The sequence below is a fragment of the Oceanospirillum beijerinckii DSM 7166 genome (assembly GCF_000422425.1).
Classification (GTDB): domain Bacteria; phylum Pseudomonadota; class Gammaproteobacteria; order Pseudomonadales; family Halomonadaceae; genus Oceanospirillum; species Oceanospirillum beijerinckii.
On the sequence record NZ_AULT01000054.1, the window covers coordinates 1 to 40,431 of the forward strand.

Annotated in this window: 35 protein-coding genes; 19 read left to right on the top strand and 16 right to left on the bottom strand. The window is 49.1% G+C overall.

The genetic code is table 11. The features are described from left to right. The 3 genes from H579_RS0115675 to H579_RS0115685 form a co-directional block, all read left to right on the top strand. On the top strand, nt 1–295 hold a 295-nt coding region (locus tag H579_RS0115675; protein WP_028301483.1), incomplete at its 5' end, for a transposase. 286 nt (nt 296–581) lie between these two features. Beyond that, on the top strand, nt 582–1,262 hold the full coding sequence (locus tag H579_RS25905; RefSeq protein ID WP_084624169.1) for a peptidylprolyl isomerase: 681 nt from the start codon (nt 582–584) through the stop codon (nt 1,260–1,262). A gap of 41 nt (nt 1,263–1,303) precedes the next feature. Continuing rightward, entirely contained in the window at nt 1,304–1,744 is a 441-nt protein-coding gene (locus tag H579_RS0115685; RefSeq protein ID WP_028301484.1) for a YtoQ family protein, read from the top strand. Nucleotides 1,745–1,811: 67 nt separating this feature from the next. Here H579_RS0115685 and H579_RS0115690 read toward each other — a convergent pair whose 3' ends face one another. Further along, entirely contained in the window at nt 1,812–2,054 is a 243-nt protein-coding gene (locus H579_RS0115690) for a hypothetical protein (protein ID WP_028301485.1), read from the bottom strand. Between the two features lie 151 nt (nt 2,055–2,205). Then, nucleotides 2,206–4,053 (bottom strand): ABC transporter ATP-binding protein, encoded by a 1,848-nt coding sequence (locus H579_RS0115695; RefSeq protein WP_028301486.1) that lies wholly within the window; start codon nt 4,051–4,053, stop codon nt 2,206–2,208. Nucleotides 4,054–4,435: 382 nt separating this feature from the next. Here H579_RS0115695 and H579_RS0115700 point away from each other — a divergent pair, with 382 nt between their 5' ends. Then, nucleotides 4,436–5,107 carry a 7-cyano-7-deazaguanine/7-aminomethyl-7-deazaguanine transporter gene (locus H579_RS0115700; RefSeq protein ID WP_028301487.1) on the top strand — a complete coding sequence of 224 codons (672 nt, stop codon included), beginning with the start codon at nt 4,436–4,438 and terminating at the stop codon, nt 5,105–5,107. Between the two features lie 248 nt (nt 5,108–5,355). Continuing rightward, nucleotides 5,356–6,492, top strand: coding sequence for a tetratricopeptide repeat protein (locus H579_RS0115705; RefSeq protein WP_028301488.1), 1,137 nt, complete (start codon nt 5,356–5,358; stop codon nt 6,490–6,492). A gap of 215 nt (nt 6,493–6,707) precedes the next feature. On the opposite strand, the gene H579_RS0115710 is transcribed toward H579_RS0115705, so the two are convergent. Continuing rightward, nucleotides 6,708–7,457 carry a glutathione S-transferase family protein gene (locus tag H579_RS0115710; RefSeq protein WP_084624170.1) on the bottom strand — a complete coding sequence of 250 codons (750 nt, stop codon included), beginning with the start codon at nt 7,455–7,457 and terminating at the stop codon, nt 6,708–6,710. A 156-nt stretch (nt 7,458–7,613) separates the two neighbouring features. Here H579_RS0115710 and H579_RS28675 point away from each other — a divergent pair, with 156 nt between their 5' ends. Continuing rightward, a complete protein-coding gene (locus H579_RS28675) occupies nt 7,614–7,901 on the top strand; it encodes a LysR substrate-binding domain-containing protein (protein WP_281167058.1) in 288 nt (95 codons plus the stop codon). 202 nt (nt 7,902–8,103) lie between these two features. Further along, on the top strand, nt 8,104–9,474 hold the full coding sequence (locus tag H579_RS27965; protein WP_028301490.1) for a formylglycine-generating enzyme family protein: 1,371 nt from the start codon (nt 8,104–8,106) through the stop codon (nt 9,472–9,474). Nucleotides 9,475–9,579: 105 nt separating this feature from the next. Here H579_RS27965 and H579_RS0115720 read toward each other — a convergent pair whose 3' ends face one another. After that, complete coding sequence (locus H579_RS0115720; protein ID WP_028301491.1) at nt 9,580–10,602, bottom strand: AraC family transcriptional regulator; 1,023 nt, start codon at nt 10,600–10,602, stop codon at nt 9,580–9,582. 264 nt (nt 10,603–10,866) lie between these two features. On the opposite strand from H579_RS0115720, the gene H579_RS0115725 reads away from it, so the two are divergent. Next, a complete protein-coding gene (locus H579_RS0115725; protein ID WP_028301492.1) occupies nt 10,867–12,054 on the top strand; it encodes an acetyl-CoA C-acyltransferase in 1,188 nt (395 codons plus the stop codon). A gap of 112 nt (nt 12,055–12,166) precedes the next feature. Here the strand turns inward: H579_RS0115725 and H579_RS0115730 are convergent, their stop codons facing one another. The 12 genes from H579_RS0115730 to H579_RS0115785 form a co-directional block, all read right to left on the bottom strand. Further along, nucleotides 12,167–13,996 (bottom strand): V-type ATP synthase subunit A, encoded by a 1,830-nt coding sequence (locus H579_RS0115730; RefSeq protein WP_028301493.1) that lies wholly within the window; start codon nt 13,994–13,996, stop codon nt 12,167–12,169. Beyond that, complete coding sequence (locus H579_RS0115735) at nt 13,996–14,691, bottom strand: hypothetical protein (RefSeq protein ID WP_028301494.1); 696 nt, start codon at nt 14,689–14,691, stop codon at nt 13,996–13,998. Before H579_RS0115735 ends, H579_RS0115730 begins: the two co-directional genes overlap by 1 nt. After that, nucleotides 14,691–15,374, bottom strand: coding sequence for an ATPase (locus H579_RS0115740; protein ID WP_028301495.1), 684 nt, complete (start codon nt 15,372–15,374; stop codon nt 14,691–14,693). The genes H579_RS0115735 and H579_RS0115740 overlap by 1 nt, the downstream gene beginning before the upstream one ends. 9 nt (nt 15,375–15,383) lie before the next feature. After that, nucleotides 15,384–15,830 (bottom strand): ATP synthase subunit C, encoded by a 447-nt coding sequence (locus H579_RS0115745; RefSeq protein WP_028301496.1) that lies wholly within the window; start codon nt 15,828–15,830, stop codon nt 15,384–15,386. Beyond that, nucleotides 15,818–17,599, bottom strand: coding sequence for a V-type ATP synthase subunit I (locus tag H579_RS0115750; RefSeq protein WP_028301497.1), 1,782 nt, complete (start codon nt 17,597–17,599; stop codon nt 15,818–15,820). Before H579_RS0115750 ends, H579_RS0115745 begins: the two co-directional genes overlap by 13 nt. Then, nucleotides 17,596–18,201 carry a V-type ATP synthase subunit D gene (locus H579_RS0115755; RefSeq protein WP_028301498.1) on the bottom strand — a complete coding sequence of 202 codons (606 nt, stop codon included), beginning with the start codon at nt 18,199–18,201 and terminating at the stop codon, nt 17,596–17,598. Before H579_RS0115755 ends, H579_RS0115750 begins: the two co-directional genes overlap by 4 nt. Before the next feature lie 13 nt (nt 18,202–18,214). Then, entirely contained in the window at nt 18,215–19,594 is a 1,380-nt protein-coding gene (locus tag H579_RS0115760) for a V-type ATP synthase subunit B (RefSeq protein WP_028301499.1), read from the bottom strand. A 281-nt stretch (nt 19,595–19,875) separates the two neighbouring features. After that, a complete protein-coding gene (locus H579_RS0115765) occupies nt 19,876–21,831 on the bottom strand; it encodes a methyl-accepting chemotaxis protein (RefSeq protein WP_169449718.1) in 1,956 nt (651 codons plus the stop codon). Nucleotides 21,832–22,213: 382 nt separating this feature from the next. Next, nucleotides 22,214–23,086 carry a class I SAM-dependent methyltransferase gene (locus H579_RS25915; RefSeq protein WP_051227688.1) on the bottom strand — a complete coding sequence of 291 codons (873 nt, stop codon included), beginning with the start codon at nt 23,084–23,086 and terminating at the stop codon, nt 22,214–22,216. A 150-nt stretch (nt 23,087–23,236) separates the two neighbouring features. Continuing rightward, nucleotides 23,237–24,916, bottom strand: coding sequence for an AMP-binding protein (locus tag H579_RS0115775; RefSeq protein ID WP_028301501.1), 1,680 nt, complete (start codon nt 24,914–24,916; stop codon nt 23,237–23,239). Between the two features lie 208 nt (nt 24,917–25,124). Then, a complete protein-coding gene (locus H579_RS0115780; RefSeq protein ID WP_028301502.1) occupies nt 25,125–25,532 on the bottom strand; it encodes a MerR family transcriptional regulator in 408 nt (135 codons plus the stop codon). A gap of 278 nt (nt 25,533–25,810) precedes the next feature. Next, nucleotides 25,811–26,692 carry an AraC family transcriptional regulator gene (locus H579_RS0115785; RefSeq protein WP_028301503.1) on the bottom strand — a complete coding sequence of 294 codons (882 nt, stop codon included), beginning with the start codon at nt 26,690–26,692 and terminating at the stop codon, nt 25,811–25,813. Between the two features lie 275 nt (nt 26,693–26,967). Between H579_RS0115785 and H579_RS0115790 the strand changes: the two genes are divergently transcribed. The 11 genes from H579_RS0115790 to H579_RS0115840 all read left to right on the top strand — a co-directional run. Then, on the top strand, nt 26,968–28,461 hold the full coding sequence (locus H579_RS0115790) for a CoA-acylating methylmalonate-semialdehyde dehydrogenase (RefSeq protein ID WP_028301504.1): 1,494 nt from the start codon (nt 26,968–26,970) through the stop codon (nt 28,459–28,461). A 386-nt stretch (nt 28,462–28,847) separates the two neighbouring features. Beyond that, on the top strand, nt 28,848–30,014 hold the full coding sequence (locus H579_RS0115795) for an acyl-CoA dehydrogenase family protein (RefSeq protein ID WP_028301505.1): 1,167 nt from the start codon (nt 28,848–28,850) through the stop codon (nt 30,012–30,014). Beyond that, entirely contained in the window at nt 30,011–30,823 is an 813-nt protein-coding gene (locus H579_RS0115800; RefSeq protein WP_051227689.1) for an enoyl-CoA hydratase, read from the top strand. Before H579_RS0115795 ends, H579_RS0115800 begins: the two co-directional genes overlap by 4 nt. Beyond that, on the top strand, nt 30,823–31,935 hold the full coding sequence (locus tag H579_RS0115805) for an enoyl-CoA hydratase/isomerase family protein (RefSeq protein ID WP_036566403.1): 1,113 nt from the start codon (nt 30,823–30,825) through the stop codon (nt 31,933–31,935). The genes H579_RS0115800 and H579_RS0115805 overlap by 1 nt, the downstream gene beginning before the upstream one ends. 113 nt (nt 31,936–32,048) lie before the next feature. Next, nucleotides 32,049–32,984, top strand: coding sequence for a 3-hydroxyisobutyrate dehydrogenase (gene mmsB / locus H579_RS0115810; protein ID WP_281167059.1), 936 nt, complete (start codon nt 32,049–32,051; stop codon nt 32,982–32,984). A 267-nt stretch (nt 32,985–33,251) separates the two neighbouring features. After that, nucleotides 33,252–35,150: a propionyl-CoA synthetase gene (locus H579_RS0115815; RefSeq protein ID WP_028301509.1), complete on the top strand. Its 1,899-nt coding sequence runs from the start codon at nt 33,252–33,254 to the stop codon at nt 35,148–35,150. Nucleotides 35,151–35,694: 544 nt separating this feature from the next. Next, the gene (locus tag H579_RS0115820; RefSeq protein WP_028301510.1) at nt 35,695–36,462 is read left to right on the top strand and encodes an ABC transporter ATP-binding protein; all 768 of its coding nucleotides are present in this window, start codon (nt 35,695–35,697) and stop codon (nt 36,460–36,462) included. Next, nucleotides 36,459–37,205: an ABC transporter ATP-binding protein gene (locus tag H579_RS0115825; protein ID WP_102049364.1), complete on the top strand. Its 747-nt coding sequence runs from the start codon at nt 36,459–36,461 to the stop codon at nt 37,203–37,205. The genes H579_RS0115820 and H579_RS0115825 overlap by 4 nt, the downstream gene beginning before the upstream one ends. A 177-nt stretch (nt 37,206–37,382) precedes the next feature. After that, entirely contained in the window at nt 37,383–38,603 is a 1,221-nt protein-coding gene (locus H579_RS0115830; protein ID WP_028301512.1) for an ABC transporter substrate-binding protein, read from the top strand. Nucleotides 38,604–38,932: 329 nt separating this feature from the next. Further along, nucleotides 38,933–39,820, top strand: a complete 888-nt coding sequence (locus H579_RS0115835) for a branched-chain amino acid ABC transporter permease (protein ID WP_028301513.1) — start codon at nt 38,933–38,935, stop codon at nt 39,818–39,820. A 60-nt stretch (nt 39,821–39,880) separates the two neighbouring features. Then, nucleotides 39,881–40,431, top strand: a 551-nt coding sequence (locus tag H579_RS0115840; protein WP_211224732.1) for a branched-chain amino acid ABC transporter permease, incomplete at its 3' end; no start/stop codon positions are given.

Sequence of the window (40,431 nt, forward strand, 5' to 3'; positions counted from 1 at the left end):
ACATACAGGCGCATCACTTTACAAAGCATTCAAACCCGAAGTGGCAAGGGCTTTGTTGGATAAACTGGAGTTTGTTTATACACCAAAGCATGGTAGCTGGCTGAATATGGCAGAGTGTGAGTTCAGTGTATTAGCACGGCAATGTCTGGACAGACGATTGCCAGATATTGAAACAGTCGAGCGTGAGGTAAGTAGCTGGGTTGAAGAGAGAAACCGGGGAAAACAAAGAGTGGACTGGCGTTTTACAACGGAAGATGCCCGAATTAAGTTAAAACGCCTTTATCCTAATTTATAAGACTGATGGACTACTAGTATGCTGTTAGCCCTTTCCCACGGTATGCAATACGGTTTATTGACCCCAATACCCATTATCTAGTGCAATCGAGTATTCTATCGGCCTTCATGCCGTTATCGCATTTATCTGTTTTATGCTCTATGGGATGATAGGCCACAAATTGGTCGCACTTTTTTCCAAGGCCAAAATAAGACAACGCATCAACCAATTGATTGGTGGCGGCTTTATCAGTGCCGGTATCGGGCTAGCCAGCAGCAATCGATAATCTCTGTTTTAAGGAAGCATCATGAATCAAGGTGTTAAGTGGTTGGCCTGCCTCGGCTTAGCCACCGGATTAAGCGGTACAACTTTTGCTCAGAATCTGCCACAAAGTAACCCTCAAACAAAACCAGTTGTATCTGCCGTTAATCAACCCGAAACCTGTGTCAAACTCAGCACGACTAAGGGTGATATCCTACTGGTACTGGACCGCCACGCAGCCCCTCAGACCAGTGAAAACTTTCTGGGTTACGTTAACGATAAGTTTTACGACGGTACTATTTTTCACCGTGTGATTGACGGTTTTATGGTTCAGGGCGGCGGTTTTGATCGCTCTTTCGACGAAAAAGAGACCGAGAAACCGATCAGCAATGAATCCAACAACGGCATGAAGAACCTGCGCGGCACCATCGCAATGGCACGTACCTCAGCGCCTCATACCGCGACATCTCAGTTCTTTATCAATACCGTCGATAACCCAGGCTTGGACTTTGGTGCCCGTGGCGCCAACAGTTGGGGCTATGCGGTGTTTGGCAAAGTCGTACAGGGTATGGAAGTGGTTGATGCCATGAGCAAAGTACAGACCGGCATGTACCGTCGCCACAGAGATGTACCTGCAGAGCTGCTACTGATTAACTCAGCCACCTCTTTTGGCTGTGTAAAGCAACCCGTAATGCAGCCACAACAACAGAAACCACAAGCTCAATAAACCGATTTGATTTTAGCTAAATACAACAATGAGGAGATAGCATGATCTGGACCGTTTACCTTTCCGGCGAGATTCACACCGATTGGCGCGAGCAGATTGAACAAGGTGCGAAAGCACTGGATCTGCCTGTAACCTTTACCTCTGCAGTAACGGATCATGATGCCAGCGATGCCGCAGGTGATGTCTTAGGTACTCAGGAAGATAACTTCTGGCGTGATCATCAGTCTGCCAAAGTGAATGCGATCCGCACTAAAAACCAGATCGAAAAATGTGATATCGCCGTCGTGCGCTTTGGCAACAAATACAAACAATGGAACGCGGCGTTTGATGCCGGTTACCTGGCTGCGCTGGGTAAACCCTACATCACCCTGCACGATGAAGAGATTGTTCACCCACTGAAAGAAGTGGATGCTGCTGCCATGGCCTGGGCTAAAACCCCAGAGCAAGTGGTTGAAGTACTGAAGTATGTTACCACTCGCTAAGTATTGATCCAGTAGGAGGGCTTGGGCTTGACTGGCATTAACCCTTGTTATTCAAGCTTCTGCCCTCTTAGCGCTTAAACCGTGTCCTGATTTGCTCCCATGTCAAAAGAATCAATAAAGCAAATGAGATGTAGTACACACCGTGCACAAGCCTTACAACAAAGACATACACCTCTTTTGAGGGAAAACTAAAGCCTAACGTATTACGGGCACCCTCCACCAGATAGCTGGGACTCACCGCATTAGCAAACAGCAAAATCAGCACCCATAAAACAATCAGAACCGGCAGCCCTAAATGGGGAAATCTCATATCGATATCTCTAAATAACCAATCAAAATAGAGCAACAGCAGTATAGCAGCATCCTCTCATCGAACAGAAAAACAAAAAGCTGCCTGCAAGAGACTGGCTTATCGCCAGTCCAGAAGACAGCTTCAGGCTATCATCAAGGCAGGATTATAATTACTCCTCGCCCAGGAAACCGCCGGTTTGATGGTCCCAGAGTTGTGAGTAGATTCCTCCCTGCTGGATCAGCTCACTGTGTTTACCCTGTTCGGAGATTTCACCCTTATCCAGCACCACTAAACGATCCAGTGCGGCAATGGTGGATAAACGGTGGGCGATAGCAATCACCGTTTTGCCTTCCATCAGCTTGTATAAACTGGCCTGAATCGCCGCTTCTACCTCTGAATCCAATGCGGAGGTCGCTTCGTCCAGAATCAGAATGGGGGCATCTTTTAGCAGGACGCGGGCAATAGCGATACGCTGGCGCTGACCGCCGGACAGCTTAACGCCCCGTTCACCCACATGAGCATCATAACCACTACGACCCTGAAGATCGGTCAGGCCAAGAATAAAGTCATGGGCTTCCGCTTGCTTTGCGGCTTCTATCATCTCTTCTTCGGTCGCATCCGGGCGACCATAAAGAATATTGTCCCGTACCGAGCGGTGAAGCAGGGAGGTATCCTGAGTCACCATACCGATCTGGGCACGCAGAGAATCCTGTTGAACCTGTTGGATATTCTGACCATCGACCTTAATGGCACCGGTCTCGACATCAAAGAAACGCATCAGTAGATTCACTACTGTGGATTTACCCGCACCTGAACGCCCCACCAAGCCGACCTTTTCGCCGGGTTTGATTTTCAGATCCAGGCAATCGATGATTTTTTTATTTTCACCGTGCTTTTCATTCTCACTATAATGGAAACCTACCTTATCAAAGTGAATTTCGCCGTGATCCACCCGAATCGGTTTGGCATTGCTCTGATCCTGAATCTGTAGGGGCTCAGACAGGGTGTTCATACCGTCTGCTACGGTGCCAATATTTTCAAACAGGGCGCTGACCTCCCACATAATCCAGTGAGCCATACCGTTCAAACGCAGAGCCAGTGAAACCGCAATAGCGATAGAGCCCACAGATACTGCGTCCTCGGTCCATAACCAGATCGACAGCGCTGCGACACTAAAGGAAAGTAGGTGATTAATGCTCTGTACGCTTAGGTTTAACTGGGTCACCAAGCGCATCTGCTTATGTACTGTATCCATAAAAGCATCCATACCTTCTTTGGCGTACTCCGCTTCACGATCGGCATGAGAGAACAACTTTACGGTGACGATATTGGAATAAGAGTCGACAATACGGCCGCTCATAATGGAGCGGGCATCGGCTTGTTTTGACGAAATATCCTTCAGCTTAGGTACAAAGTAATACTGAATGCCTACATAACAGATCAGCCAGATTACCATCGGCATCACTAGCAGATAATCTGCCTGAGCTACCAGCACCAGCATAGAAATAAAGTAGACAGAAATAAATACCAGCACATCCAACAGCTTCATCACGGTTTCACGCACCGACAATGCGGTCTGCATCACCTTGGTAGAGATACGCCCGGCAAAATCGTTGGCATAAAAAGATACGCTCTGCTTAAGCAGATAGCGGTGTGCCAACCAGCGAATGGACATGGGGTAGTTGCCTAACAGCGTCTGGTGTGTCAGCAAAGAATGCAGAAAACCTGCTGCCGGTAACGCGACTAAAGGAACCATAGCCATCCAAAACAGCGTGCTGGATTCTTCTGCCAGGAAGGTCGCTGGGTCTTTACTGGACAGCCAATCCACCAGTTGCCCCATAAAACTGAATAGTGTCACTTCTAAAACAGCGACGATAGCCGTCAATAACGACATCAAAAGCAGTGGTTTTTCCATGCCCTTGGAGTAGTGACGACAGAACTGATAAATCCCTTTAGGTGGCTGAGTCGGTTCAGCCGGAGGAAAGGCAGGAATTAACCTTTCAAAAAAAGCAAACATGAGGCGGTCCTATTGGATCTGACATCATTGGAAATGTGCAGCAGCAGAGTGGTTAAAACACAACTTTCCCTACAGCGCTATTGGCATTATGGAAAATATTGTGCAGAACCTCTGTGTCAGTGGAAAGGCGTTATAATAGTGGAAAAGTTAACCCGATAGCAGGCCTTTCAGGGTAAATTACTATCAACTTTTAGGAATAAGCAATTAAACCAGTGCGATGAAATAATTCATTCCGATGTTTGCTCATGCCTTTAAGCCACCACTTTTGTCTAGGCATATCCGAAGCTTTCTGTATAATCTGCCGCCGGTTATGTCGATGTATAGCGTCGACAGATAAATTTTAACTTGGGTTCCCTCACCCCAATATACAAAAAGGTGCAATATGACTGCGTTTTCTTCTGTGCAACAGCGCAAGGCTTTGTCTTTTCTGGTTCTTTTTCACCTGTTGGTGATTAGCTCAAGCAACTATCTGGTACAGCTACCGTTTACCCTGTTTGGTTTTCATACGACTTGGGGTGCGTTTACCTTTCCTTTTATTTTTTTGGCCACAGACCTGACGGTACGGATTTATGGTGCGGAACTGGCCCGTAAGATTATCTTCCGTGTGATGCTGCCGGCGCTACTGGTCTCTTATGGCCTATCGGTACTCTTCTTTGAAGGTCAGTTCCAGGGTTTGGGTCAGCTAAGCGAGTTTAATCTGTTTGTCGCCCGTATCGCCATTGCCAGCTTTATGGCTTACCTGTTGGGGCAGATTTTGGATGTGCATGTGTTTAACAAGCTACGTCAGACTAAACAATGGTGGGTGGCTCCAAGCTTGTCGACGTTGTTAGGTAATGCACTGGATACCTTGGCATTTTTTGCGATTGCCTTTTATCAAAGTTCAGACCCGTTTATGGCGGAGCACTGGACTGAAATTGCTCTGGTGGATTACGGCTTCAAACTCCTGATCAGCCTGGGGCTGTTTGTGCCTATGTATGGCGTGCTACTCAATACACTGGCAAGCCGTATTACTCAAGTTAATAATAACGTTGAGACACAACAGGCAAGCGTTTAAGGTTCTCTGTCATCAGTAGCCCCCAGCAAAAAGCCGGAATATTCTACTCAGCTTATGAGTGTCTTATTTCTGTCCAAACATAGTATGACTCCTAAACTAAGGTAATGATCGACTTTATCTCTGACGTAGCATTCTGATGTTTTCTATATACTTGTTACCAGGCGGCACGACTTATGCTTGTATGTATAGAAACACTATGCACACGGCAGAATGTACCCTATTAAGGTGTCGCTTAAGGATTTGAATTTATGACTGAATCAACCCGGGATCATAATGTTACAGCCCTTTATACAGAAGATCAGGCTCAGGTATTACAGGAACTGTCTGAGCAGTTGGGTGAGAGCGGTTCTGCAGTCTTGTATCTTGCTGCACAGATGGCAGCAGCTCCATTGCAGGAACAGTTAGTCAGCTGGGTTTTTGAACAGAGTGGGCAAGATATTGCCGCTGAGGAAGGGTTCGCTGTTTGTGCAAAGCTACATCTTGCTGAAGAGATAGAGCCAGGCATCTGGTCTATCGATTGTGAGGTGGCTTCACATCTGACTTCAAGCCTTACGGAAACCGCGCAAGAAAAAGCCTTGAAGCTTAGACAGATAGCAGTGCAGTTTTTTAACCTGTCAGTTGACGGGCATATTCAAGCCCCTCTTATTGCCTCTGATCTGGAACATATACGCTTTTTAACTTCACAAGTGACTAGCGAGGTGGAATGTGATCTTTTGATCTGGCTGGCGGATTTTGCCTATAAAAACAATGATACTGCGACTTCTGCGCAAAGCTGGCAAACTATCTATCAGTACCTGAGTGAAACATTTGGTGAAGAGCATGAAAATACTCTTATTGCCATGAATAACCTGGCCGAAAACTTGCGCGCGTTAGGACATTATGATGAGGCATTGGCACTTTATAAGGATCAGTTAGATATTTGTAACCGAGTATTTGGTGAAGATAATGTATCCACGTTGACCTCTGTGCAGAATTTAGCCTCTGTGCTGCGCGAATCCGGAGACCTTTTAGCAGCCCGGGATTTTGAACTCAGGGTTCTTGAGCAACGCAAGGTGAGTTTAGGTGAGGATCACCCTGATACTTTAGTATCGATGAATAACTATGCTTCAACGCTAAAAGGCTTAGGTGATCTGGATCAAGCGAGGGCAATACAACAGAAGGTTTTGATTAAGCAGAAAGCTTATCACCGTATTGAAGATCCTGAAGTTACAGAAGCGGCATGGAACTTGATACAGACATTCCTACTGCAAGATGATTATGATGCAACACAAGATGTCTTGTTCGATGATTTATTTTGGTTGATGGATGATAACGCTGTTCTTCAAAGCCATAGCCAAGCAAAAATTAAAGACATGTTGATGGAACTATTGAACCAGAAAGCCTAACTTTTAGTACCCGAGAGATTCAATAGATATGATCATTTCTGTTGTATGGCATAAAGAAAGGTTGTCAGCGTATCCTGCAAGCACACGGCTTTATGGCAATAAACAGGATGATGGCGGTAGAGCCGTAACGGCTCATCGTCAATGCGGACTAGCTGGTAAAGTTCGGAAAATAACAACCTCGCAGAAGATAAATAGTATGAATATTCTGTGTTTTCTTACAGTAATTGCAGTTCATTAGGCACTTTTTTACTTAACTCAGACTGCCTTTTCAGCACAAATTCAGCCAGCATTTGAGTATAGTTTTCTGCCACGGCCTGCTGGACAGATTCACAACGGCTCAGATGATTCCGCCATTGCTTAACTTTAGGCACTGAGGCAAAGAAATCTATTCCGCTGATTTGATCAAACAGATCAAAGTAGCGGAATACCGGTGCAAACACCGCATCGACCATACTGAAGTGCTGCCCACTAAAAAAGGGACCATCACTGACTTCCGTTTCCAGTAGTTCAAACTTTTGCTGAATCAGTTCGGCCTGTAGGTTTAGCTGACGGGAATCTTTCGCATTATAGTAACTGCCAATCGCATTCAGAGTGGCACTACCAAATTCCAGCCAACCCCGATGACGGGCACGGGCAATGGGGTCTTCCGGGTGCAGCCCTGGCTTAAACACATCATCCAGATATTCACAGATTGCGGATGATTCAAATATCGCCTGCTGGCCAATAAGCAGTACCGGCGTTTTCCCTAACGGAGAGATATTTAGAAACCAGTCCGGTTTATTTGCCAGATCAATATACTCCCTTTCAAATTCAATGCCCTTTTCCGCCAGCACAATAGCAGCACGCTGCACATACGGGCATAACGTATGTGAGATTAACGTAATGGTTTCTTGAATGGGCTGAGACTGAATCGCCGTTTCAGGCTGAGCGCCCGGTTGTAACTGATTGATAGATTGAATGCCCATATCCTGCTCCTTTTGACTGGAATGATTGATAGCGCCAGTCTAGTATTGCAATACCGCATTTAAAATAAGCAAAATTACAATCCATGAGTGCAAAAATGCAATACAAGCTAACGGCTTCGGACTTGGAAATCTTGCTGGATTGCACCGGACGAAGCCCTGCCTGATCACCCATCAGTCTCCTGGCGTAAGCGCTACTACCCTAAGGCCAATGTAGCCTATCGGGTTGATAGCATTCTGACCGTAGCAGAGTTTATTCGACTGGGATTAGGTGTCGGGATTATTCCGCTGTTTCTGGCACAAAACTACCCGGATCTGGTGCAACTCACCGATGTACTGGACGAATGCCAAACGGAACTCTGGCTGTTAGCCCACCAGGAATCACGACATTTACGCCGGGTTTCTGCTGTTTACGGACATCTGTCTCAAACCATTGTGCTGGAATAAAGAAGTAATGGTCGATAGGCCTGAAACTCTGTAACTGAAAGTAGTGTGGATATCCAGGAAATAACCTTATAAATCAATGAGTAAAAATTGGATGTCCCGTATTTTTCTATTCAACAGACCCCATTCAGGTGCTGTTGTTTACTTCGGTCGTTTTTATTTTATTGCTTAGTTTTGTTCTGAAACTGGCAGTGAGGAAATCTTAATGATTACAAAACGCTTAGCAAAACTTTTTCCCCTTACCCTGTTGGCGATCAGCTCTGTATCAACTCTGGTGGTTGCATCAGACGATACCTTTATGGTTCAGCGTGGCATTGTTGGATTAGGTGAAGGTAATGATGTTTATGTTATTTCTGCCAACTTAATTGATCAAAATGCTCAGATAACGATTTCGGATACAGAGGGCAGCGATAGCTTACAGCTGATCAGTGGCCTTGCGATTACCAGTTCAATTGTTGCAGAGAATACTGCACAGCTGACACTGAGTAATGGTGCGGTAATCACAATCTTAGATGCCAGCTCAATGAGTTATATTCTAGGTGGGGATCCACTCAGTGGTGTGGCTGGTGTAAGTAAGGATTATCAGAGTTTTGTGACGGATGCTTTGGGAGTATCTGTGCCCGTATCCGGTACGGTCAGTGGCAGTGCTTCTTCGGTCAATGCCGATGGTTCTGTTGATATCTCCGCAGAACGTAGCTTGCCTGATGGGATTTTATTAAAAGATATTCCGGCAGGCAGTTTTACCATGGGAAGCACGGTAGAAAATGATGCGCCGGAAACCAGCGTCACGTTATCCGCCTTTCAAATATCAGACAAAGAAATCACAAATCAACAGTATGTAACTTTTCTGAACGCGGCTTATCAGGAAGGTTGGTTAACCGTGTCTCCTCAGCAAACAACAGATCCTTGTGGCACATATACCGAGCAGATGATAATCGGTGTAGGTAGTGCACCTAATAGTGGTGAGATCTTCTTACAACTGGGTGAAACCGGAGGTTGTACCAGTAATGGGGAAGAAGAACATATCGATAATAAAAGCTGGATCAGTTTTAACAGTAGTAGTAACCAGTTTGAACTATTGGATCAGACTAAAGCTAATTGGCCCGTTAACTGGGTGAAATGGTATGGTGCTCACGCCTTTGCTCAATTCTACTCTGTGGATCTACCCAGTGAGGCCCAGTGGGAATATGCTGCCCGCGGAGGTCAGCAGCTAGAGTATCCAACGGCTGATGGCAATATCAGCTTGGAGCAGGCGAACTATAATGGTGATTTGCCCAATGTGCATAGTGAAACAGGACATGCGGTAGAGGTTGGTAGTTATGCTCCCAACCCCTATGGTTTGTATGATATGGGCGGCAATGTTTGGGAGTGGTGCAGTGACTATTATTCCGCGACGTTTTACGGCCAAAGCAGTGTAGAAGACCCAGTGAATGAAGTAGCCGGTAGTGAGAGGCTGCGTGTACGTCGAGGTGGATCCTGGAACTATCATGCGGCGACTTTGTTGACTTATGCTCGTGCATCTGATCATGCAGATCATGGTAATAATCACTTTGGCTTTAGAGTTGTAAAAAACTAACGCTGTAAGGGGTTGTGATTGCAAGGATATTTGGCCGGTAGATGTTACTTGAACCCAGGCGTTCCTATACAGGATCGAGCAAATAATAAGAGATGAGCCTTAAGCTTATCTCACAGGGCTCTTTTGGGCTTTCTGACGGATATAGTCAGAAGGCGTCAGCCCCGTCCACCCCTTAAATGCCCGTGACAATGAGCGGGGTTCGGTATAGCCCAACGAAAAAGCCACTTCCGATATACTGCGCCTTTGGGAGATCAGCTTCTCAATGGCCAGGTCTTTACGAATCTCATCCTTAATCACAGGATACGAGGTATTTTCCCGTTTTAATCGCCGTCTCAGGGTTTGAGCGCTCATGTTAAAAGATTCCGCTAGTTGCTCGAATGAGGGACATTGCAGTACTTCGCTATCCTGATTCAGTAGTAGTAAGCGGATGCGCCCCCGGTAACTCTGTTCTTCACCGGGAATAGTGATCAGGTCCGCAGGGGAGTGGCGCAGGAACTGAGAGAGATCCCTCTGTGTGCGTGCCGGTGGCAGGGCGAGAAACTCACTGCTGAAACTAAACTTCATCACTGGCCGGTTGAAATAGTGCTGGCAGTGGAACAGGCGCTTTAACGGATGATGATGTTCCGGCTTGGCGTAGGGAAAGTAAACCTGAGTCAGGGTGATCTTTTTGTTGATAATCCAGCTGGCAAAACGGTGCCAGATCACCATCCAGAACTCCTGATAGAAGTGGTCAGGATCCAGCTCCGGGCGTGTAAATTCGATCTCTATACTGACAATCTTTTGCTGGCGCACCAGTTTCATCTGAATATCAGAGGTAAACAGGTTGTAAAACAAAATGCCCTGCTCCAGTACCGCTTCCAGGGATTTGTAATGCATCACATGACGGGCCATAAAAGCAAATGCCCCCTGTTTGCATGGGGTTTCGGTGCAGCCCATAAACTCATCTTCCAGCTTGGCCCACACTAACTGAATCAGGCGGGTGTATTGATCGCCCTGAATCTGGCCTTCGGATTGCTTTAGTTGTGCCTGATTGATGCCTATCTCCTGCAGCAAACCCTGTGTGGAAATGCCTTTCCTTTGGGCGCAATTAAGCGCGGCTTTCAGGTAGTGGATATCAACGGTTGCCATAGGGTTTCTATACTTTTGTGAGTGGTGCTTATAAGTGGCACTGGTGGGCGAGCCGCTGCCAGCGCAGAGACATGACACCTGCTATTATCCACTAAGTGCTAACAGAGGTGTAATATTTTGTGCCTTAGATGGTCACTTAATGACATTTTATGATACGGCGTGTTCAGACATAGTAGGGAAATAACCATTTATTTCAGTGCATGCCGTCCTCAGGTTAACGCGTTTTCTTTTTTCTTATTCAGCAGGCATGCCAGGAGAAGATTGATGTCCAATACACAAGATCCAGTAGTTATTGTTTCCGCAACCCGTACCCCTATGGGCGGCATGTTAGGTTCTCTGAGCGATGTACGCTCCCCTGATCTGGGTGCAACAGCGATTAAAGCGGCTGTTGAGCGCGCGGGTATTCAGGCTGAAGATGTTGATCAGGTGATCATGGGTTGTGTACTGCCTGGTGCTTTGGGTCAGGCTCCGGCCCGTCAGGCATCTCTGGCGGCAGGTCTGCCTCTGAGTGCCGGCTGTCTCACCATCAATAAGATGTGTGGTTCCGGTATGAAAGCGGTAATGGACGCTCACGACCAGATTCTGGCTGGTAGCAGCAACGTTATGGTTGCCGGTGGTATGGAGAATATGAGTCAGGCACCTTACATGCTGCCTAAGGCGCGTAGCGGTATGCGTCTGGGTCACGGTGAAGTACTGGATTCCATGTTCTTCGACGGTCTGGAAGATGCGTACGAAGGTGGCCTGATGGGTACTTTTGCTCAGGCATCTGCAGATGAGTACAGTGTAACCCGTGAAGCGATGGATGATTTCGCCATTGAGTCTCTGAGCCGTGCTAACCGTGCGATTGCTGAAGGTTGGTTTGAAGCTGAGATCGCCCCTGTCACCATCAAGTCCCGCAAAGGTGAAGTTCAGGTTGCCATTGATGAACAGCCTGGCAATGCTAAGCCAGAGAAGATTCCTACACTGCGCCCTGCGTTCAAAAAAGACGGTACAGTGACCGCAGCTAACTCCAGCTCGATTTCTGACGGTGGTGCGGCGTTGGTATTGATGCGTGAAAGCGAAGCGAAAGCCCGTGGCCTACAGCCTCTGGCCCGTATCGCGGGTCATACGACTCACGCACAAAAGCCTGCTGAGTTTACTATTGCACCAATCGGTTCTATGCAAAAACTGCTGGATAAAGTGGGCTGGAGCACAGAAGACGTTGATCTGTTTGAGATTAACGAAGCGTTTGCGGTTGTGACTATGCTGGCGACTCAGGAATTAGGCCTGGACCCGGCTAAAGTGAATGTGAACGGTGGTGCTTGTGCTCTGGGTCACCCAATTGGTGCGTCCGGTGCGCGTATCATGGTTACTCTGATCCATGCGCTGAAGCGTCTGGGTAAACAGCGTGGTATTGCTTCTCTGTGTATCGGTGGCGGTGAAGCGACTGCGGTAGCGATTGAGATGATCTAAACAGACCTCAACTCGTGTCTTGCAAGATAAGGCAAGCCCAAACGGGCTTGCCTTGTTTTTTCCTGCGTAAAATCATGAGTTGGAAGTTGATCCTGTTCAGTGAAGAGGAAATCTAAATCTCCTCATTCACCGGGAAGTGATTCAGCTTATGAATCTCACGCCAGTAACGTTTAAAGTCCGGGCCATCTTCGTGACTGTAATTCAGGTTGCGGAAGAACCCAGCCAGTTTGGTAAAGTGCTCGCGGATACTGTCTTTATCACTCATTTCAGGGTGTTCAAACAGGCAACGTTTTAGCAGGCGGAAAACCCGCATCTGACGCTTCATGGGTGTGGAGGCATCCACGTCATCAAATGCATCCTGTTGCAGATACACCTGGTCCAGACACTGAGCACGGTTAAAGGTGAGGAAGTCCTGGAGGGTAACGCCCTCTTCACCGGTTACCTGCATCATCTGCTGAATATCTTCACCTTGAGTGAGCAGTTTCTGCATCTGCCGGACGTCATCCACCCATTCGCTGTCCAGATTGTTACCATACCAAGCGCTCAACTGCTCCAGATAACGGGACCAGGAGATCAAAGGATCAACTGCCGGGTAGGCCCGTTTATAGGCACGATCTGCACTTAAACCCAGGAAGGTTTTAACGGTACGCAGGGTTGACTGGGTTACCGGCTCTTCAAAGTTACCCCCGGCTGGAGATACCGTACCGATTAGCGTCAGACTGCCTTGCTCACCCTCGTTGTTGCGAATCAGTCCCGCGCGCTCATAAAGACTTTTCACAGAGGAATCCAGATAAGCCGGGAAGGCTTCTTCACCCGGAATCTCTTCCAGGCGACCGGAGGTTTCCCGCATCGCCTGAGCCCAACGCGAAGTAGAGTCTGCGATCAAGAGAGTGTTGTAACCCATCTGTCGGTAGTACTCACTCAGAGTAATACCTGTGTAGATGGACGCCTCTCGTGCCGCAACAGGCATGGAGGAAGTGTTACAGATAATGATGGTGCGGTCCATCAGGGTGCCGCCCTTAGGGTCGGGCAAAGCCGGGAATTCGGTAATGGTTTCCACCACCTCACCGGCCCGTTCGCCACAGGCGACAATAATCACGATGTCCACATCGGAGAAACGGGAGATCAGACCCTGCAATACGGTTTTACCCGCACCAAACGGTCCTGGAATACAGGCCGTACCGCCTTTGGCAATCGGGAAAAAGGTATCGATCAGGCGGATTGAGGTCAGCAGAGGCTGTTCTGGGTATTCTCGCTCACTGTAACGCTGAGCCAGCAACGGCTGGCAAACCGGAATACGCACGGGCCATTTCTGCTGCATAGTCAGTTCATGCTCGTGGCCACTGTGATCTTTAATACGTGCGATGGGCGTTGTTGTGGTAAAGGTGCCCTCCTGAATCCAGGTCACCTCCACCTCTCCAACCTGATTAAAGGGCACCATGATTTTGTGCTTGAAGCGGCCTTCCTGCACATGGCCGATAGGGTCACCGGCTTTCACCCGCGAGCCGACTTTGACGGAGGGTTGGAAGGCCCACTGTTTCTGGCTATCAATGCCCTCAACCTGTAAGCCCCGGGGCAGGAAGAAACCATGCTGACCAGCAATAATCTCCAGGGGGTTCTGCAGGCCATCATAGACCTGACCCAACAGGCCCGGACCCAGAGTGACCGAAAGCATTTGTCCGGTTTGACGCACCGGGTCACCCACGGCGACGCCGCGGGTATTTTCAAACACCTGCACGTCAGCCTCACCATGCCGGACGCGCAACACTTCGGCCTGAAGGTATTCCTGACGATTATCTGACGGTACACGGGATGGACAGATGTACACCACCTCGTTTTTAATCAGAGGGTAAAAATCACCCTGTTCATCCTTTTCCTGACGCAGAGTTACGATATCATCGCGTACACCGATAACCCGGGCAGTAATTTTTACATCCTTCATTAGGAAAGTTCCTCAAAGGCTGATGCTATATGTTCTCTGATGGTAGGCGTGGCAATCAATCCCTTGGCCATAGTATCAAAGGCTTCAAGGGCCAGGTCTGCATCGTTACGGATCTGCTTCTCCGCCAGCCCCCAGCGCAATACAAAACAGATCACGGTTTCCAGAGCAAAGTGATGGCTGCGTTCAACACGCAGCAGCTGCTGCCACAAGGTTTGATTAATCTGGTGCTCCACCTCTCCGGCAGCCCCTTTTTGCATCAAGGGTTGTAACTCCGCCAGCAGAGGCAGCGCCGTTTCCAGACCGAAGGTCGGTTCTTGCCAATGTTGGCGGATACGGGTCGTCCAGCGACCAAAGCCGTAAAACTGCTCGGGTCCTTTGTCTCCCTGTTGCCTCTGGCGCATGGCGGCTAACAGGCTTTGCCACTCCAGGCGTTCCTGAATGCACTGTCGTATCTGTTCTGATTCAATCTCATTGAGTTGATACTGCCACTGGTAGACCCGCCTTTGATCCGACAGGCCTTCCAGCTGTTGGGCATCGAAATAGTAAAGACTTTCGGCCCGTTTCAGCTGTTGCAGATCTTCTTCGCTGAGCATGGTCAGGCGACGATCCAGAGCAATGCGTGAGATTGGCATCTGTCTGCACTTGGCCAAAGCCGGTAAATCCGGCAGGGCGGTTACCAGGGTGTAATAACTCACTATCGAATCACTCCTTCGAGCAGGGCACGAAAGCGGGGTTGCAGATGGCGTAGCAGCAGCTGGGAAACCGCGCTGTCGCTGAGATCCACTTCCACATCTTTATCCACCAGACGCACGCGAATACCTGAGCCTCCGTGGCTGTTAAAGCTGATGCCTTCCCGCAGTAGCTCAACCGAGATCGATTGTACAAACTGACTGAGACGGCCTGTTTTATACTCATCAGCATTACGGCGTAGCTCATCGAGTCCAATGGCGCTTTCCGGCAGCAGTACTTCAACCTGACGGGTTTCATCCAGCTGGGCGGAGCGACGGGTTCGACCAACCAGCTCCAGAATCATACGCTGGACAAATTCCGGGTTATTCATCTGCTGCTCAATCAGGCGTTCAACCTGATCGGTAAAGCTGCGCGCCAGGTTTTCTTTCACGTCCAGCAACAGATCACGGGCCGCCATTTTTAAGGCATCTTCACCCGCTTGCTGCTTTTGAGCCACTTCACGGTTTGCCTTTTTAATCATGGCATCCGCTTCTTCGCGGGCTTGCTTTAGCAGCAGGTCCGCTTCTTTTTCCGCGTCCAGCAGGATCTGCTCCGCTTCAGAGCGGCCCTTATCCACGCCTTCCTGACGCAGTTTGTCTATCAGCGCTTCAATACCGGAGGATGCGTGGTTCTTCTCTATATCGGTCATGGTGTGCTCCTAAGCCGGTAAACCGGCACTGATCACCAGAGCGAAGATAAAAGCAAATACCGCAAAACCTTCTACGATAGCCGCCGGGGCCAGCGACATACCAAAGATCTCAGGGCGGATTTTGGAGACATTGATCGCAGAAGCACAGCTACGCCCCTGATAGATGGCACTGAACATCAGGGCCAGACCACACAGCAGACCGATAGCCGCAAGACCCGGGGCATTACCCAGCGTCAGTTCACGGTTCAGGGCAAACATCACCACGATGCCGTAAATCGACTGAGAGGAGGGCATGGCGGATATACCGATATAACGGCCATGGCCTGTTTCTGTTTCCAAGAGCGCGCCTGCAGCGGCTTGTCCTGCGAGAGAACATCCGATCATACTGCCAATTGCGCCCAGTGCCATCGGTCCGTATAAACCGGCCCATCCCAGGGCTAAGATCAGGTTGTCCAAGGTGTTACCTCCTGTTTTGCAAAAGGCTGGAAGGGGTAGCCTTCATCAGCCAAACTCCAGTTATAAAACTCGATCAGATTAAGACGTAAGCCGTGAATAACACCACTGACTACCGTCAAGACAAAATTCAGCAGGTGGCCTGTCAGCAGAATCAGAAGATGCAATAATAGCCCGATACCGGGCAGCGCATTGCCCACATCGGCGGCCAACTGATTAAAGGTGATCGCCAGAGAAGCACTGGCAAGGCCGAGAGCAAACAGGCGCAGATAGCTGAGTACATCGCCAAAAATTTTAGTCACGTTGGTGAGTGCCAGCAGGCCAGACAGTATCCGGCTGACACTGAACTCGTTGGCCGGTGTGGAAAACAGCAGCACCATCAGCAGGCCCACTGTAAATATAAACCAGTGCAGCAGGTTAAAGCCCATAAGCCAGCCCATCAGCGCGGAGAAAACCGCAATAGCCCAGCCGACAGAGGAGAGACTTTGATGGTTACCCCGCCTGACCCAGGCCATCAATAGATTGGCCAGTACCAGGTGTAAGGCTCCTATGGTGATAGAGAGCGCCATCATGGTGTCAAAATCGTTCAAGTCGAGCAGCTTCATATTCCCGAGCAGTGATACAGGGGCTGATGCACCGAAGTAGCTGCCCACCAGTATGCCCCAGAACACACCGGCTCCGGTCAGGGCTGCGCCCATAAGACGCAGGCGTCGGCCTGTTTCACTGCTGCCCATCGCCTGCCATTTCCAGGCGATGACCGCCCCAAACAGCAGGGAGTAGCCCGCATCCGACATGATGATGGCGAAGAAACTGACAAAAGAGAAAAACACCACACGGGAGGGGTCCCAGCTGCGATAGTTGGGTGTTTGGAAAAAGCTCACCACTTCCTGACCACCACCGTATACTTCCGGGTTATCGAGTAAAGTTGGTGGGTTCTCATCATCCCGTGGGGCTTCTTCCAGCAATACCAGTCCTTGCTCAGTGGCAAAGGCTTCCAGTTGTGGCAGATCCCGTTCAGCAATCCAGCCCTGTAAGGCAAACACCTCACCATAATCACGGGTTTTGGTCGAGATCTCATCCAGCAAGGCCTGGTCTTCTGTTCTGGCAACACTGTGCTGAAGCAGATAGATCCAACGGGTCAAGGCTTCCCGTTCACCGTCGGCAGCCTCTAACTGAATTTCAGTCTCTTCCAGCTGCTCTTTCAGTTGGCTAAGAGGAACGTAGCCGGTATGAGTGCGTGGCACCGGCATAACAGTGCTATCGGGTTCCTCAGACGCAATGACAACGATATAGGTGTGACGGTTATCCCGGTGTACCTGCATCCAGGGAAGATGTGAGTGCTCAACATCCTGCATCTTGTAATTGGGCACCAGATAGAACCAGAGTTTATGATGGTTCAGATCAGATAGTTCAGGTAGGGTAAATTCACCCCAGGGTTCGAGATCCTTAATACGTTTATCAAGAAAATCCCGTTTTTCACTCAACCGGATACGATGCTGACGGTTATGATCCACCTGCTTCAGCACAGTATCCAGGTTTAGCTGATCCGCCCGGGTCACCTGACGCCTTTTCTGTGGACTGCTGAGCAGGTACTGAAGAGAGCGTTTCAGCAGCTCAGGATTGGTTTCTTCCACATCCGCACTGGGTTTGGTGACCGCATCCGCTAACGGGATAACATGCAGCAGTCCCAGGGATTGCAGGGCATCCAGGATTGAGGTTTTATCATGACTCAGCCCCACGATAGAGGCTTTTTTAAGCTGGAGGATACTCATGCAATACCTGCCTTCAGCCGTTTGTTCTTGGCAATTTTGGAGGTGACTACCCCGGCCCGCTCAGAGTCGGACAGAGCAATACGGATTTTACGGATGTTTTTCTCTGCCTGAGGAATCAGTACTTTATCAAACAGATTCAGGCGTTGGGTTGTTTTGCGCAGGCCGACATCCAGCAGCTCTAGCCGCTTATTCAGAATCTGTTGAGTCAGTTGCAGTTCAACACTCTCTTTCAGCAGGTCGACCATAGGATCAAGCCAGTGTTCGGTCGCTAATGTTGAGTAGGGCTGCACTTTAAGGGAGACACTTTCCAGCTCTGGTAAGCGAATACCCACAAGGTTGATCTGGCGTAGGGAGAAATGCTCGATTGTCACCAGCTGGTCTACATTGCCCTGATAGTTGGACAACATCGGTAGTTGCTCCCTGACCCGCTGGCGGATCGTTTCCAGCGAGTGCTCCAGTTCGGTCAGTGTCCTGCGTGATTGTGCCCGTTCGGCCAACAATTGTTTCCGCTTCAGATCAAGGGCAGGAACAAACTTCCGGTATGCCTTGACCTTGCGGCCCTCCTTGTTAAGGGTGCTTTTATTTAGTGCCAGCTTACCCACGCGTTAACTCCTGTCAGACGTTTTCCGGAGAGTGGTCAGTTACGCTTGCTTTGGGAAAGTATTTATCGATCAAGTGCTGCTTCATCAGCAACTCTTCTTCCTTAAAGCATTGAGCCAAAATAGACCAGCCGGTATCCAGTGCCTCTTCCAGAGGCATGCTGACCTCAATATCCATAAAGGTTTGCTGGAACAGGTGACCAAACTTTAATACCCGCTCATCAAACTCGCTGAGTTCAAAGGACATCGCCTGCTTCTGTTCCGCATCCTGTGAGGCTGCATAAAAACGGATCAGGGTGTTCATAATCTGGCTGTGATCTTCACGGGTTACTTTACCAATCACGTGCTGTTTCAGGCGGGATAGAGAACCAAACGGGTCGATAACGCCATTGTGCAGATAGAACTGCCCTTCGGTGATATAGCCGGTATTATCCGGTACCGGGTGAGTGACATCATCACCCGGCATGGTCGTTACCGACAAAATCGTTACCGAACCTGCGCCCTTGTAATCACAGGCCTTTTCATAACGACGGGCCAGCTGGGAGTAGAGATCACCAATATAACCCCTGTTAGAGGGTACGTGCTCCATGGAGATGCCGACCTCTTTTAACGCATCGGCATAAGCGGTCATATCGGTCAGCAATACCAATACCCGTTTGCCTTCATTTACTGCATAGCGCTCTGCCACAGCCAGCGCCATATCCGGTACCAGCAGCGCCTCAACCGTAGGGTCAGAACCCTGATGCACAAACATTACGGTACGGGCTGAAGCTCCGGCTTCCTCAAAGGTACGCTTAAAGAAATGGTAGTCATCAAAAATCAGACCGATACCACCAAACACCACAATATCCGCATCGGCCTGGGCACCAATTCGAGCTAATAGCTGGTTATAGGGCTCTCCGGCAACCGAGAAAATAGGGATCTTCTGGCTTTCAACCAGACAGTTGAAAACATCAATCATAGGTACATCGGTGCGAATCATATGAGATGCGAGAATACGTCGTGCGGGGTTAACCGTTGGACCATCAATCTCAATACGGGGTTCATCAGTCAGGGCCGGGCCACCATCAATAGGTTGACCTGTGCCAGAAAAGGTACGACCCAAAATATTCGGTGAGAAAGTCACCTCCATAGGGCGCCCCAGAAATCGTACGACTGAATGGGTTGATAAGCCTTTTGTGCCGGAAAAAACCTGCAGCGAGATCTCTTCGCCATCCAGCAGGATGACCTGAGCGGAGCGGGGGAGAATAGCCTGGTCTTCATCCCGGCTTTCGATTAGCGCAAGATCACCAAAGCTGATTTGAGATGAGCCGGTGTCAGAGGTAGGAACATGAACTTTGACGATATCGCCAACAATTTCAAGAATTCGGGAATAACGAATCAAAAGCTGGGACACGACTACCTCCTGGTACTGTCATCCGTTTAAAAGTCTGCTTAAGCCATTCACCATAGCACAGCTTAAAAAAGTAACCCTTATCAGGAATACCTTAAAATATTTATGCTTATCATGCCTCTGTCGGGAAATAGTGTAAACAATGAAATAGTAATATTATGTTGCAGATGCGAAGATTGATGATTGGGGGGATTCAGGCAATCTGTATTGGTGCCAAGCTTGATCTAGAACAATGACCTTTATCAGACCAAGCTTGGCTTGTTACAACTCAGGCGTATTCGATCTTAAATCGAGTTCGCTACCTGTTTCATCTGTTCGCCTGCATAGGCAATCTGCTGGCTCTGTTCACGGATATCATCGGTTTCACCCTTTAGAATACCCACGGCATGAGCCAGTTGACTCATGTTTTTATTGACCTCATCCATGGTCGCCTGTTGCTCTTCGGTTGCGCTGGCGATCTGTAGGTTTTTCTGTTCCAGCTGAGTTACCGCTTGTTGGATATCGCCCAGAGCACGCTCCGCTTCCTGTGAACGGGTGACGGTCTGCTGAGCCTCAATAGCGCCTTTGTCCATAGTCGCCACGGCACTATTGATCAGCTGTTGTAGGCCTTCAATCACACTTTGAGTTTTCTCAGTGGACTGACGGGTTTGCTCGGATAGGGTACGAACTTCATCGGCTACTACGGCAAAGCCTCTGCCATGCTCACCAGCGCGGGCGGCTTCAATGGCAGCGTTCAGTGCCAGCAGGTTGGTCTGTTCGGCGATACTGGTGATGCTGGATAGTACTTCTCCGATTTGTTCGCTGGATTGATGCAGTTGTTTCAGTTCATCAGCAGCCTCGCCAATATGAGTGGACAGAGCGCTGACTTGTTTCTGGTTATCAATGATGGCCTGATAACCCAGTTTTGCCTGCTCTTTCACTTTTACGCTTTCATCGGATGCCATTTGAGCGCTACGGGCAACTTCATCAAAGGTAGCCGTCAGCTGATCAGCGGCTACAGCAACCTGATCCATCTCTCTGGATTGGCTATCGATCTGTCGTACAAGTGTGCTACCGGTACTTTCCAGGCGGGAGGCTTGACTATTAAGGCTATCTGCCACGGACTTCATGGTGTGAACTGAGTTGCTGAGCTTCTCCATAAAGGCGTTAAAGTTCCGGGTGACAGCCTGTATTTCCAGCGGGCCTTCAGCTGTCAGGCGGGCTTCAACGCCGTTATCATTCTGAGCTACCTGCGCCATGGCCCGTGCAAGTGCACGAATGGGTTTAGCCAGATGCAGGCTGGAAGCAATAACCAGAATAATAACCATGACCAGAGTTGTCAGCATGGCGATGATCAACAGGCGGGACAGATTGTTAGCCGAGGCGTACAGATCAGCAGAGGGAACTGATATACCAAAGGTCCAGCCTGGCGTGCTGGGGATTTGAGAGTAAATCATGGTGACCGGTTCTTTCTGAATATTCAGAATTTCACCCACGCCGGATTCTCCTGATACCATTTTTCTACCGTAAGCATCCAGACCCGTAAAGCCATGTTTATCTGCATCGGTGACATTGACGCTCATCCTGGCTTTGGCCGAGGGGTGAGCAATGATCAGGCCCGTGCCATCAATAATCCAGCCGTAGCTGCTATCGGTCAGGCTGGAAGCTGCCGCAATCTCGCTTAATACATCCAGAGTGATGGTAATTGCCAGAATTCCTGAGATCTGGCCTTGCTGATCTTTGACAATATGAGCTATCACCGAAATAGGTAATTGAGTCGCTTTGGAGATAACAGGGTTGGTCATCAGTTGCTGCTGTTTACCTGCCAGTAATGTTTGTACATAACCCCTTTGGCTTAGGTTTGCCTGTCCAGTTTTTCCACCTGCGCTGATGTAGGTGGCGTTACCATCCAGACCAACAAAAAACATCATTTCGGCGCTGGGTAAGGCTGTCAGGTTGTCCCGCATCCAGGGGATCAGTTGACCCTGGCGTTTAGGGCTGGCAAGCATGTCATTGGTCGCTAAAATAGCGACATCTTCCTGCAGGCCATGCAAAATAGCACCAATTTCAGCACTCTTGGCACTATTCAGCTTCTGTCCGGAAGTGAGAATCTGCTGCGAAGTATCCTGTTTGATCTCCTGATAAAGCCAGACGGTCAGTGCTGTCATAATAATCAGGATGGGTAGTAGCACAGTGAGCATCATGCGGGTAACCAGCGAGGTGCCCTGTGCTGAGGAAAGCGCATTTCCATTTGGGCTCATATATTTCATCTCCGTGATATTGGCCGGGTGGCCAAGAACTCCTGCGACTCAGCTCTGGTCATTATAATTATTGTTTGACCATTGTTGCGTGTCTGTTGGCGTTTCTATCAATCCGATAATTGCGGTGCCAACTATCCTGATACAGTGGGTTCTCGACGAACACCGGAGTAGGCATGCAGTGCCTGTCTAAGTTGATTTTTAATTACCTAAATCATAATAAAATAATGTTTTACATAGTAAATTCTCTTTTAGTGTTAATCCCTTAATCTTTCATGGGGTTGTCATAATCAGCGCCAATGTTTTAGCTGCTGAACGATAGAATGGTTAACAATAGGCTGTTTAACGAGTAAGCCGTTAAACAGCAGTCCGTCAACGGGCGGCCTTATCGCTTAATCAGCACTGCCTGCACGATAGATATTTTGCTATCGGCCAGATTCTGTTGAATATTTTTTCCCATAGCCAGGAATTGTTCGCCAAATACCAGTAGCGGGCTCAGTGGTGAGCGCTTTTGGGTATCGCCTTGTTGGCTTTTACCGGCTTCCCGTTGGGTATGTTTATTGCGCCATTGCAGTGCGGAGTCGGTAATATCGTCCCACATCACAACATCAAATCCTGCTTGAGCCAGCTGGTGTTGGAAGCTTTCACCGTCGGGTAAGTGGCTTAGGGAGTCGCTGCTGGCCCAAGGCACGGGCAGCTGCAGTGGCTCTGGATTGCTACCGGCAATCACTTCATGCAGCAGCAGCTTACCACCCGGTTTTAGTACGCGATTAAGAGTCTCTAGCAGGCGATCTTTATCCGGAATATTCATTATGGTGTGCTGACTCCAGATTGCGTCCTGGCTGTTATCTGGCAGTTGATCCAGCTCACAGGCGTCGGCACAAATAGAGTGGATGCAACTGTAGCCCAGAATGTGGTTAATCTGCTGACAGGCAAAGGTAAAGCTGGGCGTGATATCCACGGCGGTGATATGGGCATCCAGGGTATCGGCCAGTAAACGTGAGGCTCCGCCCAGACCTGAACCTATTTCCAGAATATGGCTTTCCGGTGTTAATGCGGCTTTTTCCAGTAAGCGCGTTGTTGCCTGGCGACCACCGATATGTAGCTGGTCAACCGGGGCCAGTAAAGCGCTATTAAGCTCACCGGATTGCATGCCTGCATTTTCCAGCGCGTCACTGATCCGTTGCCAGAGCTGGGTTTCGTCGCTGCCATTTTGATAATGGGCGGTGAGGGACGCTTGGCTGGTATTAGAAGTCATAATCGCGGCCTCTTTGTGATTGCTGATTATAAATAGATGTAGGGCATAAAAAAGCGGCAATGGGTTGGCATTGCCGCTTTGATCTCTTCAGACACTTCATCGGTGTTTGATACAGAAAAGAACGTATCAGGTAAAGGTAAGGCGATATCCTTACAGACCCAGCTCTTCTGTACTGATTTCACGCATCTTGAACTTCTGGATCTTACCGGTCACTGTCATTGGGAAATCACGGGTGATCTTGAAGTAGCGTGGAATCTTGAAGTGAGCGATCTTACCCTTACAAAATTCACGCAGTGCTTCTTCGCTCAGGTCTTTGCCTTCATGCAGAGAAACCCAGGCCATCACCTCTTCACCGTATTTCTGATCCGGTACACCGATCACCTGAACATCACTCACGTCTGGGTGGGTATACAGGAACTCTTCGATTTCACGTGGGTAGATGTTCTCACCGCCACGGATGATCATATCTTTGATACGGCCCGTGATCGCAACGTAACCTTCTTCATCCATCTCGGCCATATCACCGGTGTGCATCCAGCCGTTGTCGATAGATTTAGTGGTCGCTTCTTCGTTATTCCAGTAGCCCAGCATCACGCTGTAACCACGGGTACACAGTTCACCTTTCTCGCCACGCTCAACCACGCGACCGGTTTCAGGATCAACCAGCTTTACTTCCAGATGTGGGTGAATAGTACCTACGGTAGAAACACGTTTCTCGATCGGGGCGTCCATCTTGGTCTGGAAGCTAACCGGGCTGGTTTCTGTCATGCCGTAGCAGATGGTCACATCTTTCATGTTCATCTTGGCGATAACATTCTTCATCACTTCGATTGGGCAGATGGAACCGGCCATAATACCGGTGCGCAGGGTGCTCAGGTCATAATCATTAAAGGTTGGGTGCTCCAGCTCGGCGATAAACATGGTAGGTACGCCGTACAGTGCCGTGGCTTTTTCTTCTGCGACAGCTTGCAGGGTAGTGACCGGATCAAAGCCATCAGCCGGATAGATCATGGTTGCACCGTGAGTGACACAACCCAGGTTGCCCATTACCATGCCGAAGCAGTGGTACAGTGGTACAGGAATCACCAGGCGATCCTGATCGGTAAAGTCCATACCGCGAGCAACAAAGTAGCCGTTGTTCAGGATATTGTGGTGACTCAGAGTTGCACCTTTAGGGGCACCAGTCGTACCTGAGGTGTACTGAATATTGATCGGATCATCAAACTGCAGAGTTGCTTGCTGATCGCGCAGCTCGGCATCGGTCGTCTGATCATGCATCGACATCAGATCAGACCAGGTCCACATACCTTCGGTGGCCAGATCTTCATCCAGACAGATCACACGCTTCAGCTCGGGCAGGCGCTCAGAGGTGAACTTAGCCGGAATCTGGCTGCGCAGTTCAGGGGCCAGTTCACAGATGATGTTGACGTAGTGAGAGGCTTTAAACTCACCTTGTAGGATCAGCGTGCTGGTGCCAGATTGTTTCAAGGCGTATTCCAGCTCATGGGTACGGTAGCTCGGGTTTACGTTTACCAGAACTGCACCAATTTTTGCTGTCGCAAACTGAGTGATGCACCACTCTGCGTTGTTAGGCGACCACATACCTACGCGATCACCTTTTTTAACGCCCATGTGCATTAAGGCTTTTGCACATTTGTCGACCTCTGCCTGCAGCTCTTTATAGGTGTAGCGCAGATTTTGGTGACGGGAGATCAATGCATCATTATCAGGATATTTGGCTACAGTTTCATCAAACATGTCACCAATGGTCATTCCGATAAGAGGCGTTTCGCTGATACCGCTTACATAGCTCAATGCTTTTGTAGTCATAACCCACCTTCTAGGTTGAACTTTTTTTGTTGTTTTCTCTGAAGCAATCCTGCTTCGTGATTTTGGGATTGTTTTTATTCTTGACTCGTTGGAGCGTAATTCGGTGTATTCAGGCAGACAAGGTTCTTTTATCAAGAGCGGATTGATTAAGAACCCAATGATTTAAAAGCTATACAGTTAACATGATCCTATTAAATAGCAGCAAGGCTTAAGCAGATTTCTGTTTTTTACTCAGCACGTCGTCCAAAGCACGTTCGCAGCGCTCAGTGTAGTTTTCCAGCTCCTGTTTAACCTTGATGATATCGTTTAACTGCTGTTCCAGGCTTTCGTGCTTTTCACGCAAAATACCCAGAATCAGATTGAGCTGCTTTTCATCACCTTCCAAAGTGGAATCGTACAGATCAAACAGCTCTTTGGTTTCCGCCAGGCTAAAGCCCAGGCGTTTACCGCGTAGGGTCAGCATTAGACGAACCCGGTCCTTTTCACTGTAGATGCGGGTCTGGCCATTACGGCTAGGGTTAATCAGACCTTGCTGTTCATAAAAGCGAATGGTTCGGGTCGTAACGGCGAACTCTTTTGAAAGCTCGCTAATACTGTAGGTTCTTTTTGTAATCATTTTGTCTACCTGTCTGAATACAGACAACTCTATCCAAAGTTTACGTTTACGTAAAGGTGAAAATATACGAGATAACTTTTTGACTCTCCCTGCCGGGTTTGGTTTATCTCGTGGTATATTACTAACTTTTTGAAAAGGCGGGATTTTAGCAAACGTGAAATGGGAACACACCCGTCGTATGTGGCGCTGCGGTATTAATACGTCGGGTAGTAGGGAATTGCTGATATTTGGGTTGAGAGATATCAGGAGGTTAAGTGTTGCAGCCCAGAGAAAAGGATTTACCGCAACTGATTACGCCGATATTGCGTTGGTGCAATCCCCATCACCTTTTTAAATAACCGGGAGAAGTAATAGCTGTCCTCATAACCCAGGCTATAGCTGATCTCGCTGACACTCTGCTGGGTGATGTCTAGCAGATAGCAGGCGCGTTCGATTTTCATATGCAGGAAATGCTGAATCGGAGTGAGGCCCGTCATCTCTTTGTACTTATTTACAAAGTGAAATTTGGACAGGTTGACCTTGCTGGCCAGGGTTTCCAGATCCAGCCGGGCATGCAGATTTTCCTGCATTAACGCATGCACGGTATCCAGGTTTAACTGGGAGCTGCGGTTGCTGTGGCTGACCGGTTTTAACAGGGCGATAAAAGAGAGTATCTGACGCAATAAACTGGCGGCATAAACGGAGGTATTGAGGTTATAACCGTTGGATCGGCAGTCGATCAGGCTATCAAAATCCTGAATCATTTTAGGGTGGCTGCCATAATGTCTGAGCACAATATCTTCCGAAAATCCAGCATGCTCTACCGCAAGTGCACAATCCTCTCCAGACATATGCAACCAGTAAATAGTCCAGGGATCATCGTCATGAGTTTTATAATGGTGTTTCACTCCTGGTGGCAACATCAACATATCGCCCCCTTGTATCAGATGGTACTGATCTTTTAACCACAGGTCAGCTTTGCCGTGAATGCAGTAAATGATTAAGTAATCATCATGGTTCTGGCGTTTCATCTCATGACCCTTGGCCTGTTTGTAGTTGCCAAATGAGACTGGGTAGAGACCGCAGGTCAAGGGGTGTTGACGCAGATTGTCACACAGAAATTGAGGCACCAGATAACGGATACTGCCAGAGGGGAGGGGCCAATCTGAGGTTTGCGACATTAGTCTATGCTCTTAGCTGTTGACCACAATATAGTCCATCAAGTGGGCAATTTAGTCAATCCTTGCCCCTGTTCGGCTGTGCTAATTTTACTGTCATCCAAGCAAACGCTAGGTTTTTTGTAACAAGGCATAGCGTTCAAGTGAATTTAAACAGCGCCTTCTAGTCGTTAGACTGAAGCTAACTGGAACTAAAAGACGCTGGAAAAGAGCTTGCTAAACACTAACAGCTACAACAATAAGAAGCCGGTCTACCGGAAAGTCGAAAGGTGAATATTATGACAAAACGCGTACCTCTCTTTATTGACGGTGAATTTGTTCAGAGTAAGTCTGAGCAGTTTATCCCTGTGACTAACCCTGCGACGCAGGAAGTACTGTGTGAAGTACCTTTCGCGACTCAAAGCGAAATGGAAGCCGCTTACGAAAGCGCTAAAGCTGCTTTCGAAACATGGAAAGAAACTCCGGTTTCTGAGCGTGCCCGTGTAATGATGCGCTACCAGGCGCTGCTGAAAGAGCACCATGATGAAATTGCCGAGATTCTGAGCTCAGAAACGGGTAAGACTTTCGAAGACGCTAAAGGCGATCTGTGGCGCGGTATCGAAGTAGTTGAACACGCTGCTAACATCCCAAGCCTGATGATGGGTGAGACGGTAGAAAACGTAGCACGTGAGATCGACACCTATAGCTATATTCAGCCTTTGGGTGTATGTGCAGGTATTACGCCGTTCAACTTCCCTGCGATGATCCCGCTGTGGATGTACCCAATGGCGATCGCGTCCGGTAACACCTTTATTCTGAAGCCTTCCGAGCAAGATCCGCTGACGCCAATGCGTCTTGCTGAGCTGTTTGTAGAAGCAGGCGCACCAAAAGGGGTACTGCAGATTCTGCACGGTGGTAAAGAGCAGGTAGACTTCCTGCTGCACCATGAAGATATCCGTGCGATCTCCTTCGTAGGTTCTGTGCCAGTAGGTCAGTACATCTACAAGACCGGCACCGACAACATGAAGCGTGTACAGAGCTTCGCTGGCGCTAAGAACCACATGGTTGTAATGCCAGATGCGGCTAAACAGCGTGTCATCAACAACATCGCGGGTGCTTCTGTTGGTGCTGCGGGTCAGCGTTGTATGGCGATCTCTGTAACGGTTCTGGTGGGTGAAGCCCGCGAATGGAAACATGAGATTAAAGAGGCTCTGATGCAGGCGCGTCCAGGTGCGTGGAACGACCCGGGTGCCAGCTATGGTCCTGTTATCAGCCCGCAAGCGAAAGAGCGTATCTGTGGTCTGATCCAGAAGGGTGTAGACGAAGGTGCTGAGCTGCTGTTGGATGGTCGTGACTGTGTTGTAGAAGGTTATCCTGATGGTAACTGGGTTGGTCCAACCCTGTTCGCAGGTGTTAAGCCTGAAATGACCATCTACCAAGAAGAGATCTTCGGCCCTGTGCTGTGCCTGGTAGAGGTTGATACCCTGGATGAGGCGATTGAGCTGATCAATAACTCACCATACGGTAACGGTACGTCCATGTTCACTGCTTCCGGTGCGGCTGCGCGTAAGTTCCAGCACGAAATCGAAGTAGGTCAGGTGGGTATCAATGTACCAATTCCTGTGCCACTGCCATTCTTCTCTTTCACTGGGTGGAAAGGTTCTTTCTACGGTGATCAGCACGCTTATGGTAAGCAAGCGGTTCGTTTCTACACTGAGACCAAGACGATTACAGCCCGTTGGTTTAATGAAGATATTGAATCCGGTCCAAACTTCTCTATCAACCTGAAATAAGGTTGTCGGAAGGCTCGTATAGAGCGAAAAGAACAGAAGAGGCTGCCCCCTCTTCTGTTCCCTGCTTCAGGTTTCACATCTTCCCCCCTACCAAGAGGTTAATTTTTTAATTTAAACGACTTGTTTCAGTTGACGTAAACGTCAGCTATTTTTAAAGTTTAGGTATCAAGCCTCTGATGCGTGAGTTTTAAAAAGCGTTGGCCTAACTCTCTGGATTTTATTTAGTTTTTAAACATTAGAAATATTAGAGAGTGACAAAAGGTTGGTTAGAGGGTTATCCAAATTAACAGGTTTTTCAGCACCGATCTAAAGCCATAAGCGCTTTGTAGCCGGTGTTGAACAGAAAGATCTGAATTAGAAGAACAATACAGCAGGCGGTACTGACTATGGATTTCAATCTTAGTGAAGACCAGATCGCATTTCGTGATGCGGCACGGGCCTTTGCACAAAACGAAATGGCACCTCACGCAGCTCAATGGGATGCTGAGCATATTTTCCCCGTTGATGTGATCAAAAAAGCCGGTGAAATGGGCTTTTGCGGTATCTACGTACCGGAAGAAGCGGGTGGCATGGGCCTGAGTCGTCTGGATGCCAGCGTGATTATTGAAGAGCTGGCCATGGGTTGTACCTCTACAACGGCCTATATCACCATTCACAATATGGCTACCTGGATGATCGCCTCTTTTGCCGATGAAGCGCTGCGTGATGAGTTTGCACCGGCGATGGCGATGGGTGAAAAACTGGGCTCCTACTGTCTGACTGAGCCGGGTGCCGGTTCCGATGCCGGTTCTCTGCGTACTTCTGCCCGTCGTGATGGCGATGACTTTGTCCTGAACGGCAGCAAGATGTTTATCTCCGGTGCCGGTAGTACCGATGTGCTGGTGGTTATGGCTCGTACCGGTACTCAGGAAGACGGTCCTAAAGGTATTTCTGCCTTTGTTGTCCCTGCGGATGCGGAAGGCATTCACTATGGTAAAGCAGAAGAGAAAATGGGCTGGAACAGCCAGCCGACCCGTCTGATCACTTTCGAAGATGTACGTATTCCTGCCCGTTATATAATAGGTAACGAGGGGGATGGCTTTAAGATCGCGATGAAAGGTCTGGACGGTGGTCGTATTAATATCGCCACCTGTTCACTGGGTGCGGCTCAAGCGGCGATTAATGATACCCAGCGTTATATGCAGGAGCGCGAGCAGTTCGGCAAACCGCTGGCAAGTTTCCAGGCGCTGCAGTTCAAACTGGCCGATATGGTGACTAATCTGGTGGCATCCCGTCAGATGGTGCGTTTGGCGGCAACCAAGTTGGATGAGAAAGACACCGAAGCAACCCTTTACTGCGCCATGGCAAAACGTTTTGCTACGGACGCCTGTTTTGACGTGACCAGCGATGCGATTCAGCTGCACGGTGGTTACGGTTATATCAAAGAGTACCCGCTTGAGCGTTATATGCGGGATGCCCGTGTGCACCAGATTCTGGAAGGCACCAACGAAATTATGCGTTTAATTGTATCTCGCCGTGTCATGATGGACGGCGTGCTGGAGGTCATTCGATGAGCGGTTCTAATCAATCAAGTGTGAAGTCTACAACTGAAAAACTACTGCTGGAAGTTCAGGGCAATACAGCGATCCTGACCATCAACAATCCTCCGGCAAATACCTGGGATGATGAAAGTCTGCCAGCTCTGAAAAAGCTGATAGAAGACCTGAATGCGGATCTGGATATCTATGCACTGGTTGTGACTGGCCAGGGCGAGAAGTTCTTCTCTGCGGGTGCCGACCTGAACAAGTTTGCCGATGGTGATAAAGCCGTTGCCCGTCATATGGCGCGTATCTTCGGTGAAGCGTTTGAAACTCTGTCAGAGTTCCGTGGTGTTTCTATCGCAGCAATTAATGGTTATGCCATGGGTGGTGGTTTAGAGTGTGCTCTGGCATGCGATATTCGCATCGCTGAAGAACAGGCTCAAATGACCCTGCCTGAAGCGGCGGTTGGCCTGCTGCCATGTGCCGGCGGTACTCAGAATCTGGCTTGGCTGGTGGGTGAAGGCTGGGCAAAACGCATGATTCTGTGTGGTGAGCGTATCACCGCAGAGAAAGCTGAGAAAATCGGCCTGGTAGAAGAAGTGGTAGCGAAAGGCCAAGGTCTGGAAACCGCTATCGCACTGGCTGAGAAAGTGGCTAAGCAGAGCCCGGTTGCTGTTACCGCATGTAAGACGCTGGTACACAACGCCCGTGGCAATAACTCTCTGGCCACTGGCTGCATGCAGGAGCGTGAGCTGTTTGTTGATCTGTTCGACACTCAGGACCAGAAAGAAGGTGTAAACGCCTTCCTGGAAAAACGTAAGCCAGAATGGAAGAACGCTTAATGTCTGATATGCCTGTTATTTTTGAAGAACTGGCAACCAAAGACGGTCATATTCTTGGGGTTGCCACCCTGAATGCACCTAAAGCGCTGAACGCGCTGAGCCTGGAGATGATTGATCTGCTGTATCCAAAGTTATTGGAGTGGCAGGACAACGACAAGGTGGTTGCGGTTTGGCTGCAAGGTGCCGGTGATAAGGCTTTTTGTGCCGGTGGCGATATCGTTCAGCTGTATAACTCTATGGTTGAGCACCCGGGTGGTCCGAACCCTTACGCCGAGAAATTCTTTACCGACGAGTATCGTCTGGATTATCTGATCCACACCTTTAACAAGCCATTTATCCTGTGGGGTAACGGTATTGTGATGGGTGGCGGTCTGGGGCTGACTGCTGGTGCCAGTCACCGTGTTGTGACCGAATCCTCCCGTTTTGCGATGCCAGAGATCACCATCGGTCTGTACCCGGATGTGGGTGGTAGCTTCTTCCTGAACCGTATGCCAGGTCGTACCGGTCTGTTCTTGGGCCTGACGGGTGCCAATATCAATGCTGCAGATGCACTGTTTGTTGGCTTAGCTGATCGTTTTGTTACTCATGACAAACGTGATGCGGTGATGGATGAGTTGCGGTCTGTGAGCTGGAACGGTTCTGCAGAACATATAGTGAGTGCTGTACTGCGTCAGCATGAGCGTCACAGTCAGGATCAACTGCCGGAATCCAATGTACGTAAGCACTATGATCTGATTCAGCAGCTGACTGATGCCGATGATGTGGAAGGTGTGGTCGACAATATCACCTCCCTGAGCACAGACGATAAGTGGCTATCCCGCACTTCCGGTGCACTGGCTGCAGGTTCGCCAACGGCGATGCATCTGATTATGCGTCAACTGAACTACACCCGTCAGATGTCTCTGGCCGAGGTGTTCCAGGCGGAGCTGGATCTGTCTGTACAGGCGGCTTACAAGGGTGAGTTTGCTGAAGGTATCCGCGCGCTGCTGATCGATAAAGATCGTGAGCCAAAATGGCATGCGGCGACTCTGGCAGATGTTGAAGACGAGTGGATCGATAGCTTCTTCCAAAGCCCTTGGGAAGGTGAACATCCGCTAGGTGATCTCTACTAGTTGAATAGCAGTACTGGTTTTGACCCGTTCTGACTAAGAAGTGATGACAAAACGGGCTCTCAATCACTGAGAGCCTGACGAGCACAACAGAATTTCTCAGGATCGACTGAACGATCCGTAAAGAATCCAGAAAAGAAAAACAAAATCGGAGAATTAAGATGGCCACAATCGCGTTTATCGGTTTAGGTAATATGGGCGGCCCTATGGCGGCCAATCTGGTCAAAGCAGGTCATGAGGTGACTGTTTTTGATTTAGTACCTGCTGCAGTAGAAGCTCTGGTTGCAGAAGGTGCTAAAGCGGCTGCGACGGTTGAAGACGCAGCAAAGGGAGTTGATTTTGTGGTTTCCATGCTGCCAGCCAGTCAGCATGTGGAAGGTCTGTATATCGATGGCACTGGCCTGCTGGATATTGTTGATAAAAACACTGTGATTATCGATTCCAGCACAATTGCTCCTGAGTCTGCCCGTCGTGTGGGTGAAGAAGCCGCTAGCCGTGGCATTATGATGGTTGATGCGCCGGTTTCCGGTGGTGTGGGTGGTGCTAAAGCAGGTACGCTGTCCTTTATCGTTGGCGGTAGCGCAGAAGCGTTTGAGACTGTTAAGCCGATCCTGGAAGCGATGGGTAAAAACATCTTCCACGCAGGTGATGCAGGCGCAGGTCAGGTTGCTAAGATCTGTAACAATATGATGCTGGCGATCCTGATGGCGGGTACGACTGAAGCGATCGGTCTGGGCGTGAAAAACGGTCTGGACCCTGCGGTACTGTCTGACATCATGTCTAAGAGCTCCGGTAACAACTGGTCGCTGCAGGTTTACAACCCATACCCAGGTGTAATGGAAGGTGTACCGTCTTCTAACAACTATCAGGGTGGCTTTATGGTTGACCTGATGGCGAAGGATCTGGGTCTGGCGTTTGATAACGCAGTGAAATCCAAGGCCAGTATCCCTATGGGCTCAATGGCCCGTAACCTGTTTGCCCTGCATGCGGCAAACGGCAACGGTGGCCTGGACTTCTCCAGCATCCAGAAGATGTTCGCTGATCTGGATTAATTGTTTTACAAAAAGGCCTGTTTTTACAGGCCTTTTTTTGTCATAAAAGAAATGCATAAGAGTGCCAGTGAGGGTGCTCTTTTAAATAGAAGTAGGTCGGATAAGCGAAGCGCCATCCGACGGTGTGTTATCGTCGGAAGGTGCCCACGGGCTTTTCCGACCGACTCCAAATGGTATACACAATTGATATTTTAGGGGATAGGACTACAGCCCCTGTGGCTTAGCGTCTCCTACGGTTTATCACAAAAATAAAAATGGAAGGCCGATATGAGTTATGCAAGTGAACACCAGCGTTCTTTGAACGAGCCGGAAAAATTCTGGGGCGATCAGGCGGATCAAATTGCCTGGTTCAAAAAACCGGAAACCGTTCTGGAAAACCTTTCTGATGGCACCCACCGCTGGTTTGGCGATGGCGAGCTGAACAGTGCTTATCTGGCACTGGATTATCAAATTGAGCAGGGTCGCGGCGATCAAACCGCGCTGATCTATGACTCTCCTGTTACCGATTCCAAAAAGCAATACACCTACAATGAACTGCGTGATCAGGTGGCACAGTTTGCCGGTGCGCTGACCAATCTGGGTGTAGGCAAGGGTGATGGCGTGATTATCTATATGCCGATGGTGCCTGAAGCCGGTATCGCCATGCTGGCTTGTGCCCGTATCGGTGCGGTGCACTCGGTGGTATTTGGTGGTTTTGCCCCACACGAGCTGGCGATCCGTATTAATGATGCCAAACCTAAGGTGGTACTGACCGCATCTTGTGGTATCGAATTTACCAAGGTTATCGAATACAAGCCTCTGGTCGACGAGGCGATGAATCAGGCGGAGCATAAGCCTGAGAAGATTGTGGTGCTGCAGCGTCCGCAGGCTCAAGCTGAGCTGCAGGAAGGTCGTGATCTGGATTGGTACGAGTTGTTTAATCAGGCGGAACCTGTGGGTTGTACGCCGATGAAGAGTACCGATCCGCTGTATATTATGTACACCTCAGGTACGACGGGTAAGCCGAAAGGCATTGTGCGTGATAACGGTGGTCATGCCGTGGCCCTGCACTATGCGCTGCGTAATATCTACAATATGCAGGCTGGTGATGTCTGGATGGGCTGCTCTGACGTAGGCTGGGTAGTTGGTCACTCCTTTATCATGTATGGCCCGCTGATGGGTGGTTGTACCACGGTATTCTTCGAAGGTAAGCCTGTGCGTACCCCGGATGCCGGTACTTTCTGGCGTGTGGTGGAAGAGTACAAGGTGAACGGTATGTTTGCTGCACCGACCGCCTTCCGCGCGATTCGTAAGGAAGATCCAGAGGGTGAGCTGTTCCGCAAATACGATCTGTCCTCACTGAAACATATCTTTGTTGCCGGTGAGAAGCTGGATTCTCCAACTTACCATTGGCTGCATGAGATCTCGCAAAAACCAATTTTTGATCACTGGTGGCAGACTGAAACTGGCTGGCCGGTAACGGCACCCTGTACGGCGCTGGGTTCTACCGATATCCGTGTCGGTTCTACCAATAAGCCGGTTCCGGGTTATGACGTTCAGGTACTGGACCCTATGGGCAATCAGCTGGATGCGAATACCAATGGTGGTATCGCCATTAAGCTGCCGCTACCTCCGGGTTGTGCGCAAACGCTGTGGAATGATCACGCGCGTTATCTGAGCTCCTATCTGGGCGAATTCCCAGGTTACTACCATACCGGTGATGGCGGTTATATCGATGAGAATGGCTTTGTATATATCATGGGCCGTACCGATGATGTGATTAACGTCTCGGGTCACCGCCTGTCTACCGGTGAGATGGAGGAGCTGGTTGCTAAACATCCGGCTATCGCTGAATGTGCAGTGATTGGTGTCCATGATAGCCTGAAAGGTCAGGTGCCTGTCGGTCTGTTACTGCTGAAAGATGGTGTCGATGTTGACCATAAAGAGCTGGAGAAAGAGTTGGTCGGCATGATCCGTGAGCAGATCGGTGCCATCGCTTGCTTTAACCGGGCTCTGGTGGTTGATCGTCTGCCGAAGACCCGTTCCGGTAAGATCCTGCGTGCGGTGCTGAGAAAGATCGCTAACGGTGAAGACTATGCGATGCCATCGACTATCGATGACGAGTCTATTCTGCCGGAAATCACAGAGAAAATGGTTGAGGAAGGCTTAGCACCTGAAACAGCCTGATTTTCTTCCCTAAGAGAGGCTAACCAGCCTCTCTTTCTATTTGTTGCTGTTTTTTAGTGATCTTTGCTGGTTGCTAGTTATCTTTTGTTTATGCGGATATCTGTTCTTGCAGCTTTTGTTTACAGGATCAGGCACTTATTTCATGTGTGGATTTTTCGTACGGATTTTATGTGACTATATGGTCGCGTTTTAGTGCTGTTTTTTCTGAAAATCATCACAAGAATTGATCGGGTTTCAGTGCTTCTAAGACTTTGGTCTACAGGGTAAAAAAAGGGATTGTCTGACCAATTTAAACCCTTTAATGTTACGTTTACGTAAAGGTTATTAATCATCAAAAAGTGTCGTGATTGTTAGTCGCGTCCAAGTGAGAGACAAGCAAACGCGATAGCCACAAGGATGAAGATAATAGCCCGACATGGACGAGATGAATGACTGCAAGAGCCGACAATAAAAACAACAGGCCAGGATCAGTCATCAAGACACAACAATAACAATATTCAGGGAAACAGCGACGGACTGTCTCCCGGCTAACGAGGACTTTGGAATGAGCCAAGATTTTGTGCTGGAAACCCAAGGGTTAACCAAAGAGTTCAAGGGCTTTACTGCGGTTGACGACGTTAACCTGCAGGTTCAACGTGGCCATATTCATGCTCTGATTGGTCCAAATGGTGCGGGTAAAACAACATGCTTTAACTTGTTGACCAAGTTTCTAACACCAACCCGCGGTACCATCCTGTTCAATGGCAAGGACATTACTCAACAGACACCGACCGATATTGCCACGATGGGTATGGTGCGTTCCTTCCAGATCTCTGCTGTTTTCCCTCACCTGACCGTGATGGATAACGTGCGTATCGCCCTGCAACGTAAAATGGGCACCTCTTTCCACTTCTGGAAATCAGACAAAACACTGAATGTATTAAACGACCGCGCTATGGAGCTGCTGGAAGAGGTAGACCTGGCGAAGTGGGCGGACACCATTACGGTTGAGATGCCATACGGTCGTAAGCGTGCACTGGAACTTGCCACCACTTTGGCACTGGAACCTGAGCTGATGCTGCTGGATGAGCCAACTCAGGGTATGGGTCACGAAGACGTAGAGCGTGTGATGCACCTGATCAAAAAGGTATCCGCAGGCCGTACCATTCTGATGGTTGAGCACAACCTGCACGTGGTTTCCAACCTGTCTGATCGTATTACCGTACTGCAGCGTGGTGCTGTACTGACCGAAGGCCCATATGAAGAGGTTTCTCAGAATCCTGATGTGCGCGAAGCTTATATGGGGAGTGAAGCAGAGGACAAAGCAGCATGAATGCAGAGGTGAAAATGAGTGAGACACATGATCATAAAAACGCCGTAGAGCAGCTGCGTATTGCTGATCTGCATGCCTTCTACGGTGAATCTCATATCCTGCACGGCATAGATATGAAGGTAAACCGCGGTGAGCTGGTGACCCTTCTGGGTCGTAACGGTTCCGGCCGATCCACCACTCTGAAATCCATTATGAATATGGTGGGTAAGCGTACCGGCTCCATCATGATCAACGGTAACGAAACCGTAGGTATGCCTGCGCACCAGATCGCTCACCTAGGTGTAGGCTTTTGTCCGGAAGAGCGTGGCATCTTCTCCAGCCTCAACGTTGAAGAGAATCTGATGCTGCCGCCGACGGTACGCAGTGGTGGTATGTCGCTGGATGATATCTACGAGATGTTCCCTAACCTGTACGAGCGCCGTATGAGTCAGGGGACTCGCCTGTCTGGTGGTGAACAGCAGATGCTGGCCATGGCGCGCATTTTGCGTACCGGTGCGAACCTATTGTTACTGGATGAGATCACCGAAGGTCTGGCACCGGTAATCGTGCAGACGCTGGGCGAAGTCCTGCTGAAGTTAAAAGATAAAGGATTGACAATTGTACTGGTGGAGCAGAACTTCCGTTTTGCAGCACCTTTGGCGGATCGTCACTACCTGATGGAACACGGTTCTATCGTGGAAGAAATTGCCAGCCATGAGCTGGAAGAAAAAATGGATTTGCTTAACACCTATCTGGGTGTGTAAGTCGCGGTTACTGCCTTACTTTCACCTAAGCTTTGCTTGGTGAAACTGAAAGCAAACGTGACAGGCAAACAAAAATAAAAAGTGCCTAACCTTGGTTTGATCTCCAAACGAATCAAACCGCTTAACAAACCACAAAAAGATACAACAACAATAAATCGCAAAGCGATGGAGTGGACTATGAAAATGCTAAAAAAACTGATGTGCAGCGCAATTGTATCGGCTATGGCGGCAGCGGGTGCGGCCCAGGCTAAAGGTATTTCCGACGACGAGGTTCGTATCGGTTACCTGGCAGATATGTCCGGTACTTATAGTGCACTGGCAGGTCCTGGTGGTCTGGAAGCCGCTAAAATGGCGATCGAAGACTTCGGTGGCACAGTGAATGGTAAAAAAATCACCATCGTAAGTGCTGATGACCAGAACAAGCCAGACATCGGTGCCAACAAAGTACGCCAATGGATCGATGTTGATAACGTTGACATGGTCGCGGGCATGGTTTCCTCTGCGGTAACCATCGCAGTAAACAAGGTTGTTGAAGCAAAAGATAAGATCTCCATTGTTTCCGGTTCGGCTTCTTCAGCGATCACCAACCAGTACTGTACCGCTAACTCTGTACACTATGTATACGACACCTATGCGCTGGCACATGGTACCGGTGAAGCGGTAGTAAAAGAGGGTGGTGACAGCTGGTTCTTCCTGACGGCAGATTACGCCTTTGGCCACGCAATGGAAGGTGACGTAACCTCTGTTGTTAAAGAAAGCGGCGGTAAGGTCGTCGGTGGTGTACGTCACCCACTGGCAACCAACGATTTCTCCTCGTTCATCCTACAGGCTCAGGCTTCTGGCGCGAAAATCGTAGGTCTGGCTAACGCCGGTGCGGATACCACCAACGCTCTGAAAACGGCGAAAGAGTTTGGTGTTGTACAAGCAGGTCAGAAAATTGCAGGTCTGCTGATCTTCCTGACTGACGTTCACAGTCTGGGGCTGGATACCACTCAAGGTCTGCAGCTGACCACAGGTTTCTACTGGGATCGCACTCCTGAAACACGTGCATGGGCTAAGCGTTACTCCGAGCGTACAGGCAAGATGCCAACCATGGTACAAGCGGGTATCTACTCCTCTGTTAACCACTACCTGAATGCGGTTAAAGCAGCGGGTACTGATGAGTCTGGTGCTGTAATGGCGCAGATGCAGAACACGCCAATCAATGATTTCTTTGCCACTAACGGTAAGATTCGTAAAGACGGTCGTATGATCCACGATATGTACCTGGCTGAAGTGAAGAAACCTTCCGAGTCCAAAGGCGAGTGGGATCTGTATAAGATTCTGCGCACCATCCCGGCAGATAAGGCGTTCCGCCCTCTGTCCGAGTCTAAGTGTAAGCTGGTTGCAGGTAACTAATCTCTAGCTTATCTGTTACTCAGTGGGTGGTTGTATGGCCACCCACTGTGATCACGGATGGACCGCCTGAGATGACTATCAGGGATGATCTTTCTAAGAGATATGCAGCACATCTAAACAAAGGTCTTTCGATTTTGCCTAGTTCATTTGTTCAGCTAATAAGCTTAAATAGCTCGATTATGAGTGGTGAGCAAGGTGGCAAAAAAAAGCGATAAACAGCAGAGAAGCTTTTGTTTAGGTGCTTACGTTTTGCTTTAAGAAAATAAAAATAACTACACCTGTGTTTTGAGGGTGATAGCGTCTTCTAAGAGCGTTATAAGGGTTTTGTTATGGCTGAGTTGCTGGGTTTTCCGCCACAAGTATTATTTGGTCAGCTACTGATCGGACTGATTAATGGTTCGTTCTATGCGCTGCTAAGTCTTGGTTTGGCTATTATTTTTGGTCTGTTAAATATTATTAACTTTGCACACGGTGCTCAGTACATGCTGGGTGCGTTTGTGGCTTGGTTAGGTTTGAACTTCCTGGGTGTTAACTACTGGGTTTCTCTGTTATTTGCGCCTCTGGTGGTCGCTGCAATCGGTATTGCTCTTGAGAAGACTATGCTGCGCCGTCTGTATAAAGAAGATCACCTGTACGGTCTGCTGCTGACCTTTGGTTTGGCTTTGATGATCGAAGGCTCCTTTATTCACTTCTTTGGTGTATCCGGTCAGCCATACTCTGTACCTCAGGCGCTGACGGGTGGTAACAACCTGGGCTTTATGTTCCTGCCGACCTATCGTGCCTGGATTATCGTAGCCTCTCTGATTATCTGTTTTGGTACCTGGTACATGATTGAGCGTACCAAGCTGGGTTCCTATCTACGTGCGGGTACTGAAAACCCACAACTGCTGCAGGCGTTCGGTATTAACGTGCCGCTGTTGATTACCCTGACTTATGGCTATGGTGTAGCGCTGGCCGCCTTTGCCGGTGTATTGGCCGCACCCATCTATTCGGTAAGCCCAGTAATGGGGTCTAATTTGCTGATCGTAGTATTTGCGGTGGTCGTAATTGGTGGTATGGGGTCTATTCTCGGTTCCATTGTCACCGGCTTGTTGATGGGGCTGATTGAAGGTCTGACGAAAGTGTTCTACCCGGAAGCATCCACTACGGTGATCTTCCTAGTGATGATTGTTGTACTGCTGGTTCGTCCTGCAGGTCTGTTTGGTAAGGAGGCATAAAGTATGACAACGGAAGCCTTAAACAGTAATGCGACGGATAAGTCTATGTCTAAGTCAAAAATGCTATATGTGATTTTGTTGGTAGTCGGTCTGGTAGCCCCGTTTGCTATCTATCCTGTTTTCCTGATGAAAGTGCTATGTTTCGCACTGTTTGCCTGTGCTTTTAACCTGATGCTGGGTTATGGCGGTCTGCTTTCTTTTGGTCACGCAGCCTTCCTGGCCACAGGCGGTTATATTACTGGTCATACCGTGATGGCGTGGGGGGTTACTCCTGAAGTTGGAATTCTGATAGGAACGGTTTGTTCTGCGGCGATGGGGTTTGTATTCGGTAAGCTGGCGATTCGTCGTCAGGGTATCTACTTCGCCATGATTACGCTGGCACTGGCCCAGTTGGTGTTTTTCCTCTACGTTCAGGCACCCTTTACCGGTGGTGAGAACGGTCTGCAGGGTATCCCGCGTGGTGAACTGCTGGGCTTGATTAGCCTGGAAGACAATCTGCCGATGTACTACTTCGTATTTGCCATCTTTATCTTTGGCTTTGCGCTGATCCATCGCACCATCCACTCGCCATTTGGTCAGATCCTGAAGGCGATCCGTGAGAACGAGCCTCG

Excerpts from the sequence above, each read along its gene's own strand:
- H579_RS0115775 (WP_028301501.1), bottom strand. The coding sequence starts at position 24,916 with ATGACTACAAAAGCATTGAGCTATGTAAGCGGTATCAGCGAAACGCCT.
- H579_RS0115685 (WP_028301484.1), top strand. The coding sequence starts at position 1,304 with ATGATCTGGACCGTTTACCTTTCCGGCGAGATTCACACCGATTGGCGC.
- H579_RS0115835 (WP_028301513.1), top strand. The coding sequence starts at position 38,933 with ATGGCTGAGTTGCTGGGTTTTCCGCCACAAGTATTATTTGGTCAGCTA.
- H579_RS0115790 (WP_028301504.1), top strand. The coding sequence starts at position 26,968 with ATGACAAAACGCGTACCTCTCTTTATTGACGGTGAATTTGTTCAGAGT.
- H579_RS0115730 (WP_028301493.1), bottom strand. The coding sequence starts at position 13,996 with ATGAAGGATGTAAAAATTACTGCCCGGGTTATCGGTGTACGCGATGAT.
- H579_RS0115820 (WP_028301510.1), top strand. The coding sequence starts at position 35,695 with ATGAGCCAAGATTTTGTGCTGGAAACCCAAGGGTTAACCAAAGAGTTC.
- H579_RS0115740 (WP_028301495.1), bottom strand. The coding sequence starts at position 15,374 with ATGACCGATATAGAGAAGAACCACGCATCCTCCGGTATTGAAGCGCTG.
- H579_RS0115805 (WP_036566403.1), top strand. The coding sequence starts at position 30,823 with ATGTCTGATATGCCTGTTATTTTTGAAGAACTGGCAACCAAAGACGGT.
- H579_RS25905 (WP_084624169.1), top strand. The coding sequence starts at position 582 with ATGAATCAAGGTGTTAAGTGGTTGGCCTGCCTCGGCTTAGCCACCGGA.
- H579_RS0115700 (WP_028301487.1), top strand. The coding sequence starts at position 4,436 with ATGACTGCGTTTTCTTCTGTGCAACAGCGCAAGGCTTTGTCTTTTCTG.
- H579_RS0115725 (WP_028301492.1), top strand. The coding sequence starts at position 10,867 with ATGTCCAATACACAAGATCCAGTAGTTATTGTTTCCGCAACCCGTACC.
- H579_RS25915 (WP_051227688.1), bottom strand. The coding sequence starts at position 23,086 with ATGACTTCTAATACCAGCCAAGCGTCCCTCACCGCCCATTATCAAAAT.
- H579_RS0115815 (WP_028301509.1), top strand. The coding sequence starts at position 33,252 with ATGAGTTATGCAAGTGAACACCAGCGTTCTTTGAACGAGCCGGAAAAA.
- H579_RS0115690 (WP_028301485.1), bottom strand. The coding sequence starts at position 2,054 with ATGAGATTTCCCCATTTAGGGCTGCCGGTTCTGATTGTTTTATGGGTG.
- H579_RS0115785 (WP_028301503.1), bottom strand. The coding sequence starts at position 26,692 with ATGTCGCAAACCTCAGATTGGCCCCTCCCCTCTGGCAGTATCCGTTAT.
- H579_RS0115795 (WP_028301505.1), top strand. The coding sequence starts at position 28,848 with ATGGATTTCAATCTTAGTGAAGACCAGATCGCATTTCGTGATGCGGCA.
- H579_RS0115720 (WP_028301491.1), bottom strand. The coding sequence starts at position 10,602 with ATGGCAACCGTTGATATCCACTACCTGAAAGCCGCGCTTAATTGCGCC.
- H579_RS0115750 (WP_028301497.1), bottom strand. The coding sequence starts at position 17,599 with ATGAGTATCCTCCAGCTTAAAAAAGCCTCTATCGTGGGGCTGAGTCAT.
- H579_RS0115695 (WP_028301486.1), bottom strand. The coding sequence starts at position 4,053 with ATGTTTGCTTTTTTTGAAAGGTTAATTCCTGCCTTTCCTCCGGCTGAA.
- H579_RS0115705 (WP_028301488.1), top strand. The coding sequence starts at position 5,356 with ATGACTGAATCAACCCGGGATCATAATGTTACAGCCCTTTATACAGAA.
- H579_RS0115830 (WP_028301512.1), top strand. The coding sequence starts at position 37,383 with ATGAAAATGCTAAAAAAACTGATGTGCAGCGCAATTGTATCGGCTATG.
- H579_RS0115765 (WP_169449718.1), bottom strand. The coding sequence starts at position 21,831 with ATGAGCCCAAATGGAAATGCGCTTTCCTCAGCACAGGGCACCTCGCTG.
- H579_RS27965 (WP_028301490.1), top strand. The coding sequence starts at position 8,104 with ATGATTACAAAACGCTTAGCAAAACTTTTTCCCCTTACCCTGTTGGCG.
- H579_RS0115780 (WP_028301502.1), bottom strand. The coding sequence starts at position 25,532 with ATGATTACAAAAAGAACCTACAGTATTAGCGAGCTTTCAAAAGAGTTC.
- H579_RS0115825 (WP_102049364.1), top strand. The coding sequence starts at position 36,459 with ATGAATGCAGAGGTGAAAATGAGTGAGACACATGATCATAAAAACGCC.
- H579_RS0115800 (WP_051227689.1), top strand. The coding sequence starts at position 30,011 with ATGAGCGGTTCTAATCAATCAAGTGTGAAGTCTACAACTGAAAAACTA.
- H579_RS0115710 (WP_084624170.1), bottom strand. The coding sequence starts at position 7,457 with ATGGGCATTCAATCTATCAATCAGTTACAACCGGGCGCTCAGCCTGAA.